This is a genomic window from Acinetobacter sp. YH12039 (assembly GCF_013420015.1).
Classification (GTDB): Bacteria; Pseudomonadota; Gammaproteobacteria; order Pseudomonadales; family Moraxellaceae; genus Acinetobacter; species Acinetobacter amyesii.
Window position 1 is genome coordinate 1 of the sequence record NZ_VOZA01000027.1, and the last position, 41,012, is coordinate 41,012.

The 41,012-nt window shown below is 41.3% G+C and carries 40 protein-coding genes, 4 tRNA genes and 1 pseudogene; 21 read left to right on the top strand and 24 right to left on the bottom strand.

Annotation, left to right across the window (positions count from 1 at the left end):
* Window positions 1-452: 452 nt before the first annotated feature.
* Genes FTT98_RS11575 through FTT98_RS11585 form a run of 3 tightly spaced genes read right to left on the bottom strand, consistent with a single transcriptional unit; the run spans window position 453 to window position 3,291 of the window.
* Window positions 453-1,529, bottom strand: coding sequence for a DUF6670 family protein (locus tag FTT98_RS11575; RefSeq protein WP_180177389.1), 1,077 nt, complete (start codon window positions 1,527-1,529; stop codon window positions 453-455).
* A 38-nt stretch (window positions 1,530-1,567) separates the two neighbouring features.
* Entirely contained in the window at window positions 1,568-2,392 is an 825-nt protein-coding gene (gene pssA, locus FTT98_RS11580; RefSeq protein WP_078189231.1) for a CDP-diacylglycerol--serine O-phosphatidyltransferase, read from the bottom strand.
* 41 nt (window positions 2,393-2,433) lie between these two features.
* Window positions 2,434-3,291: a 23S rRNA (adenine(2030)-N(6))-methyltransferase RlmJ gene (locus FTT98_RS11585; RefSeq protein ID WP_168379141.1), complete on the bottom strand. Its 858-nt coding sequence runs from the start codon at window positions 3,289-3,291 to the stop codon at window positions 2,434-2,436.
* Window positions 3,292-3,405: 114 nt separating this feature from the next.
* Between FTT98_RS11585 and FTT98_RS11590 the strand changes: the two genes are divergently transcribed.
* On the top strand, window positions 3,406-4,008 hold the full coding sequence (locus FTT98_RS11590; protein WP_180021654.1) for a 2OG-Fe(II) oxygenase: 603 nt from the start codon (window positions 3,406-3,408) through the stop codon (window positions 4,006-4,008).
* 71 nt (window positions 4,009-4,079) lie between these two features.
* Window positions 4,080-4,607, top strand: a complete 528-nt coding sequence (locus FTT98_RS11595; RefSeq protein ID WP_180177390.1) for a hypothetical protein — start codon at window positions 4,080-4,082, stop codon at window positions 4,605-4,607.
* A 49-nt stretch (window positions 4,608-4,656) separates the two neighbouring features.
* Here FTT98_RS11595 and FTT98_RS11600 read toward each other — a convergent pair whose 3' ends face one another.
* The 5 genes from FTT98_RS11600 to FTT98_RS11620 all read right to left on the bottom strand — a co-directional run bounded on the left by FTT98_RS11600 (window position 4,657) and on the right by FTT98_RS11620 (window position 9,310).
* Window positions 4,657-4,914 (bottom strand): DUF2789 family protein, encoded by a 258-nt coding sequence (locus tag FTT98_RS11600; RefSeq protein WP_078189234.1) that lies wholly within the window; start codon window positions 4,912-4,914, stop codon window positions 4,657-4,659.
* A 105-nt stretch (window positions 4,915-5,019) separates the two neighbouring features.
* Window positions 5,020-5,280: a DUF2789 family protein gene (locus FTT98_RS11605; protein WP_078189235.1), complete on the bottom strand. Its 261-nt coding sequence runs from the start codon at window positions 5,278-5,280 to the stop codon at window positions 5,020-5,022.
* A gap of 188 nt (window positions 5,281-5,468) precedes the next feature.
* On the bottom strand, window positions 5,469-6,455 hold the full coding sequence (locus tag FTT98_RS11610; RefSeq protein WP_078189236.1) for a malate dehydrogenase: 987 nt from the start codon (window positions 6,453-6,455) through the stop codon (window positions 5,469-5,471).
* 170 nt (window positions 6,456-6,625) lie between these two features.
* Window positions 6,626-7,207: a ribonuclease I gene (locus FTT98_RS11615; protein ID WP_257221038.1), complete on the bottom strand. Its 582-nt coding sequence runs from the start codon at window positions 7,205-7,207 to the stop codon at window positions 6,626-6,628.
* A gap of 126 nt (window positions 7,208-7,333) precedes the next feature.
* On the bottom strand, window positions 7,334-9,310 hold the full coding sequence (locus FTT98_RS11620; RefSeq protein WP_180177391.1) for a lytic transglycosylase domain-containing protein: 1,977 nt from the start codon (window positions 9,308-9,310) through the stop codon (window positions 7,334-7,336).
* Window positions 9,311-9,618: 308 nt separating this feature from the next.
* On the opposite strand from FTT98_RS11620, the gene miaB reads away from it, so the two are divergent.
* The 4 genes from miaB to FTT98_RS11640 all read left to right on the top strand — a co-directional run bounded on the left by miaB (window position 9,619) and on the right by FTT98_RS11640 (window position 13,053).
* Window positions 9,619-11,076: a tRNA (N6-isopentenyl adenosine(37)-C2)-methylthiotransferase MiaB gene (miaB, locus tag FTT98_RS11625; RefSeq protein ID WP_180177392.1), complete on the top strand. Its 1,458-nt coding sequence runs from the start codon at window positions 9,619-9,621 to the stop codon at window positions 11,074-11,076.
* 38 nt (window positions 11,077-11,114) lie between these two features.
* A complete protein-coding gene (locus tag FTT98_RS11630) occupies window positions 11,115-12,206 on the top strand; it encodes a PhoH family protein (RefSeq protein WP_111885944.1) in 1,092 nt (363 codons plus the stop codon).
* Between the two features lie 9 nt (window positions 12,207-12,215).
* A complete protein-coding gene (gene ybeY / locus FTT98_RS11635; RefSeq protein WP_180123896.1) occupies window positions 12,216-12,698 on the top strand; it encodes an rRNA maturation RNase YbeY in 483 nt (160 codons plus the stop codon).
* A 64-nt stretch (window positions 12,699-12,762) separates the two neighbouring features.
* Window positions 12,763-13,053 carry an antibiotic biosynthesis monooxygenase gene (locus FTT98_RS11640; RefSeq protein ID WP_180123897.1) on the top strand — a complete coding sequence of 97 codons (291 nt, stop codon included), beginning with the start codon at window positions 12,763-12,765 and terminating at the stop codon, window positions 13,051-13,053.
* Here the strand turns inward: FTT98_RS11640 and FTT98_RS11645 are convergent, their stop codons facing one another.
* Window positions 13,054-13,911 (bottom strand): energy transducer TonB, encoded by an 858-nt coding sequence (locus FTT98_RS11645; protein WP_218954614.1) that lies wholly within the window; start codon window positions 13,909-13,911, stop codon window positions 13,054-13,056.
* A gap of 258 nt (window positions 13,912-14,169) precedes the next feature.
* On the opposite strand from FTT98_RS11645, the gene FTT98_RS11650 reads away from it, so the two are divergent.
* The 4 genes from FTT98_RS11650 (at window position 14,170) to FTT98_RS11665 (ending at window position 17,056) form a co-directional block, all read left to right on the top strand.
* A complete protein-coding gene (locus FTT98_RS11650) occupies window positions 14,170-14,853 on the top strand; it encodes a hypothetical protein (protein ID WP_180177393.1) in 684 nt (227 codons plus the stop codon).
* Window positions 14,854-15,010: 157 nt separating this feature from the next.
* Window positions 15,011-15,724: a DUF3108 domain-containing protein gene (locus FTT98_RS11655; RefSeq protein ID WP_180008408.1), complete on the top strand. Its 714-nt coding sequence runs from the start codon at window positions 15,011-15,013 to the stop codon at window positions 15,722-15,724.
* A 90-nt stretch (window positions 15,725-15,814) separates the two neighbouring features.
* Window positions 15,815-16,390: a xanthine phosphoribosyltransferase gene (locus FTT98_RS11660; RefSeq protein WP_078189246.1), complete on the top strand. Its 576-nt coding sequence runs from the start codon at window positions 15,815-15,817 to the stop codon at window positions 16,388-16,390.
* A 267-nt stretch (window positions 16,391-16,657) separates the two neighbouring features.
* Window positions 16,658-17,056 carry a hypothetical protein gene (locus tag FTT98_RS11665; RefSeq protein ID WP_180010554.1) on the top strand — a complete coding sequence of 133 codons (399 nt, stop codon included), beginning with the start codon at window positions 16,658-16,660 and terminating at the stop codon, window positions 17,054-17,056.
* A 117-nt stretch (window positions 17,057-17,173) separates the two neighbouring features.
* On the opposite strand, the gene FTT98_RS11670 is transcribed toward FTT98_RS11665, so the two are convergent.
* Entirely contained in the window at window positions 17,174-17,362 is a 189-nt protein-coding gene (locus tag FTT98_RS11670; protein ID WP_180177394.1) for a hypothetical protein, read from the bottom strand.
* A 318-nt stretch (window positions 17,363-17,680) separates the two neighbouring features.
* Complete coding sequence (gene wrbA / locus FTT98_RS11675) at window positions 17,681-18,274, bottom strand: NAD(P)H:quinone oxidoreductase (protein WP_180059183.1); 594 nt, start codon at window positions 18,272-18,274, stop codon at window positions 17,681-17,683.
* Between the two features lie 112 nt (window positions 18,275-18,386).
* Between wrbA and FTT98_RS11680 the strand changes: the two genes are divergently transcribed.
* On the top strand, window positions 18,387-19,634 hold the full coding sequence (locus FTT98_RS11680) for a YihY family inner membrane protein (protein WP_078192438.1): 1,248 nt from the start codon (window positions 18,387-18,389) through the stop codon (window positions 19,632-19,634).
* 53 nt (window positions 19,635-19,687) lie between these two features.
* Here the strand turns inward: FTT98_RS11680 and FTT98_RS11685 are convergent.
* Window positions 19,688-20,616 (bottom strand): annotated as a pseudogene (locus tag FTT98_RS11685) (DMT family transporter).
* Window positions 20,617-20,719: 103 nt separating this feature from the next.
* Here FTT98_RS11685 and FTT98_RS11690 point away from each other — a divergent pair.
* Window positions 20,720-21,535 carry a helix-turn-helix domain-containing protein gene (locus FTT98_RS11690; RefSeq protein ID WP_180177395.1) on the top strand — a complete coding sequence of 272 codons (816 nt, stop codon included), beginning with the start codon at window positions 20,720-20,722 and terminating at the stop codon, window positions 21,533-21,535.
* Window positions 21,536-21,631: 96 nt separating this feature from the next.
* Complete coding sequence (locus tag FTT98_RS11695) at window positions 21,632-22,405, top strand: tetratricopeptide repeat protein (protein WP_180177396.1); 774 nt, start codon at window positions 21,632-21,634, stop codon at window positions 22,403-22,405.
* A gap of 51 nt (window positions 22,406-22,456) precedes the next feature.
* Here the strand turns inward: FTT98_RS11695 and FTT98_RS11700 are convergent, their stop codons facing one another.
* A complete protein-coding gene (locus FTT98_RS11700; protein ID WP_180039495.1) occupies window positions 22,457-23,098 on the bottom strand; it encodes a fumarylacetoacetate hydrolase family protein in 642 nt (213 codons plus the stop codon).
* Window positions 23,099-23,130: 32 nt separating this feature from the next.
* Window positions 23,131-23,628, bottom strand: coding sequence for a YcxB family protein (locus tag FTT98_RS11705; protein ID WP_180008423.1), 498 nt, complete (start codon window positions 23,626-23,628; stop codon window positions 23,131-23,133).
* 163 nt (window positions 23,629-23,791) lie between these two features.
* Here FTT98_RS11705 and FTT98_RS11710 point away from each other — a divergent pair, with 163 nt between their 5' ends.
* Window positions 23,792-25,096 carry an SRPBCC family protein gene (locus tag FTT98_RS11710; protein ID WP_180177397.1) on the top strand — a complete coding sequence of 435 codons (1,305 nt, stop codon included), beginning with the start codon at window positions 23,792-23,794 and terminating at the stop codon, window positions 25,094-25,096.
* A 93-nt stretch (window positions 25,097-25,189) separates the two neighbouring features.
* Here the strand turns inward: FTT98_RS11710 and FTT98_RS11715 are convergent.
* The 4 genes from FTT98_RS11715 to FTT98_RS11730 all read right to left on the bottom strand — a co-directional run bounded on the left by FTT98_RS11715 (window position 25,190) and on the right by FTT98_RS11730 (window position 26,065).
* Window positions 25,190-25,266, bottom strand: a tRNA-Arg gene (locus FTT98_RS11715).
* Between the two features lie 495 nt (window positions 25,267-25,761).
* Window positions 25,762-25,838, bottom strand: a tRNA-Arg gene (locus FTT98_RS11720).
* 45 nt (window positions 25,839-25,883) lie between these two features.
* Window positions 25,884-25,960: transfer RNA gene (locus FTT98_RS11725), tRNA-Arg, on the bottom strand.
* 15 nt (window positions 25,961-25,975) lie between these two features.
* Window positions 25,976-26,065, bottom strand: a tRNA-Ser gene (locus tag FTT98_RS11730).
* A gap of 268 nt (window positions 26,066-26,333) precedes the next feature.
* Here FTT98_RS11730 and rnr point away from each other — a divergent pair.
* From rnr to FTT98_RS11760, 6 genes are all read left to right on the top strand, one after another.
* The gene (gene rnr, locus FTT98_RS11735; RefSeq protein WP_180177398.1) at window positions 26,334-28,751 is read left to right on the top strand and encodes a ribonuclease R; all 2,418 of its coding nucleotides are present in this window, start codon (window positions 26,334-26,336) and stop codon (window positions 28,749-28,751) included.
* 79 nt (window positions 28,752-28,830) lie between these two features.
* Window positions 28,831-29,415, top strand: a complete 585-nt coding sequence (locus tag FTT98_RS11740; protein WP_111885424.1) for a hypothetical protein — start codon at window positions 28,831-28,833, stop codon at window positions 29,413-29,415.
* A 74-nt stretch (window positions 29,416-29,489) separates the two neighbouring features.
* Window positions 29,490-31,529 carry a M3 family metallopeptidase gene (locus FTT98_RS11745; protein ID WP_180177399.1) on the top strand — a complete coding sequence of 680 codons (2,040 nt, stop codon included), beginning with the start codon at window positions 29,490-29,492 and terminating at the stop codon, window positions 31,527-31,529.
* 40 nt (window positions 31,530-31,569) lie between these two features.
* Entirely contained in the window at window positions 31,570-31,779 is a 210-nt protein-coding gene (locus FTT98_RS11750) for a YheV family putative zinc ribbon protein (protein ID WP_171256675.1), read from the top strand.
* A 16-nt stretch (window positions 31,780-31,795) separates the two neighbouring features.
* Complete coding sequence (locus FTT98_RS11755; RefSeq protein ID WP_180162895.1) at window positions 31,796-32,233, top strand: hypothetical protein; 438 nt, start codon at window positions 31,796-31,798, stop codon at window positions 32,231-32,233.
* Window positions 32,234-32,299: 66 nt separating this feature from the next.
* Window positions 32,300-33,175 (top strand): DMT family transporter, encoded by an 876-nt coding sequence (locus tag FTT98_RS11760; RefSeq protein ID WP_180008432.1) that lies wholly within the window; start codon window positions 32,300-32,302, stop codon window positions 33,173-33,175.
* An 87-nt stretch (window positions 33,176-33,262) separates the two neighbouring features.
* Here FTT98_RS11760 and FTT98_RS11765 read toward each other — a convergent pair whose 3' ends face one another.
* The 5 genes from FTT98_RS11765 to FTT98_RS11785 all read right to left on the bottom strand — a co-directional run bounded on the left by FTT98_RS11765 (window position 33,263) and on the right by FTT98_RS11785 (window position 38,576).
* A complete protein-coding gene (locus FTT98_RS11765) occupies window positions 33,263-35,548 on the bottom strand; it encodes a TRAP transporter large permease subunit (RefSeq protein WP_180177400.1) in 2,286 nt (761 codons plus the stop codon).
* 191 nt (window positions 35,549-35,739) lie between these two features.
* On the bottom strand, window positions 35,740-36,312 hold the full coding sequence (rrtA, locus tag FTT98_RS11770; RefSeq protein ID WP_168379122.1) for a rhombosortase: 573 nt from the start codon (window positions 36,310-36,312) through the stop codon (window positions 35,740-35,742).
* Between the two features lie 43 nt (window positions 36,313-36,355).
* Window positions 36,356-37,420 (bottom strand): hypothetical protein, encoded by a 1,065-nt coding sequence (locus tag FTT98_RS11775; RefSeq protein ID WP_180021620.1) that lies wholly within the window; start codon window positions 37,418-37,420, stop codon window positions 36,356-36,358.
* A 519-nt stretch (window positions 37,421-37,939) separates the two neighbouring features.
* Window positions 37,940-38,326 carry a hypothetical protein gene (locus FTT98_RS11780; RefSeq protein WP_078189263.1) on the bottom strand — a complete coding sequence of 129 codons (387 nt, stop codon included), beginning with the start codon at window positions 38,324-38,326 and terminating at the stop codon, window positions 37,940-37,942.
* Window positions 38,319-38,576 carry a succinate dehydrogenase assembly factor 2 gene (locus FTT98_RS11785; RefSeq protein ID WP_078189264.1) on the bottom strand — a complete coding sequence of 86 codons (258 nt, stop codon included), beginning with the start codon at window positions 38,574-38,576 and terminating at the stop codon, window positions 38,319-38,321. Before FTT98_RS11785 ends, FTT98_RS11780 begins: the two co-directional genes overlap by 8 nt.
* Before the next feature lie 181 nt (window positions 38,577-38,757).
* Here FTT98_RS11785 and FTT98_RS11790 point away from each other — a divergent pair, with 181 nt between their 5' ends.
* The gene (locus FTT98_RS11790) at window positions 38,758-39,930 is read left to right on the top strand and encodes an acyl-CoA dehydrogenase family protein (RefSeq protein WP_111885418.1); all 1,173 of its coding nucleotides are present in this window, start codon (window positions 38,758-38,760) and stop codon (window positions 39,928-39,930) included.
* A 44-nt stretch (window positions 39,931-39,974) separates the two neighbouring features.
* On the opposite strand, the gene FTT98_RS11795 is transcribed toward FTT98_RS11790, so the two are convergent.
* On the bottom strand, window positions 39,975-40,772 hold the full coding sequence (locus tag FTT98_RS11795; RefSeq protein ID WP_373683036.1) for an alpha/beta fold hydrolase: 798 nt from the start codon (window positions 40,770-40,772) through the stop codon (window positions 39,975-39,977).
* Window positions 40,773-41,012 lie beyond the last annotated feature (240 nt).

The following is a 41,012-nucleotide window of genomic DNA, read 5'->3' on the forward strand; positions in this document are numbered from 1 at the left end:
AAACTCTTCAGTTTAAAATCAATAGTACATATAGTGTACCAATCTTGGCTCATCAATTACTGACAAAAATTTGCTCAAATAAACTTCGAGTAATTTCTACCATCAATCAATGAAAATAATTTCGATCGATCAATCAGTAAAAATCCACACAAGTTGTTCTTCATAATCTCTTAATGATCTTCTTGTTGGTTCGTCACCAGCAAGCTAGGTCGGTTATATTACTCTTTATTTCTAAAGAGTCAACCGGTAATTTAAATTATTTTTAAACTTTCTCTCTAAAACCCAACTCAATCAATTCAACCAAGTCATTGTTTTATCAGAAGTTTTAATCTTCATCACCGCCGATGGATGTGCATTCTACAGCATTTCACATTCGTTGCAACACCCTTTTCCATTTATTTTTATTTTTTCATTACGTTTGTTTATTTATTCTACTAAATTGAGTTTTTTTATTATTTTTTGAGCATAAAAGGGACAATATTTCCATATTTGTCCGTTAATTTATCTTTTTCATTCTTTTCTTGCCATTTTAAAGCTCGACAATCGACATATTCACAGTAGCCACCTTCCCCACACTCGATTTCGTCGTTGATTTTGATTTGATAGTTAAAGCTTCCTGCATAGCCTGCGCCAAGTCCAAATTTAAAATCCCCACGGCTCTGCGCTTGTACATGTATTTTCAGTTTGTCATTTTGGTAAATCCATTCAAATTCACGTGGTAAATACATTTTTTGCAAATTGGGGGTTTTAACCACAGGATAAACGCGCATGACTTTAAAGAACACGCCTTGGTCTGCCATGAACACTTGCTGCTGATTTAAATCTCTTAGATATAAACGTGAACTCAAAATATTGTTATAGCGGTCTCGCGTTTGCATAAAGATGATTTGACGCTGTCGGCTGAGGTTGATCACCTGATGGGTATAAAACGCTAAAGGTAAATATGGAAACTTGCGTATTTGTGCATAAGACAAAACAGCCAACTGATTTACATCATACATCTGGCCCTGAAATTTGATTTGACCTTCACATTGACACATCACTGACCAATATTCAGCAAGACCTAATCTTAATTTAATTAAACACGAGGAAATATCGGTAGTTTGCACGGACAAATCTAAACTGAGTTCAGTATCTGCTCGATGGATTTGAAATACCGCTCCATCCCAACCGATCTGCTCTTTATCTCTAAACGTAAAGACGGTCTCACTCAGACTACAGTCATCTTTAATGGAATAGGATTGTAATTGACCAACCATATGACCACTTACACTGGTCATTACTGTGGCCGTATTGAGTTCGTCTTGTTGAATAGCCGCAGGATTTTGAAAAGCGGGAATCTGAGGCTGCCCGAGCCAACTCATAAAGTTAAGATAATGTAATGGCGCAGGAAGATTCGGTAGACAAAGTCCATAATGGACTGAAGGATATGGCGTATTCGGCGCATGTAAATTTATTTTTTTATGTTGTAAATCTGGAGCTTGATTCAGTCGCCTTGATTGATCCAAGAAATCTTGAAATATCTGCATATCAAGCTCCTTTTCATTTTTTTATTTCATGCTTTAACTCATGCTTCTGCCTTTTTTGCCATTAAGGTGGTGACAAAACCAGACAATGCATAAATCACTGAAATAATTAAAATACCCATTGGAATATTATACGTTACAGCTGCTAAAACAAAGACGATTATTGGTAACACGGCAAATGGAACACGGCGACGATCCACCGTTTTAAATGAATAGTATTTCACATTTGAGATCATCAATAGACCCACTGCAATAATCACTACCGCATTAAAAATCTGAATACCTGTTTCGCGTAAGTCGAAGACTGCAGGGATGTCCATGCCTACCCATACCAATGAAATAATCATAACGGCTGCGAGTGGACTTGCAACACCAATAAAGTAACGTTTATCGACAACCCCAATTTGTACGTTAAAACGCGCTAAACGGAAGGCTGCACATGCGGTGTAAACAAAACATGCTGCCAGGCCAATACGGCCTAAGTCATTTAGACTCCAGCTATACATTAAAATGGCAGGTGCAACACCAAATGCTAGCAAGTCTGATAAGGAGTCAAACTGTTCACCAAATGGACTTTGTGCGCCGATAGCACGTGCGACACGTCCATCCAAACCATCAAATAATGCTGCAAGAAAAATAGCATAAATGGCTTGTTGAAATTCACCATTCATACTGGCAATTATTGAATAAAAGCCGGATAACAACGCTGCGGTTGTAATCAAGTTTGGCCACAGATAGATCCCACGACGTTTCACTTTATGCCCTTCATGGGTGTGCTCCTCTTCTTCAACTTCAAATGTAATGCCATCAAATGCATTTTCATCCTTCGAAGAAATTTCCCGCTCAGGTTTATTTGTATTTGTCATTGTTCGATCCTAACTGTGACCTTTCTTTTTCAAGTTTAAAATTATTCGCCAACTAACCAACGTACGGCTGCATGACCACCATTTTCATTCATACGAAGATGTGGGAACAACCATTGTAATGCTTCATCCGCATCCTGAGAGAATTTCCAAGGTGGGTTAATCACCAATAAACCACAACCATTTAGACCGACTGGAGTGTCATCTGGCCATACACAAATTTCGCAAACCAACTGACGACGAATGCCGGTTTTGTACATTTTCTTTTCAAAACGTTCAATCATCGCGCGGTCTTTAATTGGATACCATACCGCAAAAACGCCTGTCGGCCATTTTTTATAAGCAGCCACCAATAATTCTACAAGCTGTGGAAAATCTTTACGTTCTAATTCGTAAGGCGGGTCAATCATGACCAAACCACGCTTTTCTTTTGGTGGAATTACGCCCAATAAACCTTCGTAAGCATCACGCTCATGCAAGCCTGCACGTTTATCAAAAATATTGTGGCGCAATTGTTGGAACACATCACGCTGCATTTCAAAAATCGTGGCTTTATCAGTTTCACGCATGCCTTCGAGCGCAAACCATGGAGAGCCTGGGTAAGCGCCTTTACCAAAGTTTTCACGCATTTTTTCAACAACTTTTAAATATTGTTGAACACCTTCAGGCGCATTACGCTTAATCGAATCATCGAGCTTAACTAAACGATGAATACCATTTAAAAACTCACCTGATTTCTGTGCTTCAGAGGTCGAAAGATCATATTTACCTGCACCACCATGTGTATCTACATAGCGATAAGGTTTATCTTTTGCATTCAGTCGACTTAATAACTGAAGCAGCAAAACGTGCTTCATCACGTCGGCAAAGTTGCCTGCATGGAAATGGTGACGGTAATTCATGTTTCTTTAATTCCTGATATCAACGGACATTTTAGCATGAAAAATAGTTTCATTCCGATGCTATTCTTGCTCTAGAATACGTCACCTTTTTTTCCACAACTTTATGGATCGTATATGGAAACAGCCTTTCTCCCAAAGTCTTGGCCCGTTGATCAAATCCTCGATGATTTAGATCAACACGGGTTTAGCATTATTGATGACGCTTATCCTGCTGAATATATACATGCACTTGTTGAAGAATGTATGTCAAATTTAAATAAATTTAGGGATGCAGCCGTACAAAATGGGGTCATCAGTAAAATTAGAAGTGATCATATTTTATGGATTAACGACACCTTAGATGTCGCACAAGAACACGTTCAAGCGTTACAACATTTATCAGAACAATTTAATCGCGCATTTTTTTCTGGCATTCACGAAGTCGAAGCACATTTTGCCTGTTATAACGCAGGTGAATTTTATGCCCTGCATAAAGATAATCCTCAAGGCAAAAATGGACGTGTCATTTCAGCGGTTTATTATTTGCATGAACATTGGCAAGCCGACTGGGGCGGTGAATTGCGCTTACAAGATAAGAATGATGTTTGGCATATTTTAGAACCTAAACCGAATCGCATTGCTTTATTCCAAAGTGACCTGTTACACGAGGTACTCGAAGCCAAACATCAGCGTTTATCGATTACGGCGTGGCTGCGTAATGACAGCACGATGTGGTAATTCGATATTCATCCTTTAAATCCCCTAAATTATCCTCATATATGAGTCATTCATAGATGAGGATGTACCCGATGCGTCAAAACAGTCATAAAATCATTCAGCGTATTGGCGAAACTGATCAATTATTCCTACAAGGCAACAGCCCTGAACTTGCCCTTGAGCGTGCTGACTTACGTCTGCAATTGGTTGGCTTAAGCAAGAATCATCAAGAACAAGTGTATTTTCTGCAAGAAGCCATTGTTCTGCTTGAGCAAAGCCGGATTAAATTTGAAGAAATGCCGATAGAGCTATACATCAATTTGTCTGTGCATTTAGCCAAAGCTTATATGGTATTTTTTGAAATCACCCAAGAGCAGCGCTATGCCCTAATTACCCAGCAGATTATGAAACCGATGTCCAAAGCTGAACATGGCGACATCTACTTCTATTTGGCCTATGCCTCTGCGGTAAAACAGGAACCTGCGTTAACCCGCCACTGGTTAAATAAATACTGCAAATCTCAAGAATTCAAACTCACCACATTACTTGAGCATCCTGCATTTAATCCTTATCGCCAAGAAACTTGGTTTTTAGAATTACGCCAAAGTAAACTGCACTAAATAAAAAACACCTCCGAAGAGGTGTTTTTTATTTATGGAGAAGTGAAATCTATGCTGGCTGCAGCTTATATGCATCCATATGCAACTGTTGATTCAGCTCATCAATCCAAATGGCCCAATCATCATCTTGTACTAAATGGCTGATTAGAAAGTCGCGCTGTGCTTTATTCCAAAACGGCGCATCATGTAAATTTTCACTTGCGGCAAGCTGATGCGTACGTACGTATAACTCGATCGCAGCTGGACTGCTGGCTAACCCCAATTGAGAAAACAATAAAGCTAAGGATGGTTTATTTTGATTGAGCATCTCGCCCTCCTTATCAACTAATCTGTCATTTATTATTTAATTAACTTATATGATGCTGATAAAAAAACCTAGCGATAAAACTAGGTTTGTTGTTTCAAATTGTATTTAGATTTTGCATGATCCTGAAAGCTTATGTTCTGTATGCAATTGTTCATTTAAAATATCGACCACCATGGCCCAGTCATCATCTTTTTTCCAATGACTAATAATAAAGTCGCGCTGTGACTTCGTCCAAAATGGCGCTTCATGCAGTGGAACATCCATGGTGATTTGATGCGTTTCGATAAATTGATCGATGCCTTCCGGACTGGCATCCAACCCCAATTGTTCAAAAAATAGTTCCAACGTCGGTTGTTGATCAAACATTGCCGTTCTCCTCAAACTAATAACATTTCTCCCATCTTTATAGTTATCTGTTTATTTGACTTTGTCAGTTGCAACAGCATCTCAACGTGTTATTTTTTGTTCAAAAATTAAGCGTGGTATTTTTCGCAGGCCATAAAAAAAGCACCCCAAATGGAGTGCCTTTTTATAATTTAATTTAAAAAATTAAATTATTTAACCATGTCAGCAACTGCTGCACGTTCTTCTTCAAGCTCGTTTAGAGTGAAGTTGATACGTTCACGGCTGAATTCGTCGATTTCAAGACCTTGAACGATTTTGTATTCACCGTTTTCAGTTGTTACAGGGAAACCGAACATTACGCCTTCAGGAATACCATAAGAACCGTCAGAAGGAATACCCATAGTTACCCATTTGCCGTTTGTGCCAAGAGCCCAATCGCGCATATGGTCGATTGCAGCGTTTGCAGCAGAAGCAGCAGAAGAAAGACCACGTGCTTCGATGATCGCAGCACCACGTTTACCAACAGTTGGAAGGAATACGTCTTTGTTCCAAGCAGCATCGTTGATTTTGTCTTTTAAGCTTTCGCCGTTTACATTTGCAAAACGGTAGTCAGCATACATAGTTGGAGAGTGGTTACCCCAAACTGTCATGTTTTCGATGTCAGAAACTGCAACACCAGCTTTTTGAGCAAGTTGAGTTAACGCACGGTTGTGGTCAAGACGTAACATTGCTGTGAAATTTTTCGCTGGAAGATCTGGAGCAGATTTCATTGCGATGTAAGCGTTAGTGTTTGCAGGGTTACCTACAACAAGAACTTTAACGTCACGGCTAGCAACTTCGTTAAGCGCTTGACCTTGACCGATGAAGATTTCACCGTTTACTTTAAGAAGGTCAGCACGTTCCATACCAGGACCACGTGGACGTGAACCTACAAGAAGAGCGTAGTCAGCATCTTTGAATGCAACTTTAGGATCATCAGTACCGATCATACCTTCTAAAAGAGGGAATGCGCAGTCATCAAGTTCCATCATTACGCCTTTAAGCGCTTGTTGAGCTTTCTCAACTGGAATTTCTAATAATTGAAGGATAACTGGTTGGTCTTTACCCAACATTTCACCGCTTGCGATACGGAATAATAAGCTATAACCGATTTGACCAGCTGCGCCAGTAACGGCAACACGAACTGCTTGCTTCATGTAATTATCTCCAATTGAGGAAGGTCATAATGATTAAATAGCTGTTCTATCTAATCTTAATAATCATAAACGGCAAATATTGTACTCCAATCTTTTGACGCTTGCATGTAAAAGAGAATGCTTTTCAACAAAAGTATGATAGGAAATATAAATAAAATGCCGAAAAAAGCTTAGAAAGAACCTTTAATTATGAAAGTTGCAGGACAATTTCCGACGATTGTCGTAGGGCAACTTTTGTACTGACCATTGTTTTTATAGCAAATTTTAATCTCAGTCAGTAGGCTGCCACCACGGGTTTGCATACAGTTAAATTCAATACTTTGTGATACCAATCCGCTGTTCATACGCAACATTTTATTACGCAAGACATTGGCTTGAATGGACTGGGTTTCTTGGCTAGTCAATTCATCTGGAATTTTTAGTTTATCTGCATGATTAATAATGGTTCTGAAATACTGGCTGGCATTCATTGGGACACAGCCGCCTGTATTGTGCCAAAGCGCCACGCGAGCATTTTCATCAGGCATAATCCGTGCAACCACTTTCGCTTGCAACGGAGAAAGTTTAGCTGAACTATTGGTCGTGCAATCACGTGTAGAGGTTTCTGGATATAGACCCGTGATATTGAGTGAATACCCTTCTAAACATTTACGTTTTTTACTTTTTAATGGGTCATAGGCGCAAACAGCAGGCACCATTTGCACATCCATCACATACCCTTTTACAACCGGTGCAGCCGAAAGCATAGACATACCAAAGCCTGCACCACTGCCGATGAGCAGTGATGTCAGTATTCGATAAGCAGGTCTAATGTCCATTTTCGGCATTCATCATTTACCCATATTGCGCCTAAAAACAGGCGCATCTTGCTTTAAAATTTATTGCGCATTCCGTAATGGAATCATTTGCATTCTTTTTTCAATCGATTGTGGCCCCTGACCTAATAAAAGGCCGTAATGGGTTGCATTGGTCATCACATGTTTTACATAGTCTCGAGTTTCCGTTAATGGAATCGATTCCGTATATTGATCCGCTGCAATTGCTTGATATTCAGGCTGCCAGCGTCGAGCACGATTTGGACCCGCATTGTAACCTGCGGTCGCTAAGACTGGACTATTACTCAATTGACGTTGAATCATCGATAAATAGAAAGTGCCATAACGAATATTGGTATTCATATCCGTTAATGCAGCGGGGTTATAACTCTCCCCCATCTGACGAGCCACCAATTTTGCGGTGTCTGGCATAATTTGCATTAAACCACCGGCACCGACATGTGAACGTGCGCTAGTGACAAACCGACTTTCTTGACGCATCAAACCATAAGCCCATGCAGGGTCAATGCCGGCATTACGACTATGACTCACCACATAATTTTGATGCGGCATAGCATAACGTAAAGCATAATTGTGCTGTTTAGTGGTTCGATCTGCCGCATAAATCGCCCGATCATACCAACCCATATCGGTTGCACGTTTAGCTGCGGCAAGAATCATGCCATCATCATGCTTTAAATAGGCTTGACGCACTGCCCAGTTCCATTCACGGTTAATATAGCTGTCAGATGCATTAATATTGCGCAATGCAAAGGCACGACGGAAGTGAATATCCTGACTGAGACGCTGCGCATCTTGTGACGAAGGCTGCACATTTGACGGAATATTGTTATAAGACTGACCAATTTTGTCACGTGCTAACAAATTATGGTAATCATCGCCAACGGCAAGCTTGCGATAAATTTCTTTTGCCGCACGTTTAGATGAGGCATCTCCACGTTGTTCAGATGCTCGTGCTAACCAATATTGCCAACGGTCTTCTTGCTTTTGCGAAACGCTCATCGCATCAATTGCACGAATGACACTTTCCCATGCGCCAAAACGAATGGCTTGTCGCGCATAAATCTCGGCTTCTTCTGCACTAAAAGGCAGTCCATAACTCAAATCAAGATAATTTAGAACTTCACGGTTGAAATTGTTTTTCATCACCGTTGTACCACCGATATACCCGACACTACGGTATAGGGCTTTTTGTACATCGGCTGGTGTGCCTTCTGCTGCACGTTTCACCGAAGAAATCGCGCCATTTAAGTCGCTATCGGCCAAGCGACCCATCGCATAAATCAGGTATGCATGATCTTCAGCTGTGGCTTTGGGTGCAGACCATAAATAATTCAGTGGATTGGCTTGAATCGTGTTGAGTTGCGATAAATTAATATTCACGCCAATGGTTTGCGCAGTCGCAATCGCTTGCCCTGACTGTCCGGCTCTTAACTGCCCCCACATCCGTTGATGGCGGTCATCTTGAGTCATTAAAGGACTTGATAACATCATACGGCCCAAGCCAGTACACGAATCAGGTTGTGAGTTTGTGGTCAACCATACATCTTTAAATTCTGCATAAACCAGTGGATCGCCTGACTTGGCACGAACTTGGGCCATGGCACAGGTTTCAGCACGGTCAGCATTAGTCACATATTGCAAGACAGGCTGTGCTGTAGCGAAATCGGCTTGTTTGACTTTTTCTTCAACATAATCTGCGGCTAATTTTTCTGCCATTGCCGAGTTTGGATAACGCTGTGCAAAATTAGTAATCGCACTTGCAGGCTGTGAAGCCAAATTGTTATTGAGCAACCAATATTCTGGGTAATAGCCCAAAACATCATTTTGCATGGATGATTGGTATTGTTGTAACAAACCTATATTGCCTGCATTCGCAGCACGTAAAGCATCGTTAAACTGCTCATCTGCGGCTTGGGCAAACGCAGAAATTCCGGAGAGTCCCACACTCAAAGCAAGTAATTTAGCGTAATTTTTCTGTTTAAAATTATGTTTTAACATCCACTTGCCTTCTTTCATGTCATTCCGCCCGGTTACAACACATCGAACTTTATTTAGGAATTAGTTTAATAATTCTAAACTCTGCATTGTGTTCTGTTATGTAACCTTATGATTAGCCAATATTAATTTTCAAACATTTTTACTTCATAAATCAATATGGCAGAGTTGTAATTTTAGGCTGTAAGTTTCTAGTGAATTACTGCTAAAATATTGCCCATTCTTAAAATCCCCTTTTTTGACCTCCGCAGCTGCACAATTCGACTGATTGAATTGTCTGTCAGCCACGTATGGTTATTGATTTTCATAAAATTCCTTTAGGAGCCTACATGACGGTTCAAACCTTCATCCCCAATAGTGCCCAAGCTGCCCCAGATAACACTGTTACCCAGCCACAGCACACCCCAGCTCAAGATGGAGCAGTGAAAAAACTGTACATCGAAACGCAAGGGTGTCAGATGAATGAGTATGACAGTCAACGTATGGGCGACCTTTTAGGTGATTCTCACGGCTATGTGCTGACAAACGATCCAAAAGAAGCGGATATTCTCCTGATGAATACCTGCTCTATCCGTGAAAAAGCACAAGAAAAAGTATTTTCTGAGTTAGGCCGCTGGCGCAAGCTGAAAGAAAAAAATCCTGACTTGGTGATTGGTGTTGGTGGCTGTGTTGCCTCTCAGGAAGGTGACAACATTCAAAAACGCGCACCGTATGTAGATATGGTGTTTGGTCCACAAACCTTACACCGTTTACCGCAAATGTTAGATCAGCATACTGAGCAAGTGGTCAAACCGAAAAAAGAAAAAATTCAGTTGGTGGATATTTCATTCCCTGATATTGAAAAATTCGACTTTTTACCTGAACCGCGTGTAGAAGGCTTTAAAGCGTTTGTTTCTATCATGGAAGGCTGTTCTAAATACTGTTCATTCTGCGTGGTTCCCTATACCCGTGGTGAAGAAGTTTCTCGCCCACTCGATGACGTATTGGCTGAAATTGCCACTTTAGCTGAAAAAGGCGTACGTGAAATTTCATTACTCGGCCAAAACGTGAATGGCTATCGTGGTGAAACTTTTGAAGGTGAAATCTGTACCTTTGCAGACTTATTACGTTTAGTCGCTGAGATTCCGGGGATTGGCCGTATTCGTTACACCACATCGCACCCGCTTGAATTTAACGATGACTTGATTCAGTGCTATCGTGACTTACCGCAAATGGTTTCTCACTTGCATCTACCAGTTCAAAGTGGTTCAAACGACGTGCTACAAGCCATGAAACGCAACCACACGATTGATGTTTATATCGATAAGATTGCAAAATTACGTCAAGTTCGCCCTGATATGCATTTATCTAGCGACTTTATTATTGGCTTCCCAGGTGAAACTGACCAAAACTTCGAAGAAACTTATCAATTTATCCAAGATATGGACTTCGATCATTCATACAGTTTCATCTACTCAAAACGTCCAGGTACTCCTGCTTCAGAACTTGAAGACACCACCCCTGAAGATGTGAAAAAAGAACGTCTTGCCAAAGTTCAACAATGGATTAAACAATCTAGTATTGATAAAACTGATGCCATGCTAGGCACCATTCAACGTGTCTTGATTGAGTCTGTTTCAGACAAAGATCCGAACTTGCTGATCGGTACTGCAGACAATACACGTTTGGTTAGCTTTATCGGTGATCCTGCATGGGTTGGGCGTTTTGCAGAGATTGAAGTGACCGATATTAAAACTTTGAAGTTTGTTTACGGTGAACTCTTGAATCTTGAGCCTGACGTGGCGTAATGTAAGCTTAATCGTCAGACCAATTTAAAGGAATTCTCTTGACTGCAGCGATTCGACGTACTGTAACTTTTGCTGGTATTCCACTTGACCGTTTACAAAGCATGCTCGGTGCCTATAACGGTCATCTCAAACAAATTGAACAACGTTTAGATGTCAAAATTTCTCATCGTGCAGATGCTTTTTTTGTCGATGGGGAAATCGATGCGGTAGAGAGAGCCGAAAGTCTCCTTCACCGTCTTTATGAAGAGTCCGAAACCAATCCACAGATTAGTGCGGACATTTTACACATGATGATTCAAGGCAGTCAGACTGACCGCGAAATTCAGGAAGATTTTTCTGAAAATGAGCATACCGGTTTAGACAATGTTTATCTACAAACCCGTAAAGGTCGGATCAATCCACGTGGTGCCAATCAAAAACGCTACGTACAACGTATTTTACAAAGCGATATTTCATTTGGTATCGGCCCAGCGGGTACAGGTAAAACTTATCTAGCGGTCGCCGCTGCTGTAGATATGCTAGAACGTAACGAAATTCAACGCATTTTATTGGTTCGCCCTGCGGTTGAAGCCGGTGAAAAATTGGGTTTTTTACCCGGTGATTTGAGCCAAAAAATTGACCCTTACTTACGTCCGCTATACGACGCTTTGTATGAAATGCTCGGTTTTGAAAAAGTCGCTAAACTAATTGAACGTCAAGTGATTGAGGTTGCACCACTGGCCTACATGCGTGGTCGTACCTTAAATCATTCTTTTGTGATTTTAGATGAAGCACAGAACACTACCCCTGAACAGATGAAAATGTTCCTCACCCGTTTGGGTTTTGGTTCTCGTGCGGTAATCACGGGTGACATTACACAGGTCGATTTACCTCGTGGTCAACAATCTGGTTTGGCACATGCCTTACGCGTGATTGAAAAAATCAAAGAAATTCATATTACTCGCTTTCACTCTCGTGACGTGGTACGTCATCAATTGGTTCAAAAAATTGTTGAAGCCTATGAGGGATGGGACAGCGAACAACATCGCCTCACGGCTGAACAACGTGCAGAACGTAAAGCACGTCAGGAAGCCTTGGTGGCGGACAATGATGCTAAAGCTGATGGGCAGCATCAAGACGAAAACATTTAAGGATTCATTTTGAAACTTAATCTCTCCTTGCAGCAAAATTTTCAGTCACCTGAATTGGTGGTGAAACGTGCGCATATCAAAAAAGTCGTGGAAACGGCTTTACGTCATATCGATACACAAAGTGATTGTGAGATCGGTATTGCATGTGTGGACAATGACGAAAGCCACAAATTGAACTTGGAATATCGTGGTAAAGACAAACCGACCAATGTGTTGTCTTTTCCAAGCGACCTCCCCGATGAAATGGCAGCAGTTTTAGACTCATTTCCGATTGGCGACTTGGTGATTTGTATTCCTGTGGTTCTTCGTGAAGCACAAGAACAAAGCAAAGCACCCCTGACCCACTTTACGCATATGCTGGTACACGGTACGTTGCACCTGATGGGCTATGACCATGAAACCTCTAATGAAGATGCTGAAGAAATGGAAGCTTTGGAGATCGAGATTTTAGCCAAATTGGGGTTTGATAACCCTTATCTGGAAAGAGATTAAGAACCCAAAAAGCGAGCTACGGCTCGCTTTTTTTTATCGTCATAAAAACCAAGGAAGGAAAGATATGCAATATGTCGTGATTTTTAAAGCACGCATTCATACACTTGATGAACTGTATTTTTCGACTGCACAGCAGCTTAGAGACAAAGCTTTGACACACTTTAACTGTCAACATTTTGAAGCGCTGACAGAGGCTGAGCATGAAATTGCCCTTTCCTACTGGAATACGTTAGAAGACATTCGAGCTTGGCAACAAGATGCACAACATCTGGTCGCGCAACAATTGGGGAAAAACCAATGGTATGCGAGTTTTAGCGTCGAAATCTGCGAAGTTTTGCGACGCTATCACAACTGATTAACGCACCTCAAACTCTGCTTCTGCAGGATCAAAGCGCCAAGTACGCACAATACGAAGTTCTGAGATTTCTTTCATTTTGGCATCAAACAAACCAAAAGGTGCCGCCTTACGCACAGAGGTTTTTGCAGCTTCATCCAATAAACTTGAACCTGAACTTTCGATCAAACGAATGGCACGAATCCCGCCATTACTGTTCAAAATAACCATTAAACGTACTTCACCGCGTAGCTGTTGCTGTTTTGCCGCTTCAGGATAATAACGGTTGCCATAAAACTCGACTTTTTCGCGGAATTTTTCCATATAGGCCGCAGAAACATCTTGCTTGGCTTGAATACCATCAATGGTTTTAATTTTTTGCTGACGGCTAAAGTTTTGCTGACGTTGTAAATATTGGGCTTCGATACTCGCCACCATCGCAGCCTTGGCCTGAAACTGACTATTCAACTCCTCAACGGCTTTTTTGCGACTGTTTTCTTCCGCTTGTTTTTGCCAACTCAAAGTTGTCATCAACACTTTATCTTCAAAGCTGAGCTCTTTCTTTTGTTGCAGTTGTTCTAAAGCTTCGCTTTTTTGCTCCCCGGCTTTTTGTTCGATCATCGGTGCAGGCATGTCACTCGACATACGATGTGACTCACGGAATGTCCCTGAGCCCTGCTGATCGGCTTGTGCTAAAAAGTCTGCATGTTCAATTTTTTCCGTCGTAGAACGTAAAGAAACTGCAATTTCTTTGGTGTTATAGTCAGCCTCTTGGGGCATGGAAAATTGCATGGTTAAAAAAGCCAAATGCAACACAGCAGCAAACGCCAATGCAGTTGCAAATATGGGATCTTTCCACCACTCTTTCATCAAGGGCATGAACGTTATTTTTTTCAGCATCACATTAAACCGACAATTTGCCGCATTCCCCAAACTGCTTAAAACAGTATAAAATAAAACTCGTATTCATTTTTTGATGAAAACGAGAAATCCATCAACACATAGATAATGCACAATTAAAATCATGAAAATGGTGCAATTTATTTTGCTAAACTGCAAGATCAAAACCTTGTGTTTTTATAGAAATCGACAAGATACACATCGTCAAAAAACATAATTTGTCAGGATGCACTTCTTATGCAAACGCTAGTTTCCAATATCGCTAAACGTATACGCCAAGTGTACCAAAAAGCTGAAGGATTTATTGAAGATGAGCGTGAATTCCCAATGTCTCAAGTGTTTTTAAATGCGACATTTCAGCGCTTTGTGACCGATAATGTGAAAATGCTCAAAGACTTGCATGCTGACCTTCATGACGACTGGCTCAGACTGTATGCCACACTCGATTATAATGGACTGCTCATCACGCTTTCCGTGGACCTTAAATTGGTGCAAATGGAGCTGAATAAAAATACCCAATTGATCGTATTTGAACAAATTAGTGATACACAAGTGATTGAAGCGAAGTATCCAAATGTTCTGTATAAGATGGGCGTGCGCATGGCCTTATGGTTCTATCAAAAAGTACTCAACCAAGATCCATTGGGTATGATTTTGGAAAAGCTCAATGTGATCAAAGTTAAAGATGATTTACTGTATTTAGACCTGAATCGCTGGCTCGGTAAAAGCCGCTCGATTATCGACACACTGGGCAAAGTCCATGTCAATCATGCTGTTTTACGTGAGGCTGAATTGGTGGTCATCGGTAACGTTAATCTAACAGCGCTGTTTACTAAAATGGCACAACAGCGGATTGAAGACTGGGATGATTCAAATTTAAAAGACGATGAAGTCACGCCAATTAAGCAAAAGGAAAGCTAGACTTATCCTGTACTTAGATATCTTGAGCCTATAAAACGCTACACAATATATACATTAGGCACGGATTTGTGACGTGATTCTCCACAATCCAGCCGCATAATAAACATATCAGGTGGTTTAGCCCACCGCACTTCTATTGAATAGGAAAACCATACTTATGGCACATTCACTTTTGAAAAATTTAGGTCTTGTTGCTGGGGTATCGACTACACTGCTTTTGACTGGTTTCTCAAGTCAGTCATTTGCCATGAGTCCATTCCAAGCCAACTACCAATTTAACTACAACGGCAAAAACTTGGGTTCTGCAACACGTACCCTAAAACAATCTGGGAATAACTGGACCTATGTTTTCGCAGCAAAAGCTGGTGCGATGGCCTCTGCAACTGAAACCAGTCGTTTTAGTTTAAATGGCAGCCAAATTCACTCGAACAGCTTTAGCCGCAGCAGCAAAATTTTGGTGCACAACAACACCATGAATATTAATTTTAATGCTGGCGCAAAAACCATTAATACCAAAAAAGATGATAAAGCGCGTTCATTTGCGTGGAAATCAGGTGTGTTAGATGAACTCAATGCTGAATTGCAAATTCGTGAAGATTTAAAAAATGGTGGTTTGAAATCGAATTACTACATTGCCGATGCCAAAGAGGTTGAAGCTCGTAAGTTCGTGAAACAAGGCACTGAAAAAGTGAAAACCACTTATGGAACTTTTGACACCGTGAAAGTCGTGATGCGTCATGACAAACCAGGCCGTCAAACCACCTTCTGGTTAGCGCCAAAACTAGATTATCTACCTGTCAAAGTTTCCCACCAAGACAATAAAACCTCTTACGGTTTATTGTTAACGGGCTATAAAGGTGCAACAAATTAATTGATTTGATCAATTTCGCTTGCATTTTTCACGGTGCTTTTTAAAATACGCTTTTGCTTTAAAAAGCACCTGCCCCTCGAGGATTCTCCCGTGCACGCTCTGGAACAGAAAATCTTAGCTGAAGGTATCGTTCTCTCTGAAGAAGTTCTGAAAGTCGATTCTTTCCTGAACCACCAAATTGACCCTGTGATGATGCAACAAATTGGTCAAGAATTTGCCCGTCTTTTTAAAGATGCTGGCATCACAAAAATCATTACGATTGAAGCATCAGGTATTGCACCTGCAGTAATGGCTGGTCTTGAACTTGGTGTTCCTGTGATTTTTGCACGTAAATATCAATCTTTGACCTTAAAAGATGATTTGTATCGCTCAAAAGTGTTTTCTTTTACCAAACAAACTGAAAGCACGATCGCGATTTCTAAAAAGCACATCAATGCTGAAGATAAAGTTTTAGTGATTGATGACTTCTTGGCCAATGGTCAAGCGGCTTTAGGTCTTGCAGATCTTATTCATCAAGCAAGTGCTGAAGTATTGGGTATCGGTATCGTGATTGAAAAATCATTCCAACCTGGTCGTGATATTTTGCTTGAAAAAGGTTATCGCGTTGAATCATTGGCACGTGTGAAATCGCTGGCGAATGGTACAGTTGAATTTGTTCGTGACTAGTTTGCGTTCAAAAGAAAAAAGAACACATCAGGTGTTCTTTTTTTTTCTAAAAATTTGCCATTAAGATGACATAAAGCGCACTTTTTAACGCTTTAGTTACAAGCAGACAAAACATCGGTGTGCAAAACTCGATAAAATTCAGGAAAATCGTCACATTTGATCGAATGGGTCAACTACTCATCTGTCAAATTACATTATGCTGCACCATAAATTCGGCCACTTTATTTTTTAAGGCTATGGAAAGTTATGAATACAGAAGATCAAAACATGGAACCGACAATTAAATGTCCAAAATGTGGATCAACCCATATTGAAAAGCGTAACCATGAACAAAACTTACAAAAAATTGGTGGTGTCTTACTCAGTGGTGCAGGAACTGCTGCAGGGACTGTCGGTGGTGCGGCATCTGGCGCATCTATTGGTGCTGCGATTGGTGGCGTGACTGCTGGCCCACTTGGCGTGATTATGGGCGGAACCATCGGGACTTTTGTTGGTGCAATTAGCGTCGGTATTACAGGCGGTTTTCTCGGACACCGTTTTGGTAAAAAAGCAGGTGTGATTGTAGATCAAAATATATTTTTAGATTACCAATGCAAGGCCTGCAAACAACGCTTTGAAGTTGAATCTCAACCTGAAGATGCAGCAAAAACTGAAGATCAAGACTAATTTTGATTGCTGCTAAATTAAATAAGAGCGTTTCTACGCTCTTTTTTAATAGGTTATTGTTTTTCTAATATGTATTTCTAGTCTATTGAAATGCTATTCGAAACCATGGCGAATCAATTATTTTGAAACATCAGTTAAAGATTTTGAGTCCACTTTAACTTGATCTTGTTTCGCCAAAAATTCTTTTTCTTCAGCTTTTTTCTCTTGCGGGAAATCCATACTGTGCAAAACTGGCATTGCCGTACACAAGGAAGATGCAGCAAATGCGGAACACAGGAAAATCATTCGAAAATTAATAATAGACATCACACACCCCAAAGAAGAAATTTAAATACAAATCATGTAATCAAAAAATAAAAATAACGCGCCCAAAAAGACAGCAAAAATCGATTCAAGGCCATCACTGAGCAGGCTGTATTTAAAAACTTTCAATATGTTATTGATATCACTTATTTTGGGTATTTTAAGAATAGTTCGACAGATTTATTTTTATATTTTTGGGCGCAAATACGACATCGTTAATAAAAAGAAATCACACGTAAAAAAGCAAGAAAAGTGCAATATTTAAGCCTTTTCTTGCTCGTTCGCTACAAAGTCTGTGTAACTTCCTAGAACAAGTAAGTATCAAATCAACTTTTTGACCACTTCGCCCAGGCGTTTACCCTGCTCTTCACATAAGTTTCGCTCATCTTGACTCAATGACTGATCATGGCGTGGACCACTGACATGACTTGCACCATAAGGCGTACCACCCGTTTTGGTATTCGATAATGCAGGATGGGCATTACTTAAACCCATAACCATCATTCCGTGATGAAACAAAGGTGGCAGCATGGTCAGCAAAGTACTTTCCTGTCCCCCATGCATTGAACCTGAACTGGTAAACACACAGGCAGGTTTGCCATGTAATGCGCCATTGAGCCAAAGCGCTGTGGTTTGATCCCAGAAATATTTCATTTCCGACGCCATATTACCAAAACGTGTTGGCGAACCAAGGGCTAAACCTGAGCAATGCGCTAAGTCATCTAAGCTACAGTAAATATCGCCTTCGGCAGGAATACTGGGCTGCACGTCAGTCACCACAGCGGATAAATTTGGAACGGTTCGTATTTTTACCGCCATTCCAGACGCTTCAATTCCATTGGCAATCAAATGTGCCATCTCACGTGTTGAACCATATTTGCTGTAATACAGCACTAGTACATAAGCTTGCGTCATTTTTATAAATTCAATGAAAAAAGAAAACTATACGGTATTTTTCCTATTTTTTGGTTAAGCTAAGTGATGAAAATTGCATAAACATGACTAAAATAACTCGAGACTTGAACGAATGATCGAAGCATTTTTAAAAAAACTTCCCTTTTACGACAAGAAATGGTTTCAGTTTGTTTTATTTGTCATTCGACGTTTTGAAGCCGATCGCTGCCGTGAACAAGCAGGATCATTAACCTATACCACCTTGTTTGCAGTGGTACCCATGTTGACCGTATTCTTGGTCATCATCTCCTCAATTAAAGCTTTAGAACCTGCTCGTCAACAGCTTCAACAATTGATTTATAGTAATTTTCTACCGAAAACGACAATTGCTTTTGATAAAGCACTGAATGCATTCACCGATAAATCCAGTAACCTGACTGTTATTGGTGTACTGTTTTTATTCATTACCACAGTTATGATGCTGACCAGCATTGAGACAGTATTTAACCGAATTTGGCGGGTGCGTGAGACACGTGGCGGCATTATTGGCTTTATGCGCTATTGGACTATTATCTCATTAGGCCCAATCTTACTGGGTAGCGCATTTGTTGTGTCATCTACCTTGGCCTCTATGAATGTCCTCAGCAATAATTTTGCCGGCTATGAACTGGATGGGGCTTTTCTGCTGTGGATCTTGTCTTTTTCATTGACCATTTTAGGTTTTTTCATTCTGTATTGGACGATTCCCAACCGCAGTGTGCCGATTAAGGCGGCGCTGATCGCGGGTGTCTTTAGTGCCGTGGTCTTTGAACTGCTCAAAAACCTCTTTGGCTTTGTCATGTCAAATTTCACCAGTTATCAAATCGTTTACGGTGCTTTTGCTGCAGTGCCAATTTTCCTGCTTTGGATATTCCTTTCATGGAATATCGTACTGATTGGGGTAGAAATTAGTTATGCACTGACCGCTTTCAATTCGGGCAACGACCAAAAACGTCATCCTGTTATTATGTTGATGGATTTGCTTGAATTATTTTATAAAAAGCAAAAACTCGGTCAGAGCGTGACAGAAAAAGAAGCGCTTGAGGTTTTAGGGCGTGATGAAATCGGCCGCCTGCCAAGCTATATTTTATTGTTTGAAGAGCAACACCTGATTAAACGTACAGATGATGATCATTATGTTTTAGTTCGTAATTTAACCCAAGTGGACTTTTGGAGTTTTTACAGTAAGCTGCCCTATCCGCTCCCTAAACGGCAAGATTTAGGTCGCGTCGATCCAGATGATGTTTGGATGGAAAAAATTGGGCCGCAACTGGTCGAATCGGATGATTATCTCGCGGCCAAACTCTCGATTCCACTTGCGACTATTTTTGAAGAAAAATAAGCGTAAATAAAAAAAGGAGAGCCGTAGCTCTCCTTTTTTATTTATACATGATCTTAGGTCGCTGTGCGCTGACGTCCCATCAATTTAGACAACCACCGATGCAAGGTTACCGTCATCACTCCGACCATTACTAAGGCCGTCCCCAAAATAAAATTCAGCTCAATCGTTTCGTTTAAGATCAATACGCCAAAGACTAGACCAAAGATTGGAGTAAGGAATGAAAAAACGCCCAGACCATTGGCCAGATATTTACTTAACAGCCAAAACCACAACATCAGGCTGAAAAATGAAATAATGAGCACATGAAAAATCATGCTGCTGATGGACAGCACCGTCCAATGTACAGTCATTTGTCCTGTCAGCCATGCTACGGGTAATAAAAACACGCAACCACCGACTAACTGATAAAACAGCGTCTGAGTTGGAGGTGCATCAGAGAGTTTGGTGAGTCTTAATGAAATGGTGGTCAAGGCCACATCACCCCTGCAAGTAATGCCATCGCATCACCCAACAGGGCTTGAGTGTTGACTGTAGTGCTACTTTCACGTCCCATAAACGACAGGACAATACCTGAAAAGGCAATAAAAATACCGACCCATTGGATCGCTGTAAGCTTTTCTTCAGGCAACTTCCAATGTAAACCTAGTGCCACGAATATCGGTGCGGTATAGAGCAAGACAACGGTATGTGATGCAGAGGTATAGTGCAGGGATTCTGCCACTAAAATAAATTCGGCTGAAAATAAAAACGCCAACCAGATACCCGGCAGCAAGTATTCTCGAGTATATAAATGTGTCCCCGGCTTAAGACGAATCAGTGGAAAAACCAACAGCGCAGCCAAACCCGATCGAATGGCAATTTGCATGATCGGCGCAATATCAACCGCGGCCAATTTCAAAATGACCTGCTGAATCCCTAAAATCATGCACAAAATAATCATCAGACCAGAAGCTTTTGCATCTAGCGCCTTACGCTGTTCCACACTTTTTACTCGACAATACGACAAGCAACACTATAGAACTGTCAGAAATAAAATATATACTTCAAAATAGACAAGTGATCTTCTTATTCAGGCAAAATTTCTCATGCGTCATAAAGCTCGTGCAGATCATACGCAGTTGCAACAACTTCCCACTAACGATGAAATTCAAGCAGCGCTGTGGATCAGTTTTCGTGACGATCCTGCACTGTCTGTTTATCCCGTTCATGGGCATGCTTGGGGCGAGTTTGTCTATGCCTTTAATGGCGTGATGGAAGTGAACATCAATCAGATAGACTATATTACCCCACCGCCTTATGGCATTTGGCTTCCCCCACACTTAGAACACAGTGGTTTAAATCGTACCGCGGTTTCACATGGCACCTTATATGTACATGAATCGCTATGTACTCACTTACCGAAACAACCTGGGATTTTACTCAGCTCGCCCTTAGTCACCGCGATCTTCAGCCATTTGCGTCTCTTACACCAACAAGCCGACCTCATGGAAAATACGGCCGAATATCAACGCTTGCTTCATGTGATCTTAGATCAACTGCATCAAGCTAAACTGGTCAGTAGCTATTTACCGCATTCGGAACATCCTGCCCTCAAACAATTGCTTGATTATTTACACCAACATTCTGCGGATCAAAGCTCGCTTGAGCAATTGGCACAGCGGATAAACATGACGGAACGTACTCTGGCACGTTATTGTCAAAAAGAACTTGGGATGTCGCTGCATGAATGGCGACAACGCCTCAAAGTCATGAAAGCCATGTCGATGCTCAACGCAGGTCAAACCGTCGAAAATATTGCTTTAGAACTTGGTTATGCCAATGCCTCGGCGTTTATAAATATGTTTAAAAAATGGATGCTTTGCACCCCAGATCAGTTTAGAAAATCTGCCTTAAAGCCCTAAATGTGTTTAAATTTAGCTATAAGGGTCTCTATAAAGTGATTCAACAATCCGCTAAGATCAAAAAATCCACAAAGAATGATAATGACTCCCTTTCGAATGAATAAAAAAACCATTTTAGCGCTGTGTTTATCTGCCGTATTTTTAACGGCTTGTAGTTCCAAAGAACAGCGTGAATTTAATTCTGCACTCAAAACCGCTCAAACGGGCGATGCGACTGCACAAATGAAAGTGGGTGATTTATACCTCAGTGGAACGGGCACAGAACAAAATATCGAACAAAGTGTACATTGGTACAAAGCTGCTGCGGATCAAGGCACTACGGACGCATTCGCATGGTTGATGACTCAAGCCTACCAAGGAAACCCGCATGCAGATCAAGTGATTCGAAAGATGCAGCAAGATGGCAATATTTTCCTTGCACACTGGGTGCTAGACCTTGCAAAAAAGACTCATGATCCTGCTGCTGAATATACCGTTGGGTGGATGTACGACACTGGAAAAGGCTTAATTCAAGATAAACACCAAGCGCAAATTTGGTATGAAAAAGCCGCCAAACAAAAGAATGTCGAAGCGATCAAAGTCTTGGGAAATCAACATTATTTTTCTGAACATCCTTCGTCTACACCCGACAAAGCTGCCGAATATTTAAGCTATGCTGCAGAACAAGGGCAAGATGCCGACTCCGCGATGAAAATGGCACATTATTATCATTATGACATTCGTGATGGTGAAAAAGCGCGACAATGGTATGCCAAAGCAGGTGCATTGGGAGACACCGACTCACAGCATATGGCCGAGACCTATGAAACATGGAAAGACACCGGCCCTTTACAACCGAATGAGCCACCGCAATCAAGCAGCACTGAATAGATCAATCAAAAAAGGCTGCATTAAGCAGCCTTTTTGTATGTCGTTCACAGATTATTTGACAAAAGTTGTCCAAACAAAATCCTGATTTTTGCCTTTCAGGGTCATTTTCAACTGCTCACCTGACTGTAGTGCCGCAACACCCGCAGGCGTACCCGTCATGACCACATCACCCACTTCAAGACTAAATACTTGGCTAATATCGGCCAGTAATGTACCCACATCAAAAATCAGCAATGCGGTATCACCGTTCTGACGCAGTTCATCATTGACATGCAAGGTATAATGTACATCTTTCCAATCTTGAACCACCTCTTGGACATCGACCCAATCCGCAAGGATGCAAGAACCATCATAAGCTTTGGCACGTTCCCACGGCTGACCTTTTTTCTTTAAGTCATCTTGTAGATCACGCAAAGTCAGATCTAGGCCCAAAGTCACAGCTCCAACTGCTTCTAAGGCTTTGAGAGGATCAGTTTCAGCCGATAAAGGACGATCAATACGTAAACTTAATTCGCATTCATAGTGGCAACTGCCCCATGCAGGATTCCATGAGATGCCTTGCTCTAATGCGGTTAATGCACTTGGCGGCTTCATAAAAAGCACAGGACGGTCAGGAATTGCATTGCCTAATTCTTTGGCATGATCTGCATAACTACGACCGACGCAAACAATTTTAGATGGACGTGACTGCATACTACTCCCTCTTTTGTTATGAATAGATTGTCTTAGTGCTGAAAAGTATTGCTAAAAATCGCTTGGTCCGCAGTATCTTTAAATGCACTTTTCGGCACAATAATCACGGTTTTATTTTTCAGCTCAAGCATATAGGTCAATTTGCCTTCAGCAAAATTGGCCACTTCAGCATAATGGAAGATATTCTTACGACCATTGGCATGAATTTCTGCATAGTCTTGAAATAAATCAATACCTTGTTCACTTTTTCCTAATTGGTATTTTACAAACTGGCGTTTAAACATCATCGGTAAAAACCAATAACGCATGATACCTTGAAGAAGTAAAAAGAAAGCACCCAGCCCAACATAGTAGGCACCGACACCATTTACACCTAAGTAAAAACCCCAGATGATAATCCCAAGGCTAATGGCTGGCGTTAAAAAACGCGTAAATTGCTTTTTGCCAAAAGTAGCTAGTGCAAAACCATCCTGTGATTCTTCTAGATTTAAAAAATAGCGCAGCGATAATGCAGGTAGATTTTCAGACATAAGCGTATGAATATTTAAAAATGAATTGCGCTAAATACTACACCACAATTCAAACTTGCTTCATGCTTTTTAATGGTCGGTTGTAACACATCACTACTTCCCTTCCCTCTAGAAATACGTTAAAAACAGCAACAAATAAAAGATTGCATACGCAGGATGTGACATGCAGATAACAAAAATAATCATGGTGCTGGTGTTTCTGAGTGGACTGAGCATATCGACCAGTTGGGCCAAATTCGTTCAATGGCAACCCCAGATCCCTAGTAGTTTGGACTTATTTAATGGCAATGCCAAAGCCTTGGCAAATCTTGCCGGTGATCACATCGTGATTTTTGCACATCCTTCACAGCAAATTAGTCTACCCACGATGAAAGCAGGACAAAAAGTCGTTGGTAAATTTCAAAGTGCCGCGGTGGTTGTCCCAACCAACAGTAAAAATGTCGCCAGATTACTCAGTAATTATCCAAACTACGCCGGCTTATTTCCCACGCTAAAATCTGCTGAGGTTTTGCAACAGCAAGGTTCAACCAGCCAAGTTAAATACCGCATCCATATCCCGACACCTATTCCGGTTTTAAACTTTAAAGAAACCGTGGTGATGCAGCACCAAATTCAGCACAACAGCATTAATAGTTTGATTCTAGAAGCACCAGTGTCCTTTGGTGCAGGGAAAATTGAATGGTTTGAGATTGATGCACAACACACCTTGATTAGTGTGACCCAATGGGGCGATTTAAATCAGCCCAAAGGTTTTTTGTTTAGCAAAATATTAAATGCCTTACCCGATGCCAAATTAGGGATTCCTGCGGGAACCAATGGTTTTTTACTCGAATCATTACAGCGCCGATTTAAAGCCTTTAGTAGTGAAACTCTCGCTGCAAATCAATTGCCTGAACTCAAATTGAATGCCTCTCAACTCGACAAAATCACCCAATTAAGTCAAAGCTCGAAAGAACCTGTGTCCTTTATTTTGACAGCGCAGCGCGTTCCCTTTGGGCAAAATTATGAATTGATGCGCTTTAGCACCAGTTTTCAATATTATGCACAAGAGCCTTCGAGCTTACAGCGCTGGATTAATGTGTCTTCGTTCAAGCACTTATTTCCAAGACAAGTCAAACATATGCAAGTGCAGAAAATTAATCCGCACCTCATGGATGCCGACTATAAAATTTCGGTGGGTTTAGGTGTGATCAATATTCCCTTCGATTTTAAAATGCGTTTTAACTATCCCGATTTATTGCAAAATCAATACACCGCAACAGGTGGGGCCTTAAAGTTTGTCCGAGGTGCTATGCATATTCGCCCCTTACAACAAGGGTCGTTATTACAATTGACCAGTGCGGTGAAGATTGATGACAAAGCACCGTTTTTACTTCGCGCCATGCGCAGTATGCCGTATCACGACATGTTACCGGCTTTAGGGGGCAATACGGTCTTTGCACTCAAAGTTAAACAAAAGCTAAGTTAGAACCTTGATTGATGAACTGAATTTATTGTTTTTAGCTATATTTCAGACACAAAAAAACCGCAACATGTGCGGTTTTTTCAATCTTGATCAAGTTGGTGCGCTCAGAGAGATTCGAACTCCCGACCCCTTAGTTCGTAGCCAAGTGCTCTATCCAGCTGAGCTATGAGCGCGACGTCTTGATGAGGCTCATTATACGTGATTTTTATTTTTTGTTAAGAGCTTTTTCATATAAATTTAACCAAACGCACAGCAAATAAACAATTGCCCTTTAAACACGCTAAAAATCAGCCAGATTTACTTTTTTAATGGCTTTTTCATCACAAGTTTGGAATCTACAGGTAGCTGTACTCACTTATAAATGCTCAAAATAGATAACAAATCTATCGCCATCATTGAATCGCGGCTTTAACTCACCCAACTTTTCTTTATCTTAGCTTTAAAAAATGCATCGCCATGAACATCTGAAATGAGGGTTTATCTGCTGAAAAAAGCAAAATCAAATTTACTGATGGGTCGTCTTATAAAATACAACGCTTTATACAATCTAAGTAAGAGACAAAAGACAAAAGACAAAAGACAAAAGACAAAAGACAAAAGACAGCTATATCAAAACGATAAATCACAAGCACAAAAAAACCGCAACATGTGCGGTAATTTGTTCAAGTTGGTGCGCTCAGAGAGATTCGAACTCCCGACCCCTTAGTTCGTAGCCAAGTGCTCTATCCAGCTGAGCTATGAGCGCGTAACTTGTGTCGTCTTAAAAGACTACGTTTTCAGATTTACTTATTGGTGCGCTCAGAGAGATTCGAACTCCCGACCCCTTAGTTCGTAGCCAAGTGCTCTATCCAGCTGAGCTATGAGCGCGACATAAGTAAATCGTGGCGGTGAGAGAGGGATTCGAACCCTCGATACAGTTGCCCGTATGCATCCTTAGCAGGGATGTGGTTTCAGCCACTCACCCATCTCACCGTAACGTGCCGCCATAATACAAAGATCATGATACGACTGCAAGCACAGTCGTTATATTTTTTTCATTTTTTTACTCAATTAGATATTTTTTAAACGATTTTCAAAAAATTAGTGCAAAATTAGTTCAGCACGCACTGCTGTCCCCTACTTTTCAGCTTTAAACATTATAAAATATCGGCATAAAACACTTTATTGCAATCAATTGCGTGCAGTATCTGCTTGCATGACTTATGCTAATCCTAATCTTCTGATTTGAAGCCAAATACATATGAAAAACTGGGTCGACCCTGAAGCAAAAGCTGAAGCCGAACGTTATGACAATCCAATTCCAAGCCGTACTCTGATTCAAGAGACGATTGAACAACTGAAAACTGCAATGTCGCATGCCGATCTTGTAGAACATTTTGAAATTGCCGATCAAAAAAGTATTGATGCACTGAGTCATCGTCTGATTGCGATGGTTCGAGATGGTCAGTTGATGAAAGATGGATTTAAGTTCCAGCTTGCAGCTGAGCAACCGACTCATGAAGCAACGGTTTATATCAACTCAAAAGGTTTAGGCACAGCCAATATTAGTGGTGAAGATGACCTTTTACTTCCTGAACGTGAGTTGCGTCAGGTGTTTAATGGTGACCGTGTTAAAGTCCGCCAAACGTCGGTAGACCGTAAAGGCAAGGCATGGGGCTTTATTACTGAAGTTCTACAGCATCGTGTCAAAGAAATTATTGGTAAAGTGTCTGAGTATGAAGGTGAATATTTTATTCAGCCGGCAAATCCCAATGCACACCAACCGATTACTTTAGAAAAAGAATTAATCGAGCATGCCAAAGTCAAACTCGGCGACTCTGTGCGTATTGCGATTGACAGCTACCCAACCAAAGAAGAATTTGCGACAGGTCATATTGTTCAGTCGATGGCAGATAAAGCAGACACTGAAATTATTATTCCACAAACCATTTTAGAATTTGGTTTACCTTACGAATTCCCTGAAGCGGTACAACAAGAAGCCAACAGCTTTAAAGAGCCATCAGAACAAGATCGTGAAGATCGTGTCGACTTACGTGATTTAGCGCTTGTCACCATTGATGGTGAAGATGCCCGCGACTTCGATGATGCCGTGTATGCGGAAAAACGTCCGGGTGGTGGTTATCGTGTTGTGGTGGCAATTGCCGATGTCAGCCATTATGTACGTCCGGGTAAACCGCTCGATGACGAAGCTCAAGAGCGCGGTACATCGGTGTACTTCCCTCATTTTGTATTGCCGATGTTGCCTGAGGCGCTGTCGAATGGTTTATGTTCTTTGAACCCACACGTAGACCGTTTATGTATGGTCTGTGATTTAAACTTATCTCGCGCGGGTCGTGTTACTAAGTTTGAATTCTATCCGGGTGTGATGCATTCCAAAGCTCGTTTGACCTATACTCAAGTGGCCGAATATTTTGAGGGTAATAGTCAAGCCATTCCTGAAGACCGTGATGTACGTAAATCGGTCAATACCTTATTCCAATTGTATCAAGTGTTGAAAGGCTTACGTGCTGAACGCCACGCGATGGAATTTGAAACCGTTGAAACTTATATGACCTTTGATGAGCTAGGCGGTATTAACGAAATCCTACCGCGTAGCCGTAATGATGCACACAAACTGATTGAAGAATGTATGTTGCTGGCAAACGTCGCAGCGGCAGAATATGCATTAAAAAATGAAATTCCTATGCTGTACCGTGTGCATGAACCACCTGAGTTCTCACGCATTCAAAAGGTTCGTGATTTTGTGAAGTTATTGGGTCTGCCATTCCCTGAACAGCCAACTCAGGCCGACTATCAAGCCGTGATTGATGCCACGAAAGACCGTATTGATGCTCCAAGCATTCATGCCGTTTTACTCCGCTCAATGATGCAAGCCTATTATGGCGCGAACAATGCAGGTCACTTTGGCTTGGCTTACGAAGCATATACGCATTTCACATCTCCAATCCGTCGTTATCCAGACTTGTTACTTCACCGAGCCATCAAAGCACAATTGAAGAAAAAACCTTACCCAATTTCTGGCGCTTCGCTGGATGATGCGGGTGAACACTTCTCTGCGACCGAGCGCCGTGCAGATGAAGCATCACGTTCTGTCACTACATGGTTGAAGTGCCATTACATGCAGCAACATTTGGGTGAAGAGTTTGTCGGCACTATCAGTGCGACTGCTGAATTTGGCCTGTTTGTAACGCTCAAAGACTTATATGTTGATGGCATGATCCACGTCAGCCAATTGGGCGATGACTTCTTTGTCTATGACCAACCGAGTCAGAGCTTAATTGGTCAATCTCGAGGTCAAGTTTTCAGTCTCGGCGATGAAGTAAAAATTAAAGTCGCTGGTGTGAATCTAGAAGAGCGCAAAATCGACTTTGAATTGATTCAACAATTGAGCCATGCAGGCCGTGCTATTCGCGCGCGTGCCCCTCGTGTTGCAAAACCCACAGCCAAAGAAGAAGTCTTTTCAGAGCGTAAAACCAACGTTGCTGAAGATGGAGAACAGCCCATACGACGCAAAAAAGACAAAGGAAAACCCAGCTCCTACAGCCAAAAACCTGCTAAAAAATCTGCAACAAAGTCTGAAGCGAAGGCTAAAGATAAAGTGAAGAAAAAGTTAAAAGTAAAAAAGAAAAAATCCAATGCCAAAGCAAAGGGTGAGTAAATTTTACTAAATAAAAAAGAGTGCTACGGCGCTCTTTTTCATTTAATATATCTCTATAAAAATAAACCACTTAAAAATCATGACATCACAGAAAATTACTAAATACTATTACCATGAATATGTAATATGCTTAGTCTTTGTACTTAGTATTTCAGCACTGATTGCTCTCTTTTTTATAGACTTCACCCCAACAAATCAAGTCAAAATCACAGCCTTCATTGTTGCAACGTTGATTTATTTGGCTGTTTTGATCTACTTTTATGTTCTGCATAGATACGGACAATGGATCATTCCACGTACATGGACAAATGTACAAAAAAAGCCAAAATTCTATTTTTTACTCCTCTTCCCTATTTTTGTAATTCTGTTTCTTTACTTAAATCTAGTTGTCTATCCTCCTCTGCTTCATACCCTAGTTTTGGGTACACCTACTGTGGTGACATTGGAAGCAAGCGCTGTTAAAAAACATGGTAAAAAAGGAAGTGTCTACTATTCTATTGAAACACCGTATGACTCTACTGGTATGTTTCGAATCAATGTAGATGAATATGAACACTACAAAAATCAAAATCTATTCATAAAATTATCGGTCATTGAGGGGCGCTTTGGCACCTACATCCAAGATATTCAATCTATCCACGGTGAAACAAGAGCGAATAAATAGCACCCAAGGCTTGATTTATCCTTCTAGAAGCCTTACTTCTACAAATAACACAGGAAATAAATCGGCAGACCGGCATGACATTAGAAAAGGCAACTTTGCCTGTTCCACAATTTGACCAAATTACCCTTGCAGACTTAAAACAAAAGATTGAACAGAGCATTGCCCAAGGTCAGGCATTTTTAAAAGAATTAACGGATGTACCCGAATCCGTACAAGCACAACTACAAGTACTCGAACACGTCGATACCCTTGAAAATAACATGAGTGAAGCATGGGGCGTGCTTTCGCACCTCAATGCTGTCATGAATAATGCCGAAACACGTGAAGTTTACCAATCTTTACTACCCGTCCTGAGTGAGTACTATACGCAGCTAGGTCAGCACACAGTATTGTATCAAACGTATCAGCATGTACATGACAACAGTGTTTTCGACACGCTTCCTGCAGCACAGCAAAGCGCGATTAAACTTGCGTTACGAGATTTTAAACTTTCAGGCGTAGCCTTAGAAGGTGAACCGAAAAAACGCTATGCAGAAATATCTGCACGACTTTCACAGTTATCATCAGACTTTTCCAACCACGTATTGGATGCCACCCAAGCCTACTTCAAACCCTTAACTGAAGCGCAGCTCAAAGGGTTACCTCAAGGCAGTATTGAACTTCTGAAACAATATGGTCAGCAACGCGAACTCGAACAGGCTGTAGCCACACTCGACTTCCCGTCTTATATTGCCATTATGACCTATGCAGAAGACCGCGAAGTGCGTGAAGCGCTCTATAAAGCCTATACCACACGTGCTTCTGATCAGGCAGACTCTGCTGAATTTGACAATACAGCAGTCATGGAAGAAATCTTGAAGCTACGTCAGGAAATGGCAAGCCTGCTTGGTTTTAACAACTACGCCGAATTGTCCTTGGCAAGCAAAATGGCACCCGATGTAGCAACTGTAGATCAGTTCCTGATTGAACTGGCAGAACATGCGCGTGCACCAGCAGAGAAAGAAATCGCTGAACTGAAAGCCATTGCAGCGCAAGACGGTATCACTGAGTTACAACCGTGGGATGCCACTTTCTATTCAGAAAAACTCAAAGTTCAACAGTTTAATTTGTCACAAGAAGACCTGAAGCCCTATTTCCCTGCACCTAAAATTATTCAAGGCTTGTTCAGCATTGTAAATCGTCTCTATGGCATCAATGTAATCGAGCGTGAAGCGCCTGTTTGGCATCCTGATGCACGTTATTTTGAACTTGAAGATCAAGGCAGCGTGATTGGCGGTTTTTACTTTGACCTGTATGCACGAAGCGGTAAACGTGGCGGCGCATGGATGAGCGGCTTCCGTTCACGCATGCAAACTGAAAATGGTCTGCAAAAACCAATTTGCTACATGGTCTGCAACTTTACCCCACCTGTCGGTGAGCAAGCTGCTTTACTCACTCATGATGAAGTAACAACGCTGTTCCACGAATTTGGTCATGGCTTACATCACATGCTCACTGAAGTCGATAATATTGCTGTGGCTGGTACACATGGCGTGGCGTGGGATGCAGTAGAGCTACCAAGTCAATTCATGGAATTTTGGACTTGGGATCAAGAAAGTTTAGATTTGCTCAGTGAACATATCGAATCAAAACAAACATTACCAGCCGATCTGCTAAAAGCATTACAAGATGCGCGTTTCTTCCAGTCTGGGATGCAAACATTACGTCAAATTGAATTTGCCATGTTTGACCTAAATATCCATAAGGCCAACCCTGCTTTGGACGCTACAGGCATCCAAAAAACCTTAGATGAGATTCGTCAAAAATATGCAGTTGCACCCACCACTTCGTATAACCGTTTCCAACATGGTTTCAGTCATATCTTCGCAGGTGGTTACGCTGCTGGTTATTATTCATACAAATGGGCAGAGGTTTTGGCGAGTGATGCCTTCGACCGATTCGAAAATGAAGGAATTTTTAATACTTCGACTGGCAAGTCGTTTAGACAATTTATTCTAGCAGTTGGCGGAAAAGATACGGCACTTGACGCATTTATCAATTTCCGCGGACGCGAGCCAAAAATAGATGCTTTGCTGCGTCATCAAGGTTGGACGAACGCATCTAAAAACGCTTAAACTAGGGACCTTAGTTAGATTCAAGGTAAGTATGATGACCATTAAACGACGCTTCATTGCAGGTGCAAAATGTCCAAAATGCCAAGCGATGGACCGGGTTGTCATGCTGACCTCTGGCGAAGACGAATGGATCGAATGCATTGATTGTGGTTACAGTGAAAATCGACCGACTCATGTCGATCAACCTGAACAACCTGCCGTGCCAGACGATATCGGTGTGATCCAATTTAAGCCACGTCAGCCTAAATAAAAATTAAGGTCAAGCAATGACAGAAGATCAAAGACATAATCCAAAATTGTTAGTTGGAATCATTGGGGGCTTAACGTTATTGATTGCTATCTTTTTTGCATATCAATGGTTAAGCAGCGGTACAGCAGATAAATCTGCACTTCAAGAAGAACTGGTCGCTGCACCGGCTAAACCGCCTGTTGCAACCCCTGTCCAATCTGAGACTGAAGCATCAGTCCCTACCGCAGAGACTGAAACCATTAAATTGGTCGAAGAAGACATTTTAGATGCAGCTGTGCCTGAAAATGCCTCTTTAGCCAAAGAGGAAATTGCCAAATTAGATGACATTCAACAGCAATTGAATGATCAGGAACAAAGCTTAAAACAGCAGCATTCAGATGCAGATGAGCTGATTAAACTGAAAGAAGAACAAATTAAATTACTCGAAGCCCAGTTAGCACAACAAGCAAAATAACCGACTTCTGCTACACCCTGCGTACTTATAGGCTAGAATATCATCAGATTTTCTAGCCTTTTTGTTATGTCCACTACTACACCACAAAATATCCCCAAAGCAATTGGCTTTCTCATGCTATCAGCGCTGCTTTTTTCCATTATGGGGGTTTGTATACGCTATGCATCTCACACGGTAGATAATGCCACCATCGTATTTTTTCGAAATGCGGTTGGCTTATTGATCTTTCTCCCTTTGATCCTGCAAAAAGGGAGCACATTTTTTAGAACTGAAAAACTGTGGATGCATACATGGCGTTCAATCGTAGGCTTGGTGGCAATGTATGGCTTTTTTTATGCCATTGCACACTTAAAACTCTCCAATGCCATGGTCTTCACCTATTCCTCACCGATCTTTATCCCCTTAATTGCATGGTTATTTTTAAAAGAAAAAATGACCCTGAGTATGCTCATTGCCGCAGTCATTGGTTTAATCGGCGTGCTCTTCGTCGCAAAGCCCGATGCAGGAATGTTCAATCAGTTATCACTCATCGGACTGAGCGCAAGCTTCTTGGCAGCCATGGCATTTGTCACTGTCCGTGCGCTTACAGCAACAGAACCGCCTGAACGCATTGTGTTTTATTTCTGCTTTTTTGGCACACTTATTTCCATGATCCCAATGTTTTGGCTCTGGCGTCCCTATAGTTTAAAAGAGTTAGCTTTTCTGATTACAGCGGGACTTTTGGCCAATATCAGTCAAATTTTTATGTCCAATGCCTATAAGCTCGCACCCGCAGGTCAAATTGGCCCCGTGAACTATATCACGATTATTTTTGCAGGTATTTGGGGCTTTGTTCTTTGGCAGGAACTGCCAGACATTTACAGCCTATTCGGCTTTGCTTTTATATTTTTAGCGATTTTGCTCTGTAGTCCAATCCTACAAAATAAGTTTAAAAAGTCATAAAGATTCAAACCATTTACCATCAAATGCACAGCCCCTTATTCAATAAAAAAGCACCCGAAGGTGCTTTTTTAATGCTTCAAAATTAATTTATTGATACCAACCAAACAGCTTAAAGAAATACGGCAGATACGCAATAATCAACATTGCAGGGAACAGCACAATCAGCGGCAAAATCCAACGTTCATAACGGTAATAAAACGACAAGTGACGAACTTCAGCATCCGCTTCATTGACTTCAGCATCCCCTATCGACTGTCGGGCCAAGAGGTGGTTCAATGCAACTGGAGGCGTAACATAACCTAGCTCAAAACCAATGAGTGTAATCATCCAAAAATGCACAGGATGAATACCGTATTGATAGGCTACAGGAGCAATAGTTGCAGAAATTAAAATGACTGCGCCAAACGGATCCATAATCATACCCACAAAGACCATCAATCCGACAATCAATGTGATAACCAAAAAAGTACTGCTGATATCAGTTGGGAATAAACTCATGACTTCAGTACGCTCTAGCAATCCACCAACGCTTACCGAAAGCGCCATCAAAATAACCAAAGCACCGATATGTCCAACGGTTTCACTGGTCGAAATATGCATCGACTTCCAAAAACCAACTTGACGTAGAATCTGCATAGAGCTGGATTGAGCCACTGTATGATTCGCAGCCTGCCCATCATCTGTGCTATTACCATGTAATCCTTCACGGTATTCTGCATGTGCAACCTGTGCGCCGGCTAAAGCAGGTTCAGCATTCGCACTATAATTTGCTGTTAGTGTTTCATCCCAATGCCCAACTGCTGACAATGGTGCTGGCTGATGACGTAATTTATCCACTAAAACGATCATCAGCAGAATAACAGGCATCATGACTGGTGCAGTAAATTCATTTAAATCTGTATTCAATAAATATTTATAGAACATCCAAATCAGCACGAAAATCACAATATAAGGAATAACGGCTAAGAAGGCACGTCCTGACTGCGGCGCTGCCACATTGGCTTGAGCAATACGGAACTTATGTTCTGCAAAAAATAACGACACAATTAAAAACATCGTAGATGTCAGCAAGAACGTATAAATACCATATTGATAAAGCAGATCCGTGGTCACTTCTTTATTTAGCGATGCAACAACCACAATCAATAAGCATGGACGTAAAACCACCCCAAGCGAACCGGACATTGCTGTTGCAGCCAAGGCAAATTGACGGCGTCCGCCAGCGTTCCACACTTCCTTATAAATAATCGCGCCTGCCGCAATGACAAAGATCCCCGATGCTCCAGTATAGGCTGTAGGCAATGCTGCTGCGATTAAAATCAGCCATGTTAAAGTCTCAGGAGCTAAGTTCCATGGGCGTAAAATATTCAAGAATAAATCTACGACACGGGTTTGCTTCAACAACATACCCGCCCAAATGAATAACGCTAGATTCAGGAAAATACTTGAAAACTCGACCAATTGCCCTAAATAGATGCCTTGCCCCATCGGGTAGTCCATAAAGAAGATAAAGGCGATACCTGTAATCAACGCCATATACGCATATAAAGGCACGCTTAGGAACGCGAAACTAAGACTACCGCCCTCTTTGGCATCTTTTGGCGGACTAAACAATTGCAAAACACTGATCAATGTCAGGATTGAGAACAGCGTCATCCACATCCAATAAATCAGTTCAGTTTCGGTGGTCATTGGAACTCCCGAATTTTTCACTGAATTGAATTGGCTGATACTTGAGTAGGTTAACAGTCCATTACCGAAGCTCATCATCAGGCTATAAACACGATAATCCTTCTTGGTTGCAGGACCGCGTAGACCAATATGATGAATTTTCAATGTCGCACTAATCGCAGCTATAACCACCATAAAAATCAACAAAATGGCGCGATTTTCAGTACCAAATTTAAAGATACCGAAGAAGCTTGTTTCAAAATTACGATAGACGCGAATACTCGGATGCTTCTCCATATGTTGCATGGCTTTATCATAAAATTGATACTTTTCTTCACACTGCTGCACACTCGCTAAAATAGACGAACGAACGTCATTCTCAGATGCCGTACCAAAAAAATCAGCAAACTCATCTGCTGCATTGGCTTGCATTTGAGTTTTCACCAACGCATCGACATTCGGGTTACGGTCACATTCAGGCTTGGTCGGTTCTGCACGTAAAAATGAATACTGCATCCCAATGCTTTCATTACCATACAAACGCTCACCAGTACGCAGAAGCTGACCATGAATCATCTCCCCTGTACCGATAATCAATGTAAGCAGAAGCAAGATCAACACGACTAGAGTCGAAATCCATTCTGTCCAGACATACCTTAACAGCCCGACGATGCCGGATCTGTTTTGTGCATCATTTTGCATGAGTCTTCCTATTTTTTATTTTGGAGCCTAGCGGAGCCAAGCATCCTTTTCCTTAGCGGCTCGAGAAGATCCTTTCCCTGACCTAACTGTTTTATTATTACGTTTAAATTTGCATCAATATTCAAAACATTAAAATGACAATATGTATTTTCTTTTCGGTTTTTTTTGTCAACCCAATCACCTAAAGTGAGCTAACGATCCCAGAAATAATTGCCAACAAGATAGAACAAGGCGATGATAATGCCCCAAATCACCCCCAATAAATGTGCTTCGACTAAAATGGGGCTTCCAATTAATTCAGCCGTTCCCGTATTGCCCACGGTATTTTCCCACACCAATTTTGCCAAAATCAGCAACAATACAAAGGCTGCAAAATTTCGCTCCCGTCGATACATCAAATGCACACAAGCGACCGCGACATAGGCACCATGTAAGACACCAGATAATCCGGCATAGGCTTCAATATCGGGTAAGAAAAAATAGAAACTTAGACTGATTAAAGGAGATAAAATCAATAAAATGGCAACAAAATGCCATGTCGAAACTCGTGGGAAAATAAACGGTAAGCAAATAAAGGCCAATATATTTAAAACAAAATGAATCCAACCGACGTGAACCCAATGTGCGGTCCATAAGCGCCAAAAATCATGAAATAAGTCATCTTGCCAATAGATAAAATAATCTTTAAATACCTGTAGCGAGGCACAGATCGAAACGAATACGGCAAGAAAGACAATTTTCGGTATTAAAAATTGTAGTTTCATTTTCGCTCCTCCTGTACCTCACTTTTAAACGCTATTGCAAAGATTAATTTGCAGCTGTGCCACTGGTTTCAATATCACCACTAAACAAATCATCGAGTTCAGAACTATTGGCACTTTCATCCCAGAAATGTTCCATACCATCATCAGCCGTACGAACGCCTGTATGTTCAGTCCAATAACGATCTGAAATCCCTTTCACCATGGTTTCAGCCATGCTATCGATGAGCTTAAATTGTGGATTAACAGGTTTCTCATCGCTACGCGCTTGTGCAAAGGTACGTAAGGCATCACGGATTTTCGCATCATCGCCACTGGCTTGTGCAGCAACCGCATATAAAGCATGTGACAGTCTCACACCCTTTTGCTCACCAATTTGCGTAGATTGTTTCAATGTTTGGTATGGATCAGGTTTTCCATCACCTGCACCCGGCAATAACGTCCAGATCACAGCGCGGGTTGCATTTGGTGCGCCCCAGAATTTTTCATTATTCAGACATACCATACCGCGTTCAACAATCGCAGCAATGTCTTTTGGAACGTTTACCGCCCCACCTGAGTTAATATCATTGGTCATGGCCTGTAAGCCACTTAACATTCCCAACATATACACTGTTTGGTCAATGTCGCTGTTCATTTTTGGACAGCCTTCACCTAGACTTTTCTTATACTTCTTTTCAAAACGATCTTGAAATAATTGATAGCCGGTATATTGACGCTGTGCAGCAAGTGCCGCCCAACGCTTTTGCTCAACACGAGCATCCTGTGCTTCGGATACTTGGTTAGCTTTAGATGCACGTAAATAGCGTAACTCTGCATCCAAGGCTTTTTGTTCTGCACAAATCCCTGCTGCTGAATACATCAACACAGCCACACGTGTTGGGTCTGCGCCCATATCTTTGGTGGCCATAATGGCTGGAGTTAATGAATTACCTGAATTACACACCATTTCAGCATCTTCCATGGCTAAAATTGGTGGCACAATATGTTTTTCTGTAAATCCGAGTGCAACATTAGCACCGGTTTTTACAACCTGCGAACAACCCGCGAATAATGTACTTGTTATTGCTACAACTGCCACACCCTGGCATATTTTTTGGACGCTCGACATTTTCCTGTCCTCTATAATTGTGTTTATGTCCATCACGACAAACATATCAGAAGCAAAAAATGAATAAAAGAGTATTTGCTCTAATTTGAACGACACACTGTGCCATGAATCACGCTGAATGCAATTGACTGATTTTTTACAAAGACTAAATTTTAGGCAAAAAAAAGTAGCATAGCGACGGTTCGGCACATGCTACTTATTAACTGTGAAAGCGTTTGACTGCTTATTTTTGAGTTAACTGTTCCTTCAGCACTGTTCCTAGTCGTCCTATAACAATTGCTAACACAATCGCTATTACCAGAAACATCCAAGTTGGCATCATCATGATGATTTCCCTTAACGGCTGTTGGTAAGGCTAATATATAGGCAGAGAATCACCGCACAGCTTAAAATTGTCAGACAATTTAAATATTTTGCCAATAAATTTCAATCCTGTCAGACAAGATTATTTTACCCACAATATAAGATAATGAAATATTTGCATTTTATTGAATTTTAAAAATAAAGGCTGTCTAACAATTAGATCATTTTGGCCAATACTTTGAGTGATTTCCACTGTTTCAATGACAATTGATCGCGCCAAATAATCACTGGTTTTGCACGTGCATGCATAAAATACACCACAATATACATTTGATGATCCAAAATATGGCTTATTTGAACGCGTTGCACCGGGCGGTTGAGTCGTTGCAAAGACCAATCAGTTCCATCCAAATAATCTAGACTGGTGACGTGTAAATGCTTACGGAAAAACAGAACATAAACCACTAGCCCGATTAGGAAAAATATCCCCCAAAGCATGGGTGTTAGTAACTGATAAAGCAGCGTCATCAATACCGCAAAAATAAAAAACTGAAACGCATGCGATAAAAAACTGCGTTTCAGTTTGAATTGCCGATTATCCATGAACGTAATGTTTTAATTTTTGAATAAACGTTTTTAATTCAGGACGTGGCGGTTCACTAACTTCCATAAACCAATCCAACAAATCTGGATCTTCTGCAGCAACGAGTTCTGCAAACATGTCTTTTTCAGCTGCATCGGCTTGTAAATAGTAATTTTTGACGTAGGGATCAAAATAAACATCAATCTCTTTTAAACCACGACGTGCACGGTAGATCACTTTACGCTCTTCTAAGCTGATTTCATCAGTCATTGTCTTCCCCAATCGTTGAACCCGTCTAGTGTAACTCATCCACCCCATTGAAGTGGAGTGTTTTCACAGATTGACCGAATGCTTCATCGCATTCCCTGCTTTTGAATGTTCTGCACATTGCAGTCACTCGCTGCATCTTATAAGTTGAGACAAAGCCATAAAAATGAATAGGATATTCAAAATGCAATCTGGAGCGATTCGCCCACTCAACAACATGCTGCCACGTCAATTATTTAATGCAGAACATGATGCATTTCGTGAAACAGTACGAAAATTTTATGAAAAAGAAGTTGTGCCCAATATCGAAAAGTATGAAAAACAACAACATGTAGACCGTGACTTATGGAATAAAGCCGGTGCCATGGGCTTGCTTTGCCCGACCATGCCCGAAGCTTATGGCGGCTATGGTGTAGACCGACTCTATAGCATGATTCTGATTGAAGAGCAGGCCTATGCTATGGACTCCTCTACCGGCTTTTCACTGCACTCCGACATCGTGGCCAATTATATTCATAACTTTGGCAATGAAGAACAAAAGTTGCATTGGCTGCCGAAAATGGCATCTGGCGAAACCGTGACTGCCATCGCAATGACCGAACCGGGCACAGGTTCAGACCTACAAGCCGTACGCACAACCGCTACAGAAGATGGTGATGACTATATTATTAATGGGTCAAAAATCTTTATCACCAATGGCTATTTATGTGACATGGCAATTGTGGTCTGCAAGACAGGCAATAGTGAAAAAGGTTCAGCCAATTTATCGCTAATTATCGTCGAGGCAGATCGCGTCGGTTTTAGTAAAGGCAAACCTTTAAACAAAATTGGCATGAAAGGTCAGGATACCTGTGAACTGTTCTTTGACAATGTCCGCGTCCCTAAAAGCAACTTACTTGGCATGCAAGGTATGGGCTTTATGATGCTGATGAAGGAATTGGCTTGGGAACGTATGTTGGTCGCGATTATTTGCCAAGCCGGTGCAGAAGCAGCCTTTGCGCACACTGTTCAATACACCAAAGAGCGTAAGGCATTTGGCAAGACCGTATCTAGTTTCCAAAACACCCGTTTTAAATTGGCAGAGCTACGCACTGAAATCGATTTTTGTCGAACTTATCTAGACCGTTGTATGGAGCTGCAACTTGTGGAACAGCTCGGTATTGACGCAGCCGCAGCTGCTAAATACAAAATTTCAGAGATGTTCTCCAAAGTCGTGGATGAATGTCTGCAGTTGCATGGTGGCTATGGCTATATGCTTGAATATCCAATTGCACGGGCTTATATTGACAATCGAGCCAATCGTATTTATGCCGGTACCAATGAAATTATGAAAGAGCTGATTTCCCGCTCTTTATAACAAATAAGCCCATCAGATGATGGGCTTTTTTCATTCTTTCGATATCAACTTAAATCATTCACAAAATCACAGATTAATGCAGCGACCAATGCGGGTTGCTCTTTGTGCGGCATGTGATGAAGCCCTTCCAAAATCTCTAGCTCTGCATCAGCTTTTATACCCGAAAAAAGTTTCTGAGCTTGTGCTGTCGTCCCGTATTCATCCAGTTCTCCATGGATGATCAAGCTTGGACACTGTACTTTTCCAACATAATCTTCGAGGTTCCATTGACGGAAACTTGGTGAAAGCCAAGTTTCCGTCCAAGCATCCAAAACCCATTGGGCTTTATCCCCATGGTATTTAGCCAAGCGTTCAAGCTGTCCCGGCTGCGCAAAACCTGTTTTGGCTTCACGTATACCCGATAATGTCAGTTCTTCCACTTCATACTGCGCAGCTATGGTAATCAGACCATGACATTGTTCAGTATATTCACTGACAATCACGACTGACATTCCCCCGCCAACACTATGCCCCATCACGATAAACTGTTGAATGGAATAATGTTGAAGAAGTGCCTTAAAGCCCTGCCGCGCTTCAGCATAGACAAAATCTGTACTTAATAGATGAGGATTCGCTGACGATCGGCCAAAACCCAATCGATCATAGGCAATCACCGTTCTGCCAGACTCAGCAGCCAATTGCGCAGGAAAATCACGCCATAAATCCACACTCCCCAGTGAATCATGCATCAATATAATCGGGGCCAAAGTTGCATCTTTATCTGCTGTTTCAGGCTGCCAAGCTTTGGTATATAGCTCATAATCATTTAATTTTATAAATTCTGAATGTTCTTGATTCTTCACATTAACCCTGTGTGTTTTTCCTTGTTTTCAACATCATATATTTTTCAACAAATAAAGCGCATCAAATAAAACCCTAAAGTCACATATCTAAAGCAAAAAAAGGAGCATGATGCCACTGCTGTCCCATAGTTTGCTTTAAATAAAAAAACCTGAGTCCTAACAGTTAAAATATGAGTGCAAACAAACACTTTAACGACCAGGATTCAGGTTTTGTCACATCAGAATACCGTATTTCATGAG

What these genes read in the sequence shown, in the direction of transcription:
- FTT98_RS11575 (WP_180177389.1), bottom strand. Translation starts at nt 1,529, where the DNA reads ATGCAGATATTTCAAGATTTCTTGGATCAATCAAGGCGACTGAATCAA.
- pssA (WP_078189231.1), bottom strand. Translation starts at nt 2,392, where the DNA reads ATGACAAATACAAATAAACCTGAGCGGGAAATTTCTTCGAAGGATGAA.
- FTT98_RS11585 (WP_168379141.1), bottom strand. Translation starts at nt 3,291, where the DNA reads ATGAATTACCGTCACCATTTCCATGCAGGCAACTTTGCCGACGTGATG.
- FTT98_RS11590 (WP_180021654.1), top strand. Translation starts at nt 3,406, where the DNA reads ATGGAAACAGCCTTTCTCCCAAAGTCTTGGCCCGTTGATCAAATCCTC.
- FTT98_RS11595 (WP_180177390.1), top strand. Translation starts at nt 4,080, where the DNA reads ATGCGTCAAAACAGTCATAAAATCATTCAGCGTATTGGCGAAACTGAT.
- FTT98_RS11600 (WP_078189234.1), bottom strand. Translation starts at nt 4,914, where the DNA reads ATGCTCAATCAAAATAAACCATCCTTAGCTTTATTGTTTTCTCAATTG.
- FTT98_RS11605 (WP_078189235.1), bottom strand. Translation starts at nt 5,280, where the DNA reads ATGTTTGATCAACAACCGACGTTGGAACTATTTTTTGAACAATTGGGG.
- FTT98_RS11610 (WP_078189236.1), bottom strand. Translation starts at nt 6,455, where the DNA reads ATGAAGCAAGCAGTTCGTGTTGCCGTTACTGGCGCAGCTGGTCAAATC.
- FTT98_RS11615 (WP_257221038.1), bottom strand. Translation starts at nt 7,207, where the DNA reads ATGTCTATGCTTTCGGCTGCACCGGTTGTAAAAGGGTATGTGATGGAT.
- FTT98_RS11620 (WP_180177391.1), bottom strand. Translation starts at nt 9,310, where the DNA reads ATGAAAGAAGGCAAGTGGATGTTAAAACATAATTTTAAACAGAAAAAT.
- miaB (WP_180177392.1), top strand. Translation starts at nt 9,619, where the DNA reads ATGACGGTTCAAACCTTCATCCCCAATAGTGCCCAAGCTGCCCCAGAT.
- FTT98_RS11640 (WP_180123897.1), top strand. Translation starts at nt 12,763, where the DNA reads ATGCAATATGTCGTGATTTTTAAAGCACGCATTCATACACTTGATGAA.
- FTT98_RS11645 (WP_218954614.1), bottom strand. Translation starts at nt 13,911, where the DNA reads ATGCCCTTGATGAAAGAGTGGTGGAAAGATCCCATATTTGCAACTGCA.
- FTT98_RS11650 (WP_180177393.1), top strand. Translation starts at nt 14,170, where the DNA reads ATGCAAACGCTAGTTTCCAATATCGCTAAACGTATACGCCAAGTGTAC.
- FTT98_RS11655 (WP_180008408.1), top strand. Translation starts at nt 15,011, where the DNA reads ATGGCACATTCACTTTTGAAAAATTTAGGTCTTGTTGCTGGGGTATCG.
- FTT98_RS11665 (WP_180010554.1), top strand. Translation starts at nt 16,658, where the DNA reads ATGGAACCGACAATTAAATGTCCAAAATGTGGATCAACCCATATTGAA.
- FTT98_RS11670 (WP_180177394.1), bottom strand. Translation starts at nt 17,362, where the DNA reads ATGTCTATTATTAATTTTCGAATGATTTTCCTGTGTTCCGCATTTGCT.
- wrbA (WP_180059183.1), bottom strand. Translation starts at nt 18,274, where the DNA reads ATGACGCAAGCTTATGTACTAGTGCTGTATTACAGCAAATATGGTTCA.
- FTT98_RS11680 (WP_078192438.1), top strand. Translation starts at nt 18,387, where the DNA reads ATGATCGAAGCATTTTTAAAAAAACTTCCCTTTTACGACAAGAAATGG.
- FTT98_RS11690 (WP_180177395.1), top strand. Translation starts at nt 20,720, where the DNA reads ATGCGTCATAAAGCTCGTGCAGATCATACGCAGTTGCAACAACTTCCC.
- FTT98_RS11695 (WP_180177396.1), top strand. Translation starts at nt 21,632, where the DNA reads ATGAATAAAAAAACCATTTTAGCGCTGTGTTTATCTGCCGTATTTTTA.
- FTT98_RS11700 (WP_180039495.1), bottom strand. Translation starts at nt 23,098, where the DNA reads ATGCAGTCACGTCCATCTAAAATTGTTTGCGTCGGTCGTAGTTATGCA.
- FTT98_RS11705 (WP_180008423.1), bottom strand. Translation starts at nt 23,628, where the DNA reads ATGTCTGAAAATCTACCTGCATTATCGCTGCGCTATTTTTTAAATCTA.
- FTT98_RS11710 (WP_180177397.1), top strand. Translation starts at nt 23,792, where the DNA reads ATGCAGATAACAAAAATAATCATGGTGCTGGTGTTTCTGAGTGGACTG.
- rnr (WP_180177398.1), top strand. Translation starts at nt 26,334, where the DNA reads ATGAAAAACTGGGTCGACCCTGAAGCAAAAGCTGAAGCCGAACGTTAT.
- FTT98_RS11740 (WP_111885424.1), top strand. Translation starts at nt 28,831, where the DNA reads ATGACATCACAGAAAATTACTAAATACTATTACCATGAATATGTAATA.
- FTT98_RS11745 (WP_180177399.1), top strand. Translation starts at nt 29,490, where the DNA reads ATGACATTAGAAAAGGCAACTTTGCCTGTTCCACAATTTGACCAAATT.
- FTT98_RS11755 (WP_180162895.1), top strand. Translation starts at nt 31,796, where the DNA reads ATGACAGAAGATCAAAGACATAATCCAAAATTGTTAGTTGGAATCATT.
- FTT98_RS11760 (WP_180008432.1), top strand. Translation starts at nt 32,300, where the DNA reads ATGTCCACTACTACACCACAAAATATCCCCAAAGCAATTGGCTTTCTC.
- FTT98_RS11765 (WP_180177400.1), bottom strand. Translation starts at nt 35,548, where the DNA reads ATGCAAAATGATGCACAAAACAGATCCGGCATCGTCGGGCTGTTAAGG.
- rrtA (WP_168379122.1), bottom strand. Translation starts at nt 36,312, where the DNA reads ATGAAACTACAATTTTTAATACCGAAAATTGTCTTTCTTGCCGTATTC.
- FTT98_RS11775 (WP_180021620.1), bottom strand. Translation starts at nt 37,420, where the DNA reads ATGTCGAGCGTCCAAAAAATATGCCAGGGTGTGGCAGTTGTAGCAATA.
- FTT98_RS11780 (WP_078189263.1), bottom strand. Translation starts at nt 38,326, where the DNA reads ATGGATAATCGGCAATTCAAACTGAAACGCAGTTTTTTATCGCATGCG.
- FTT98_RS11785 (WP_078189264.1), bottom strand. Translation starts at nt 38,576, where the DNA reads ATGACTGATGAAATCAGCTTAGAAGAGCGTAAAGTGATCTACCGTGCA.
- FTT98_RS11790 (WP_111885418.1), top strand. Translation starts at nt 38,758, where the DNA reads ATGCAATCTGGAGCGATTCGCCCACTCAACAACATGCTGCCACGTCAA.